The organism is Paenilisteria newyorkensis (assembly GCF_000766145.1).
In the GTDB taxonomy this organism is placed as follows: domain Bacteria; phylum Bacillota; class Bacilli; order Lactobacillales; family Listeriaceae; genus Listeria_A; species Listeria_A newyorkensis.
Map to the genome: position 1 here is coordinate 1 of NZ_JNFB01000014.1, position 57,671 is coordinate 57,671.

A 57,671-nucleotide genomic window follows, 5' to 3' on the forward strand; every position below is an offset into this window, starting at 1 on the left:
AACCATTTACAAGCCGACAGGCTGTTATATGAAATTTTCAAAGAACAATTAAGAAGCTATAAACTTATTATACGAGGAGTGATGAACATGACAGAATTATTTGATTCTCTAGAAAGAGGGTTGAAACAAGCGGTTGCTCACGCGGATAATACGAAAAAAGCACGTACTAAAAAAATCATGATTACCGAACTTCCAACCTATACAGCGAAAGACATCAAGGCGTTTCGTCAAAAAGTGGAACTCACACAAAGCGCCTTTGCTGAATTGATGGGTATTTCTGTGAAAACTGTGGAAGCATGGGAAAGTGGTCGAAACAATCCAAACGGCTCAGCGTCTCGTCTCCTGCAACTAATTGAGGCGAATCCAGAAGTATTTATGGATGAATTGACGATAGATAACGAAGCGATTTTGCAGTGAGAAAAAGCCACGAGTTTATACCAAACTCGTGGCTTTATTGCTGTATAAATCAGTTTGCAAACGTTGTATTCCGTGCTTTCCAATCTTCCAGCTTAATGAAGACCCAGAAGGAGTAAATGCCAAGCGTGATGATAATAAGTAGCAGCCATTTAATCCAATTTCCAAATAAGCCAAATGCGGAGCCGTTGAATTGCATCCGGCGACCTTCGATAACGGTATGATTGATTTTCCAACCATAAATCATCGTTAACGCCCACGGATAACAAATGCCAAGCGTTAGCACTGTCACAATGATTCCGAGGATACTCCAACCGATAAATTGCAATAAACCACCATCAAAAAAAGAAGTTCGTCCGTTCTTCGTTTCATAAAAATCTTCTCGAGCCATGTTTTAGCCACCTTCCATATAGCTCTATTTTAACGCAAAAATTGAAAAATTGTCTAGATTAACCCTATCTTTCTTGTTTTATTCAAGGTACAATAAAGATAAGTCTGAATTTAAATGAGGTTTTAATGGTGACAGAAAATTTTGCAGAGAAAATTGCAAGTGGGGAAAAAGCGCAGTTTAAGGTGAATCATACGCTAGTTATTTCGAGTAGTCTGTTGTGGATTGCGATTGGGCTATTATTATATGTTGTTTTTGACCATGTGAAGGCGATTAATGGTACGGAAAAACTGATTTTACTGATTTTTATTGGTTTCATTGTTTTGCGTCCGTTGTTTCGATTGCTTAACTTGTCGCCAACGCTTGAGCTTTCCGCTGAGGGAATGGCTTATCGTGGGGATTTTCAAGCATGGAATCGTGTCGAGGAAGTGCGGGTGACGATGCCTTCGTTTAAACTTTTTTCACAAGGTAGAATGTTGGTCTATACGAAAATCAAGGATCAGCAGGAAATGGCGTGGGATATCGTAGCGGCGGATGTGAATATGCCACTTGCGGATTTGGAAATGTTGATCAACGAATGTATGGCGTTGTATAAGACAGAAGAATAAGAATAGAGGCTTTTCCTGATGTGTGACATGTCATGGAGAGCCTTTTTTGTAACTACATCTTAAGGTCAGGTGGGCATGTGTATGCTTTTAGTGTACAATGGATGAATAGAGATTTTGGAGCGGAGGTTTCGGTGAATGGGAGTTATTTTACAGGCAAAAAATGTGAGAAAAGTATATGGCTCGAAAAGTACGCTTTTTCCTGCGCTAAATAGTGTGAGTCTAGAGGTGCGTGAAGGTGAATTCGTTGGTGTAATGGGCCCGAGTGGTGCTGGAAAATCTACGCTATTGAACGTGCTGTCAACGATTGATAAAGCGACTTCGGGGAGTATCGAAATTGCTGGAAAACCGTTTGAGGATATGCGTGCGAAAGAGATGGCGATTTTTAGACGGGATAAGTTGGGTTTTATTTTTCAAGATTATAATTTGCTGGATACGATGACGATTAAGGATAATATCGCGTTGCCGTTGTCGCTTTCGAAGGTTAAGCCAAGTGAGGTGGAGGCGCGTGTGGCGGATGTGATGCGCCAGTTTGGGATTGCGGATTTGGCGGCGAAATATCCGAATCAGGTTTCTGGTGGACAGAAGCAACGGACGGCGGTGAGTCGGGCGATGGTGACGAATCCTGCACTGATTTTTGCGGATGAACCGACTGGAGCGCTGGATTCGAAGGCTGCGACGAATTTGTTGGAGAGCTTAGTCCAGGCGAAGGAAGTTCGGAATGCGACGATTATGATGGTCACCCATGATGCGTTTGCGGCGAGTTTTTGTGAGCGGATTTTGTTTATTAAGGATGGAGAGTTGTTCACGGAGATTTATCGTGGGACGGTGACTCGGAAGCAGTTTTTCCAGAAGATTTTGGATGTGTTAGCAATGCTTGGTGGTGGAATGAATGACACTATTTAATATTGCTTTTACGAACGTGCGCAAAAATTTCAGTCAGTTTTCGATGTATCTTGGTTCTTTGATTTTGAGTGTGTTGATTTATTTTACATTCGTTTCTCTGGCGTACACGAAAAGCATCGGCGTGATTTTTGAAAAATGGGGAATCGGTGGACAGGGCGTCTTTATGGCGGCTGCGATTGTGCTGATTTTGTTTGTAGCCTTTTTTGTTTTTTATTCTAGTAATTATTTTACGCGGAGCAGGAAGCAGGAATTGGGTTTGTACTCGTTGCTTGGGTTGCGTAAGGATCAAATTGGGCGCATTATTTTTTATGAGAACTTGATGATGCATGTCATGGCTGTCGTGTCGGGCATTGTGATTGGTGTCTTCTTTTCTAAATTTTTCTCGATGTTGCTGTTTCGGATTATGGATTTGTCGATCAATGGTGGCTTTACGTTTTCGGTGTCTGCGATTTTATCGACATTGTTTGTGTTCGGACTGATTTTGATTGTAACGACGGCGAATGGGTACTGGATTGTGTACCGGCATAGTATGGTGGAACTTTTTAAAGCGGATGTTCGGGAAAAAAATCCGGCGAAGGGTTCGCTGACGCTATCGATTGTGGGTCTTCTTCTGATTGGATTTGGTTATTTTTTGGCGACGAGATCGATTGAGGACTCTATTTTTTGGACGGAAGATTTTTTCTTTAGTTCGATGTTATTTGTCTTATTCGGCGTGATTTTGGGAACGTGGCTAGTATTGCGATTTTTGTTTCCGTATGTTGTGTATAAATTATTTTTGCGTAAGTCGTTTTTCTATAACGGAACGAATATTTTGACGCTGACGTGGCTGCGGTATCGGATGAAAAAAACGGCGGGGACGCTGACAATGATTGCGGTTCTCAGTGCGACAACATTAACGATTATTGGTGCGCTTAGTTCGATTTACACAAATATTATTTCTTTTGCGGAGAATTCGAATCCGAATAGTTATCAGACGGCTTGGAGTACTCAGACGCAACGAGAGAAAATTTATGATGTGATTCGTGAAAGTAAGTCGCATACACTGGTGTATCATGATACCGCAGATGTTTACAAAGGAAAGGTCATTGATAAGGTGGATGAGGATTTGCCAGCTGTGGATCAGCGGATGGATGAGTTTTCTGTGATGGGGCTATCGGATTACAATCGATTAGCGAGGAAATTAGATAATGATTCGCAACAAATAAAGCATTTAGAGGATGGAGAGGCTATTTTCCTTAGCCCGATTGGTCGGTTTGAGAATAAGAAGCGCGCTCATTTATGGATGAAGGATCCTTATACGGTGACTTTTAAGAATAACCCCACTAAATATAGTTTGAGAATAAAAGATATTTATCATCATGCGGTGTTCAATACAGATATGGTTTATTCTGCTTTGGTTGTGAATGATAGGCTTTATCAGGAGATTAGTCAGAAAACGATGCCGAAGCATATTGATATTTTCCAAGTGACAAATGAGGATAGGGCAGAGGTTTTAGATCAAAAAATCCAACAAATTGTGGGTGGAGATCCGTATGACTATAATAGGGAGTTGTCTAGTTTTTATTCGAATTATCACATGATGAGTACACTTATTGGTGTCATTATGTATATTGGCATGTTTATGGGCATTGTTTTTTTTGCGGCAACAGGGAGTATTATTTACTTTAAGCAAATTACGGAGGCGGTGGACGAGAGGCCTCGGTTTGAGGTGTTGCAGAAGCTGGGTATGAGCCAGAAAGAGGTACGTACCGTTATCGCTAAGCAGGTGTTGCCGGTGTTCTTGATTCCGCTGATTTTGGGGATTTGTCATAGTGTGGCGGCGATGATAGGTTTGTCAGTGAATATACTGTACAGCGTTGGTGCGCCAGTTGTGGTTAGTACGACGATTTATACGGTGTTTTTCATTGTTTATTATTTTGTCTGTGTGAACACGTATACGAAGATGGTGTCGAGTGGTGATGATTAACGTTTGAATGGTGGCCGAATTTTCTGTACAATGGAATGAGGCGAAGGAGAGATGAGCATGGTAAAAGTGTATATAGTGGAAGACGACATCGTTATTCGTGATACGATTCAAAAGCATTTGTCAAAATGGGGATTTGAGGTCGCGGTTGTGGTTGATTATAACAATATTTTGAATGAGTTTTTGGAAGTGGAGCCGCAATTGGTGATTTTGGATGTGAATTTGCCGTATTTTGATGGGTTTTATTGGTGTAATCAGATTCGTGAGGTGTCGAATGTGCCGATTATTTTCTTGTCGTCGCGGGATTCGCGGATGGATCAGATTATGGGCATGAACATGGGCGCGGATTATTATATTGAAAAGCCGGTCGATTTGGATGTGCTGATGGCGCGGATTAATGCGCTGATTCGTCGCACGTATTCGTATGTGGAGCTTGAGGAGCCGAACGTGATGGAGCATAATAATGTTTTCCTGCACATTGATACGAATACGCTGACTTATTTGGATGAAAAAGTGGAATTGACGAAAAATGAATTCTTGATTTTATACGAGTTATTGAAGCAAAAAGGACGAATTGTGAGTCGCGATGAGATTATGCGTGTGCTTTGGGAAGATGAGAGCTTTGTCGATGATAATACGCTGACGGTGAATGTTGTTCGGATTCGCAAAAAGTTGACGGAAATCGGTTTGGCAGACTTTATTACAACTAAAAAAGGTCAGGGATACATGATCGAGTAAGGGAGTGCTTCATTTGAAAATTCTAGTTTTTGGTGGAACCCGGTTTTTCGGTAAAAAATTGGTGACGCGGTTATTGGCGGATGGGCATGATGTGACGATTGCGACGCGCGGCAAGGCAACGGATGATTTTGGTGATGCGGTGAAGCGTGTGAAGATGAACCGGGAGTCTCGGGAGGCGTTGTTTTGTTTGGCGCAGGAGAATTGGGATGTGGTCTATGATAATATTTGTTTTTCGCCACAAGATGCGCTTTATTCGATTGCTGCTTTTCGCGATAAGGTAGGGAAATATGTGTATACGTCGTCGCTTTCCGTTTACCGGATGCGGGATCGGGCGTTAGTGGAAGCTGATTTTGATCCGTTTCATTATGAGCTTGTGACAGGATCGCGTGAGGATTTTGATTACGGGGAAGGAAAGCGTTTGGCGGAGGCGGTATTTTTCCAAAAGGCGAACTTTCCTGTTGTAGCGGTGCGTTTTCCGATTGTGCTGGGCGAGGATGATTACACGGGTAGACTTGAGTTTCATATCAAGCATGTGCAGGCGGGCGAAGAGATTGGCATGCCGAATGAGGAAGCAGAAATGGGCTTTATTTCTTCGGATGAAGCGGCGGATTTCTTATGTTGGGTTGGCACGAAGTCGGATATTGTCGGGCCAATTAACGCGACGAGTGATTCGGTGTACCGGTTGTCTGAGTTGATGGGCTTGATTGAGGATGCGACTGGGAAAACGGCAATCGTGGAAGAGATTACCGAGGATAACGACGATTCTCCTTTTGGCGTGGAAAAAACGTATTACTTGGATAATGCGAAGGCGAAAGAAGCAGGATTTGCGTTTCAGGATTTACACGAGTGGTTGCCGAAATTGATTGACGCAAAAATATGAGTATGTGAAAACAGGTGTCTGATGGTTAGGCGCTTGTTTTTATTTTTTTCGCGTTTTGTCCGTGGATTTAGTGTATAATAAGGCAGTGAAGAAAAATGAGAAAAAGGATGTGACGAAGGAATGCTTTCCTTTGAAGAGAAAAAGAAGATTATTGATGAATATACAGAATTAGAGGCACATCCTGTTTCCATGGGACGGATTAATTATCATTTCCCGGAGAGTGTGCGTGAAAAAAGAATCGCGGTCAATCATTTGCATCCGAACGGCAATGCGTTTGTGTATGCGCCTTATTTGGATGATGCAGACAAGAATGGTTTTGTTAACATTCGCGAGGCGACGGAAAGCGAGATTCGGGAATTGATCACGGGCGCCATCGCATTTATGAGTACGGATGGAGACGAGTTCGAAGAGGGTTACGAGGAAGCGTTTCGTGATGCGTATCGGACGGTTGTGATTTTGCGTTATGAGAACAAGATGTGGGCGATTTATTCGGATGATCATTTAGAGGCGATTTTCCCTTCTCGTGAAGCGGCAGATGGCTATTTGGCGGACGAAGGTTTTCAGTGAGTTAGAACCGAATGAGACGTGAAAGGGGGAAACGTTGATGCGGAAAGTAAAGCAATTGCAAGAACGGGTTGCGGTGAGTGATTTACGTGCTGCGGCGGATGTGGTGATTAAGAATGGCCGAATTGTGAATGTTTTTTCGGGTGAAATCATGGAGGGCGATGTCGCGATTAAGAGTGGCTACATCGTTGGGATTGGCGAGTTTGATGATGCGGCGGAATTTATTGATGCGCGGGGCCAGTTTATTGTGCCTGGTTTCATCGATGCGCATGTGCATGTGGAGAGCGCGATGGTGCCTCCTTCTGAATTTGCGCGGGTGTTGTTGCCAAATGGCGTGACGACGATTGTGACGGATCCGCACGAGATTGCGAATGTGGCGGGTGCAAAAGGTATTGAGTTTATGCTAGATGATGCGAAGGAATCACCGCTTGATATGTATGTAATGTTGCCGTCTTCGGTTCCTGCGACGCCGTTTGAACATAATGGTGCGACGCTTCTGGCGAGTGATTTACGCGCGCTTTACCAGCATGAAAAAGTGATTGGACTCGCTGAAGTGATGGATTTCCCTTCTGTGGCGAAAGGTCATGCAGATATGTTGCAAAAAATTGTGGACGCCGAACGGCATGGTGGTCGGATTGATGGGCACGGTGCTGGGCTTTCTAGGGCGGATTTGAATAATTATTTAGCGGTCGGGATTCGGACGGACCATGAGAGTACGACGGCAGTTGAGGCGATGGATCGGTTGCGCGCTGGGATGTTTGTCATGCTTCGTGAGGGCACGGTCGGTCGTGATATGATACATACGTTGCCTGCGGTGAATCCGAAGAATAGTCATCGGTTCTGTTTTTGTACGGATGATAAATTGATTGATGATTTGCTGGAAGAGGGCTCGATTAACTATAATGTGCGGCTCGCGATTGCGAATGAGATTGATCCAGTGATGGCGATTCAAATGGCGACGATTAATGCAGCGACGTGTCACAAGTTACCACATCTTGGTGCGGTTGCAGCGGGATATCAGGCGGATATTTTGTTTTTGCGTGATTTGGAAACGGTGACGATTACGAAGGTGATGAAGCGTGGTCATGTGGTTGTGGATGACGGTTTACGCGTGGAAGCGCTGTTTGAAAAAGCGGATCGTGCGTTTGAATCACCGGCGATTAGGCATTCGTTAAAGCCTGAGGATTTGAAGCTTGCGATGGGAAATAATACGGCGAATGTGATTGGTATGCAACCGAATAGTTTATTTACGGAGCATTTGGTGGAGACGGTGACGGTTCAAGATGGCGATTTTCAGACGTCGGTCGAAGAGGATCAGCTGAAAATGGTCGTTGTTGAGCGACATAAAGGCACGGGTTGTGTTGGCGTCGGAATTGTGAAGGGTTTTGGCATTAGGAATGGTGCCATTGCAACGACGGTCGCGCATGATTCACATAATATTGTGGCAGTAGGTTCGACGGACGCGGATATCATGGTGGCGATTGAGCATATTACAAAAATTGGTGGCGGAATTGCGGTCGTGAAAGATGGAAAAGTAGCGGCGGATTTGGCGTTACCGATTGCGGGACTTTTGAGTGTGCAGCCGTACGAGGAAATTCAGCACCAGTTAGGGCGTTTGAATGATGCGTTCCGTGATGTGAGTGCGAAACAAGGTTTTGATCCATTTTTGACGTTATCGTTTTTGACATTGCCAGTTATTCCGAATTTGAAGTTGACGGATCAGGGGTTATTTGATTTTAACAAGTTTGGGTTTATTGAAGTGGAGGTTTAACATGAATTGGTGGAGCTATGTGCGCGATAAGAAGTTTTTCTTGCTGTTCTTTGTGGTCGTGATGTTTTTCATTGGTGTGTTGCTTGCGGTTGATCCGAATAGTCAGTTGACGCTGGGCAATATTATTTATTTGTACGTCTTTATGTTGCTATTTTTGATTGCGTATTTGGTGCTCGGTTATTCGTTTAAACGCACGTATTGGAACGAAATGAAGGAATTGGTGGACGGCGAAATCGAGGAAAATATTCTGGAATTATTGCCAAAACCGCGGACGCGTGAGCAGGCTTTTTTCAATGAATTGATGCGTAAAAAACATCTGGAGGAGCAACGGGCGCTGACGGCATTGCGTGATAAGCAGCAGGAGTATCATGATTTTATTTTGTACTGGGTGCATGAGGTGAAAACACCGATTGTGGCGAGCAAAATGTTGATTAATAATCCGGATTTGAATGATCCTACGACGATTTATCGCGGGGTGGAGGCGGAGCTGGATTCGATTGATCGACTTGTGATGCAGGCGCTTTATTATTCGCGGTTGGATACGTTTGCGAAGGACTATTTCATTCAGGAAATGGCGCTTGCCCCTGTCGTTCGTGAGTGTGTGAAACGGCATTCGAAGCAGTTTATTTCGAAAAAAATGAAGCTTGATTTGGCGGAGATTAAGACGGATGTTCGCAGCGATAGTAAGTGGCTTGGTTTTATTTTGGATCAAGTGATGACGAATGCGCTGAAATATACGGATGCGGGTGGCGAAATTAAGATTTGGTGTGATGTGAGTGCCTCTGGCGGAACGGTGGCGCTTCATATTCGCGATACTGGTATCGGGATTAAGGAAGAGGATTTGCCGCGTGTGTTTGAGCAAGGTTTTACTGGAATGATTGGGCGGACGGAGAAAAAAGCGACGGGAATGGGGCTTTATTTAGCGCGCCAGATGTCTTGTAAGCTGGGACACAAAATCGCGATTTCGTCGGAACATGGTGTCGGTACGGAAATCGTGCTTACCTTCCAGCAAAAAGAGGATTATTTATTAATTGCAAAGGACTGAGGGCTTGTGGAGAAAAATTTGATTGTTCGCGGTGCGCCGCAGGAATTTGAATGTCGGGTTGGTGCTTGGGACGCGCTCGGTGAACATTTGGAACGTCGCGGGGTGAAGCGGGTTTTGGTGATTCATGGTGGCGTTTCTTGGGAGAAGGCGCGACGGTTTTTCCCTGATTTGACTGGTGTGGACGCGATTTTTGAGCCGTATGGCGGGGAATGTTCGTTTGAGGAGCGGGACCGGATGGTGGCGCTTGCGGAGACGGCGAATGTGGATGCGATTATCGGTGTCGGAGGCGGGAAAATTGCGGATTTGGCGAAAGCAGTTGCGGTTTATTTGGCGATGCCGGTCGTGATTTTGCCTACTTTGGCGGCGACGTGTGCTGCTTGGACGCCACTTAGCGTGATGTATGACGCGCGCGGGGAAATGTTGCAGTATGATATTTTTGCGCGGAGTAATGCGCTCGTATTACTTGATCCGATGGTGATTCTGGATTCGCCGATCGAATTGATGGTCGCGGGAATCGGGGATACGCTGGCGAAATGGTATGAGGCGGACGTGATTATTTCGCAGCTCGCGGAACGGTCTGTGGAGATTGATATTTCTCATTACACGGCAAAATTGTGTCGGGATATTCTGTTGGAATCGAGTGCGGCGGCGCTTGAGGCAATGCGTGACGGGAAACTGAGCGAAGCGTTTGTGAAGGTGGTCGAGACGAATATTATGGTTGGTGGCATGGTCGGCGGATTTGGCGATGATTACGGTCGGACTTCTGGTGCGCATTCGATTCATGACGCGTTGACGGTGCTTGACGCGACGCACCATTTGCTACATGGGAATAAGGTGGCGTATGGTGTTTTTGTACAGTTGATGATCGAGGGGCGGCCGGATGAGATTGTGGCATTGACGCCGTTTTATCAGGAATTGGGACTGCCGACGTGTTTGCATGATATGGGGCTGGACGGTTTGTCGGATGCGGAGTTGGTGCGCGTAGCAGAACGTGCGACGGCTGAGGATGAGACGATTCATTTGATGCCGGGCGTGATTACGATCGCAACGGTTTTGGGTGCGATCAAAGGTTTGGAAATTTTGATGGCGGAGGTGCGTGTTCGATGATTCTGATCGATGTCGCGAAAAACGGAGATGTAAATGGGATTCGTGAGGTGCTGGAGGCAAGTTTCCCAACGCATGCCGAAGCCGATTTGGTGGAAGCGATTGTGGCTTCGGAGCATTACGTCTCTGAACTTGCGCTCGTTGCGAAGGATGGCGCGGAGGTCGTTGGGTACAGTTTGCTGAGCGAGTGTTTTGTCGGGACGGAGCGGATTCTAGTATTAGCGCCAGTTGCCGTGAAACCCGAGTGGCAGTCGCGAGGCATTGGCGCGCAGTTGATTGAGGCTGGAATTGCCAAAGCAAAAACGACGAATTATAGCTGTATCAGTGTTTTGGGACACGAGACGTATTATCCACGATTCGGTTTTGAATTAGCGAAAAACTACCAAATCACGGCGCCGTTTGACGTTCCAGATGTGAATTTTATGGTGTATCCGCTCGGGGAAGCGATTCCGTCGGGAGTTGTACGTTATCCAGCGAGTTTTGATGTTGTATAAATAATGCGTAAGAAGGGATTTGTGTAAAATGGATAATAAGATAAAGCGCTCCCAAGAAGCAGAAAATATTTTAGCTCAGATCAATAGTCAAACGAAGCTGGGCGATTTAAGAAAAATCGCGAAGGACATCAAGAAAAATCACGAGCTCGCGATGGAACTTTGGTCAAGCGAAGCATTTTTGCCGCGACTATTAGCCATCTTAATTATGGACAAAAAACTTCTCACGCAAGATTTTCTAAATAAGCTGGATGAAGACATGCAGATGCACCCTTTTGATGAGCGGAATAATTTAATGGATTGGTTAATGGCTAATCAGCTCGCTAAAGACAAGAAAACAATCGCGTTGATGGCGTCGTGGGAAACCAGTTCTTCCGCTCTTCAAAGGCGAACTTTTTGGTATTATCAAGCGCGACTTAGATGGACTGGGCAAACACCGCCGGATAACACCGAGGACTTGCTAGCTGCATTGGAAACCACTATTATGCAGGAAGAGCCAGAAGTGAAATGGGCGATGAATTTTCTGGCAGGTTGGATAGGCGTTTATGATGAAACGAATCGCACGCGCTGCATGGAAATAGGCGAGAAAACAGGACTTTATAAAGATGAAGTAGTTTCAAAAGGCTGTACGCCGAACTATTTGCCAGAGTTTATTACGATGGAAGTTAATAAGCGGCGTGATAAGTAGGGTTGTTTGCAATCGGATAGCCCTTTTTCTACCTAGCCCCGACTAAGCCTCTGCAATTCCTTCACCAATAAATCCACATACGTGAAGGTTTCGCGGGTGATAAAATAATCCAGCAACTCCTCGTCGTTGAAATCGGGAAGTTCGGTTACATAGCGTTTCTTATCGCGCGTGCTACCGGACAGGATGATACGTCGGGATTTTTTTGCGTTGGCGCTGGCTGATCGTAAATTGTTGTAGAGTCGCCCGCGTTCTTTGACGTACCAGCGCTCTTTTTTTGTGTAGTCGCGAGCCACGGTTTTGTTCAGGGCGGCTTGGGAGATGAAGCGCTTGGTGTAGACGCCGTGGTACATGCAGAGCCAGACTTCGAAGCTGCGACCAGAAACGAACAGTTTGGCGTTTTCTCCAAGTTCAGCGAGATTGCGAATCTTTTTCTTAACGTATCGGAGGTTGGAGCGGTCTTCTGTGAAATCGAGATCGGTCACTATGAAAAATTTATCATCGGGATGAGCGCTGAATTTCAGCGCTTTTTTGAATTTTGTTTCTTGGGCGTGTGTGTAAATTTTGAGTTGGTAGTTTTTAAGTCTGCGTTGGAAAAGTAGTTTGAAATAGTGGGCTTCGCAGCTGTTTGGTTTGATGCCACCGCTGTCTTCGGGGATGAAGAGGTGGACTATTTTGCGGATTTCGCGGCTCATTTAAAACACCTCCGGAACGGCTCCAAAACGACCGTCTAAATAGAGATTTGTCCAATTGTGGTTGTCGTAGGTGATTTCATGGAATTCACTGAGGCTGAAAACTTCGCTGGCCTGGGTTTCGCGATCTTTCTGGATGAAAATGACTTGTTCTTTGGCAAAGCGATCGGGATTTAGCAGGAGCGGGTTATGGGAGGCGATTAGAAATTGTGCTTTTTTGTCGTTTTCTTGATGGATAAATTTGTTTAGTAGGCCTTCTTGGATTTTCGTGTGGTATTTGTTGTCGAATTCGTCGCTGATAAACAGGATTTCATGTTGCAACGCGTCGAAAAGCCGGATCGAACTTTCTAGGAATTTCTTGGTGCCATCGGATTCCATGCTCATGCTTAGCGGGTATTTCACGTCGTCCACGATATGCGCGGTGCTGATTTCAAAGCGGCGGTTTTTCTTGGTTGTTGCGATAAGTTGAGCTTTCACGTCATCGGAAAATGTGGCTTGTTCAATGGATTCGACGAGATTATCAGTCATGTCGGTGACGGAAAAATCTTGAATCGCAAAATCGAAATCGTAAAGGGTTTCTAGGATTTCTTGTTTGAAATCGCTATCTTTGTTGATTTGCTCGGCGAATGCTTCTAGGGAATCGCCGTCGAATTGCTTCGTTTGGAAGCCTTTGGTGACTTGGTTTGCGAGGGCTTCGGCGACTTTATAGGCAGGGGATGCGGTTTCTTTGCTGAAATAGGCTTTGTTGATGTCGTGAATGAGCATGGATAGGATGGATTTGTGCGTGATGTTTTCTTGTTCGATTTTAGCGAAAAGGCTTTTTAGTTGGGTGTTTTTTTTCGGAATTTGGCTTTTTAGGCGTTCAAAAACGATGATTGGCTTAGATAATGTTGTTTTGAGTATTTTTTTATACGTTAGGGATTCTGCTTGGATTTCTAAGGTGTCCGCGTCGATGGCGAGTTCGTAGGTGTATTGGATGTCTTGGTTTTCTTGGAAGTTAGTCTCGATAAAGGTGATGGTGAAGCGGCTGGTGGTTTCTTTTGTTGTGGAGAACTTGAAGGCGTTTGGTGTGATGTCAAAATCTGTTTTTTCGGTGTAGGTGTGGCTTTTTTGAATCATGGTGCGGATGAATTCGAAGGCGTAGAGTAGGTTGGTTTTGCCAGATGCGTTGGCGCCGTAAAGAATTGCGCCGTTTAGGATGCTGCGCTTTTTCTGGTTGTCGTAGTAGGTGTAGAGTGTGTTTTGGTTGAAAATATCGGCGGGGCTGTAGCTGTGATCTAGGGTTAGGCTTATTTGGTCGTGGATGGAAAAGAAGTTGCTGACGGTTATTTTGGAAAACATCGGATTCGTCTCCTGTCGTTTTTGTTTTATTATACCATCTGAGGAAAAAAGGAGTTAACAAAGATGGTTCCACCACGAAAACAAGGGATGAAACGACAATCACGAAAAAAGTCAAAAATGGTATTCAAGGCAACACAGAGCTGAAAGCAAGCGATAATGGTTGCAGAATGGGCACTGGCAAATGCGTATAAACAAATCGGTGAAGATGCGAAATCTACTGAAATGTTAGCGCGTTGCAAAGCTAATGTGCCGTATGGTATTATGCTACACAAAATGGCTTAAATCAAGGACTCATCAGGGAAACATAAATTCAAGCGTAAATATAGTATTGTTCGCAAGGCGTTTTCCTGATGAAGCGCCTTTTTTCGTGGTTTTAACGAAGGTTCCACACGAATTAGAAGCATTCACGCTTGCCTTGGAGTCCACTCCATGTGTTTTAATTTACAGGTAGAAGGTTGGAGGCGAGTTACAGAATGAACGCGAAATTACCTACAAAACTGCTCCAACTAAAAGAAACTGCTGAGTGGGGAGATTGTAAAATATGAAGAAAATAATCGCTTTTTCGGCTATGGCTGTAGTTGTGCTAGCTGTATGCGTTATCGTAGCTATAGATGCTAAAGGAGAGGACAAACAAATGAGTCATGTCAATTTATTTATCAATGCAAGTAAGAATCGGGACGGGAATACGGCAAGGTTAGCCAAGGAATATTTTGACGGGCAACCTTATAAGCAAGTTAATTTAGTGGATTATGACATCAAGCAACTTGGGCAAAATAGTGAGTCAGATGATTTTGAAAAGGTTCGTTCTGAGATTGAATCGGCTAAAAATATTGTGATTGGTACGCCTGTTTACTGGTCCGATATGACGGGGCTATTGAAAACGTTTATTGATCGACACGAGACGGTGGATACAAGATATGAAGGAAAAAATGTGAAGATTATTGTGCAAGGTTCTGGCCCCACGGAAGGGGAAATCGCAGCCATTTCGCATGTGTTAGAGCATTGGACGGAGCGGTTTAGTATGGAATATAAAGGAGTAATCAAATAACAAAATAGTAAACCTAACTGGTATTAACAGACGACCAAGCAAGGCAATATGAAAAATTGGAGTGAATGATACAAAGTGAAACAAGAAAAATTCGGCATGGTTTTGCCAATTACATTATTAGCATATTTTTTAATTTTGATGGATAATTCGATTATTTTTACGAGTTCTACGCAAATTGGGCAAAGCTTGGAGATGTCCGCGACTAATTTATCGTGGGTGTCCAATGCCTATACATTAACTTTTGGTGGGTTTTTATTATTGAGTGGTCGATTGTCAGATTTACTGGGACGCAAACGAATCTTTTTAATTGGCTTAACCATATTTGGCGTTAGTTCGCTGCTCATCGGTGTATCTCAAAATGCTACGATGATGATTGCTATGCGAGCGTTACAAGGTATAGGTAGCTCGATTATTGCGCCTACGACATTAGCTTTAATGATGGACGCGTATACGGGAAACATGCGGCAAAAAGCGATTTCTTATTATGGCGCGATGGCAGGCATTGGGGCGAGTGTGGGCTTACTAATCGGAGGAGCTCTGACCAGTTGGATTTCATGGCGAGCGGGGTTTCTAATTAATGTTCCTTTCACGATAGCGCTGATTTTCCTTACTTTGAAATGTGTTAAAAGTTCTCCAATGAGTATATCAAAAATCGACTATTTGGGAAGTTTATTATCGATACTGGGATTAGGAGGTTTTATTTTTAGTTTGACGGAAAGGAGCGCTGTCTTAATTGGGATTAGTATTCTTGTTTTAGTTGCTTTTGTTCTGCGGGAACGTGCCATTAAATTTCCTATTTTGCCATTGATGCTTTTCAAAAATCGAATTCGTTCTGGTGCTTACATCGTGCGCTTATTATTTATGATGGCGATGTTGCCGTATTGGTTTTTTGTGCCACAAGTGATGCAGAGTGAATTTCATTTTTCAGCGTTACAAGCGGGGCTAGGATTTTTTCCGCTGACCATTTTGAATTTTATCGTAGCGATGCAGTTACCGAAGTTGGTCGCTAAATTTGGCAATAATCGTATGTTAATGGTGGGCGAGGTCATCCTATTTATCGGCTTATTGTGGACGGCTTTATCGGATTTGAGTAATGGTTATTGGATCGCGATTGCCCTACCGATGTCTGTTATTGGTATCGGTCAAGGCTTGATTTTAGCGCCAGTCACATCAGCGGGGGTTCATGATGCGCCTAAGGAACTGGCTGGTGCTGCTAGTGGATTGACAAATACGATGCATCAAATCGGTGGGCCAATCGGACTTTCCATTATCGTGGCATCAACCGCCAATTTTCATATGGAAGTCGCCTTCATGACACTGTTTACTCTCCTTGCTGGCATCATTGTGGCGGTCATGATTTTAGGTGGAAGCAAGACGAAGCTAGATTGATTTATTGCTATCAAAATACCCCAACAAAAAATCACGGAACAGTGTCTCGGACGGCGACATGTTCCGTCTTTTTGTCGTGATAATCCCAACCGACCGCCGCAATTCCTGGTCCATCAACGCAATGCTTCGCGTCTCTTTAAATATCGCCCCATCCAATATCATCTCGGGCAAAATGCTGATGCCGAGTCCCGCGCCAACCAATCCTTGAATCGTGTGGAAATCGCGGCTTTGGAAAATCGTCTCAAGCTCAATGCCTTTCATCCGCGCCGTATCTTCCACTAAATGATACAAATCGAAATCTTGCGGGTATAAAATAAACTTCTCGTTCGCCAAATCGGCAAGCGCGACCGAATGTTTCCCAGCTAACCGATGCCCGCTTGGAACAATCAACTTCAACTTCTCATCAAAAAAACGATGTGGCATAATCTCGTCATCTTCTTCTGGAACCGGCGACAAAAACGTGATATCGAGCGCGCCGGTCACCAACATCTGCTTCAAATCACGATTCGAACCTTCCATAAAACGATACGTAATTTGCGGATACTTTTCCCGGAATGCGGAAATAACGGCGGGTAGCACTTTTGTGGCAATCGAGTTTGGTAGTCCGACGCGAATCTCGCCAATCGTTGGGTCGGCGTATTCTTCCACGATCGCCTGGGCTTTTTGCAATTCTTGGAGGCCGATTTTGGCTTGGCGCAAGAAATCCTGACCTACTGCTGTCAGCTGCATGTTGCGGCCAATCCGGTCGAACAGCTTTATTCCGAGCTCTTCCTCGAGTTTTGTTATCTGTCTACTGACGGCAGATTGGGCGACGTGTAAATTTTCCGATGCTTGGGTCATGTGTTCGACGCGCGCGACTTCGATAAAGTACTTTAATTGTCGTAATTCCATTGCTTGTCTCCAATCTATCTCGAAATGAGATCGTTTTATTCTATTATATATATTGTTTCGATAAATGAAAAGCATTAGAATAGATATTACACCAAAACGTTACAAACTAGAAATTAATGGGTAGAATATAGAACGGCGCGGGATACATAACCAGAGCGCCGACAAATGCTTAGTTTCTAGGCAAAGGAGAGTACCGAAGCGGAGCGTACGATTGTACGTGAGCATCGGAACGGAAGCTTTAACGACGAAAATGAGTATTTGTCGGTGCTCTGGATGAATTATCTGAACTCTTGAAAAATTGCGGTACGAGGAGGAATTAGGATGAAACAGACGAATATGCCTGAAAAACATGGCTTGTATGATCCAAAAAATGAACATGACGCTTGTGGTATTGGTTTTGTGGCGAATATTAAAGGGCGTTCTTCGCATAAAATTGTCGAGCAGGGAATTCACATGCTTTGTCAGCTGAAACATCGTGGCGGGGAAGTTGGCGGGGATACGGGCGATGGTGCGGGGATTCTTCTGGAAATTTCGGATGATTTCTTCCGTGATGCGTGCGCGAAAATCGATATTGTATTACCTGAAAAGTATCATTATGCTGTCGGGATGTTTAATTTCCCACAAAATGCCGACCAACGCAAAATTCTGCAGGCGGCGACGGAGTGTTTTATTGAGCAGGAAGGTCAGGACTTCTTGGGTTGGCGTAAGTTGCCGACGGACGTGACGAAAGTTGGGCTTGGTGCGCAAAAAACGGAACCGGCTGTGTATCAACTTTTTATCGCGAAGGATGAGGCGCTGGATGAGGAAGCTTTTGAGCGGAAATTGTACTTAATTAGGAAACAAGTGGAGCGTTTTGCGGTGGGCGATGCACGGATTACGGAAACGTTTTATGTGCCGAGTTTGTCGACGCGGACGGTTATTTTTAAAGGGATGTTGACGCCGGAACAGATTAATCAGTATTATTTGGACTTGGCGGATCCTGCTTATACGTCGGCTTACGCGCTGGTGCATTCGCGTTTTAGTACGAATACGTTTCCGAGTTGGGAACGGGCGCATCCGTATCGTTATTTGATTCATAATGGGGAAATTAATACGCAGCGTGGGAATCTGAATTGGATGAAGGCTCGTGAGAAACGTGCGGAATCGGATTTGTTTGGCGCGGATTTGGCGAAACTTTTGCCGGTTATTGATGAAAGTGGAAGTGACTCGGCGACGCTTGATAATGCGCTGGAATTCTTGGTGCAAACGGGGCGGACGTTGCCTCACGCGGCGATGATGTTGATTCCGGAGCCTTGGGATAAAAATAAGGCGATGACGGATCCGAAACGGGCGTTTTATGAGTATCACAGTACGCTGATGGAGCCTTGGGATGGGCCGACGTCGATTTCGTTTACGAACGGGCGCGTGATTGGGACCATTTTGGATCGGAATGGGTTGCGTCCTGCGCGTTATTATGAGACGAAGGACCACACGATTATTTATTCTTCGGAGACGGGTGTTGTGCCTGTGGAATCGGAGGAAGTGATCCGCAAAGTGACGGTTGGCGCGGGTACGATGTTGTTGATTGATTTGGAAAAAGGCGAGATTATTTCGGATGATGTGATTAAATCGGAGTTGACGACGGAAAAGCCGTATCGTGAGTGGCTGGACGCGGAATTGACGGAGATTGGGACGTTGACGGAAAAAGATCGTTTGGAATATATTTCATTGAATAAGAAGGATTGCTTCAAGTTGCAGCGGGCGTTTGGTTATACGCAGGACGAGTTGAGCAAAATCTTGATTCCGATGGTGACGGAGAAAAAAGATCCGATGGGGGCGATGGGTTACGATGCGCCGCTTGCCGTGCTTTCTTTCCGACCGCAGCTGTTGTTTAACTATTTCAAGCAGTTGTTTGCGCAGGTGACGAATCCGCCGATTGATGGTTTGCGCGAGGAGTCGGTGATTTCGACGATGACGTTGCTTGGAAATGAGGGCAATATTTTAAATCCAACAGCTGAAAATGCGAACCGAATCCGTTTGGAGACGCCGATTTTGTCTCGGAAACAGTACGCTTCGATTGCTTTACAGAAGAAATTTGCGAAACCGACCGCGTTCATTAATGCGTTGTTTAAAGCGGAGGAAAAGGAGAATTTGGCGGCAGTGCTGGATCGACTTTTTGCGGAAGCGGATGCGAAAATTGAGGCTGGCGCGGAGTTGCTCGTGATCACGGATGACGGCACGAACGATGAATTTATCGGGATTCCGGCACTGCTTATGACGAGTGGACTGCATCATCATTTGGTGAAACGTGGGACGCGGATGAAGGTGAGCTTGATCGTGAAAACGGCCGAGGCTCGCGACGTGCATCATTGTGCGATGTTGGTTGGCTACGGTGCAGACGCGATTTTCCCATATTTGGCGATCGATGTATTTACGAATTTGATCAAAGACGGTCGAATTAAAGGTTTTACAGCCGATGAGGCGGAGTCGCGCTATATTGAGGCGATTACAGATGGAATTTTGAAGGTTATGTCGAAAATTGGCATTTCTACTGTGCAAAGTTATCGGGGCGCGCAGATTTTTGAAGCGATTGGCATTGGCAACGATGTGATTGCGGATTACTTCCCAGGAACGGCGTCGCAACTTGGCGGGATTCCACTGGAAGTCATTGCGCAGGAGTCGTGGTTGCGTCATCGCGAGGCGTTTCACGATATCGGTTTCCAAGAATTCACGCTGAACACGGGTGGCGAGTATCAATGGCGCTCGAACGGCGAATATCACGTTTTCAACCCGCTCGCGATCCATTCGTTGCAACAGGCGACGCGTGAAAACAATCGCGAAACGTACGATCTATACTCGGATTTAATGCAGAATCAAAATAACGCTTTCCTTCGCGGTTTGCTGACATTCAATTCGCATGGTCGCAAGCCGATTCCTATCGAAGAAGTCGAGCCTGCCGAAGCCATTTTCAAGCGGTTCAAGTCGGGCGCGATGTCTTACGGATCAATCAGTCAGGAGGCGCATGAGTCGTTAGCGATTGCGATGAACCGAATTGGTGGGAAAAGCAACAGCGGGGAAGGCGGCGAAAATCCAGACAGGTTCGAGCGTGATGCAAACGGCGATTGGCGTCGGAGTGCGATCAAGCAAGTTGCATCTGGACGATTCGGCGTAACGAGTCACTACTTGGTGAATGCGGACGAGCTGCAAATCAAGATGGCACAGGGCGCGAAACCAGGCGAGGGCGGTCATTTGCCAGGCGAGAAAGTGTATCCGTGGATCTCGAAAACCCGCGGATCAACGACGGGCGTAGGGCTCATCTCTCCACCACCACATCACGATATCTATTCCATAGAGGATTTATCCCAACTCATTTTTGACTTGAAAAATGCCAACAAGGACGCGCGGATCAACGTGAAACTCGTATCGAAAACGGGAATCGGCACGATCGCAGCGGGTGTTGCGAAAGGATTTGCCGACGTGATCTTGGTCAGCGGTTATGAAGGCGGAACGGGCGCGGCGGCGCGGAGTAGTATTCGCCATACGGGTGTTCCGTGGGAAATCGGTTTGGCGGAGACGCACCAAACGTTGCTACTAAACGGTTTGCGGAATCAAGTAGTCGTGGAAACAGACGGCAAACTGATGACCGGAAAAGACGTGTTAGTTGCTGCCATGCTCGGCGCGGAAGAATACGGTTTTGCGACGGCGCCGCTTGTGACGCTAGGTTGCGTGATGATGCGCGTGTGCCATATGGATACGTGTCCCGTCGGAGTGGCGACGCAGAACCCAGAACTTCGTAAAAAATTCGGTGGTTCCGCGGATTACGTCGTGAATTTTTTCAACTTTATTGTTGCTGAAATGCGCGAAATGATGGCCGAACTTGGCTTCCGCAGCCTCGAAGAAATTATCGGGCACAAAGAATATTTGGAGACCCATGAACGCAAGGAATCGCATTGGAAAGCGAAACATCTCGACTTTTCCAATATGCTTTATATGGATGACTTTTACAAAAATCAAGTCCAATTCTGCACGAAAGAACAAGACCATAAAATTGAGCAAACGCTGGATATGCGTGATTTGCAAAACGTTGTGGCGCCTGCGATAGAACGCGGTGAGAAAGTCACTGGACGCTTCCCAATTCGCAATATTGACCGCGCAGTTGGTACGATTACTGGCTCTTATATCAGCAAGAAATACGGCGCGGCTGGCCTCCCAGAAGACACGATCGACCTAACCTTCACGGGTGCGGCTGGTCAAAGCTTCGGCGCCTTCGCCCCAAAAGGAATGACGCTACGCATTGAAGGCGACGCGAACGATTACTTCGGAAAAGGGCTATCTGGCGCGAAACTCATCGTATCTCCAGACGCCAAAACACCAATTGTAGCGCATGATTCCGCGATTGTCGGAAACGTAACGCTTTACGGTGCAACAGACGGCGAAGCATACATTCACGGAAAAGCCGGTGCTCGTTTTGCCGTTCGTAACAGTGGCGCAGACGTGGTTGTCGAAGGAATTGGCGATAACGGTTGCGAATATATGACTGGCGGAACCGTGGTTGTCCTCGGCGAAACCGGCGAGAATTTTGCAGCAGGGATGTCCGGCGGTGTGGCCTACGTTTACGCCCCAGACCAAGCCCATTTCAACGCAAAAGTGAATCCAGAACTCGTGACGTGTCGCGGGATTACGACACCGCGCGAGGAACGGAAACTACGCGAACTCGTGGAAAATCATGTGCGCTATACCGACAGCGAATTCGCCCGCAAACTACTTGCAAACTGGGAACGCGAAATCCTGAATTTCGTCTACGTCATCCCGAACGAATTTGAAATCATGCTAACCCGCATCGAAAAACTAGAAGGCGAAGGCCAAACCCACGATGCCGCGGAGTTACAGGCGTTTTATGAGCATAAAAATAGGAAGCTGAATCCGCTCGTTCAGCTCTGAAAAAAACTGGAGCGGCCGCAGTGAAAACCCGATTTTGGTTTTTGCGGAGGGCGTGAAGTTTTCGAAGAGCTAGCGGATGAAGCTAGACTGCGAACACTTGAAAGAGGCGCAGAGCTCAGAAAAATTTCAAAAAAAGGAGCTGAAAAAACAATGGGAAAACCAACTGGATTTATCGAATATGACCGAATTCCAAGCCCAGTCCGCGACCCACTCACACGGACGCGCGACTGGAACGAATACAATTTGCCAATGCCCGTCGCCGATTTACAGATCCAAGCCGCGCGTTGCATGGATTGCGGCGTACCATTTTGCCATACCGGCGAAGAAATCAAAAACGGCGTATCTGGCTGCCCGCTACACAACTTGATTCCCGAGTGGAACGACGCCGTGTACCGCGGAGAATGGCGCGAAGCCTTAGATCTTCTTTTAAAAACAAATAACTTCCCAGAGTTCACCGGCCGCGTTTGCCCAGCACCATGCGAAGGCTCCTGCACCGTCGCGATTTCCGAGCCAGCAGTCGGCATTAAATCCATCGAAAAAGCGATTATCGACCGCGGTTTTGAAGAAGGCTGGATCAAAGCCCAAGCGCCGCAAAAACGAACTGGAAAACGCATCGCCATTGTCGGCTCCGGCCCAGCAGGACTCGCGTGTGCCGACCAATTAAACAAAGCCGGCCACAATGTCACGGTTTTTGAAAAAAGCGACCGAATCGGCGGCCTGCTCATGTACGGCATTCCGACGATGAAACTCGAAAAAGACTCGATTAACCGTCGCGTCAATCTAATGGCCGAAGAAGGCGTCGAGTTCGTGACCAATGTCGAAGCCGGAAAAGACATCACGATGGCACAACTAAAAGCAGAATACGATTCCGTTGTGCTAGCAACCGGCGCTGGAAATGCCCGCGACGTCAAGCTTCCAGGCCGCGACGCAAAAGGCATCCATTTCGCCGTCGACTACCTCACGCAAAGCATCAAAGACAACCTCGACAACAAAGGCGTTCAAACCATGTCCGCAGAAGGCAAAAACGTGATCGTCATCGGAGGCGGAGACACAGGCGCGGATTGCGTCGCGACAGCTCTACGACAAGGCGCGAAAAGCATCTATCAATTCGGCCTGCGCGACAAACTGCCAGACATGCGTGCCATCCAAAATCCGTGGCCACAATTCCCGAAAGTATTCCAAATGGATTACGCACACAGCGAAGCCCAAGCGGTTTACGGCGAAGACCCACGTCAATACTTAGTCAGCTCCACCGAATTCATCAAAAACGAAAAAGGCGAACTCACAGGATTGCGCACTATCGACGTTGACCACGTAGACGCCGAACGCAACCTCCACGAAGTTCCAGGCTCCGAGAAAATATGGGACGCGGACATGGTGCTCATCGCGATTGGATTCGCCGGAGCGACGCCATCCGTTTTTGAAGATTTCAAAGTAGGCAAAACAAAACGCCACACGATTGAAGCCGCGAAAGGTTTTTACCGTACTGACGTAGAAGGAATCTTCGCATGCGGCGACGCAAGATACGGTCAAAGCCTAGTCGTGACCGCAATTAACGAAGGACGCGAAGCCGCACGAGAAGTAGATTTCTACCTCATGGGCGAGACGTTTCTACCATAATAACCAAAGAAGGCTCAAAAATCTGTCGATGCTCAGTAGCGCAAAAACTACAGGACATCGACAGATTTTCTTTATTAACTGGTATGACAGGGGTTAGGCGAGTTTTACGACAAATGAAAGCAACGCCAGATTAGCAAAAAAGACAATTTTGCTATCGGTCGACAGAAATAGGCTCATGAGGTATGATGGGAGTAGGGCTAAAATAGCACGGGTTTTATCTAAGTAATGTGAAATGTAAATTTTGTAACGTCCGGTCTTTTCATATCTGTCGAATACGTTTTATCTAAGTAATGTGAAATGTAAATCAATAACGCCTAGCGCTTGCAAATAGTCACGTTTAGTTTTATCTAAGTAATGTGAAATGTAAATACTGTTAGAAGAAACAGCAATTTCTTTTCCTAGCGCGTTTTATCTAAGTAATGTGAAATGTAAATTTTTCAAAGGTTGCTTGTACGCTTAATTCTGGTTTGGGTTTTATCTAAGTAATGTGAAATGTAAATACATTTACGATTGACGACAATATCGGCTCGTTAGAAGTTTTATCTAAGTAATGTGAAACGTTTTTATCCAACCAATACGAGAACTAAATACTTCAACCCGAAAATCTTCTGAATAAATCTACCCAATCCAACCCTCCAAAAAATCTTTTTGTTGCGTTTTTCCTGCGTATTGTGTAATCTGAATAAGGAAGCTCTGCAACAACTAGCCAAGCTTTCACGCATGTGCAATAAAAAATGCAATCATACATAAAGGTGGGATCGATATGAAAAAAGGAAAAACAGTATGAACAGATCTGTTTACAATTATGATATATAAAGTAGTACTATTCTTTCTGGGAATCATTTCGTGCATCATTTATGTCTTTTCGAAAAAGAAAGATTGATCGAAATAAACTGTCCAATCTGCTGGTGTGCAGGTAACCGCGAAGTTACTTGTGCCACGGCGGATTTTTTTATGCCTACTAATCGTTTAAAATTGACTTGGAGCCCACTTCAGGGTTTAGACTTTACCTAGGAAGCAAAAAAAGTGCAAAACTTGGAGGTGTACAAAATTACGGCACCCACAGACTTTCCGGCAGAAAATCAATAATGGGAGGAATTGCAAATGTCTATTAGTAAAACGGCACAGGCCAACCACGATCAATTATTTCCAAATCACCAATCAACGTTAAAAGAAACGGACCCTGAGTTCATCGCAATTTTCGATAATTTTGCGTTTGATGAAGTTTTGCAATATACGCAACTGACGATCAAACAACGCATGAAAGTAACGCTCGCCGCGCTGATCGCGATGCAATGTGTGAACGAGTACAAAATCATGCTACACGCGGCGCTTCATATCGGTGTGACGCCAATCGAGGCAAAGGAAATCGTCTACCAAGCTGTACCATATGTCGGACTCGGAAAAGTGTTCGATTTTTCGCAAGTAACCAATGATGTCCTGATAGAAAGAGGTGTACCCTTGCCGCTCGAAGGCCAATCCACGACAACCCGCGAAAACCGATATGAAAAAGGTGCGGAGGCAATCAGGCGTGTAGCGGGGGACAAGGTGGATAAAATGTACGAGACGATGCCTGAAAATCAGAAACATTTCGCCGTCTTTTTAGCGGATAACTGCTTTGGCGACTATTTCACGCGAGGCGGATTAGATGAGAACGAGCGCGAATTACTGATTTTTGCGATGCTTGCTTCGATGGGTGGCGCTGATCAACAACTGAAAGGGCATATCGCGAACAACATCCAAATTGGCAATGACAAGCAATTAATGATCGACACTATCACCGTCCTGCTTCCGTATATTGGCTACCCAAGGACATTGACAGCGCTAAATTGTCTCAATGAAATCATACCAGAAGGAGAAAACGAATGAAAAAAACACTTTACCTGATGCGTCACGGTCAAACACTATTCAACGTACGGAAAAAAATCCAAGGTTTCTGCGATGCGCCTTTGACGGAACTCGGCATTTACCAAGCCCAAGTCGCGGGAGACTATTTCAAAAAGAACGGAATCACATTCGGCGCGGCATACAGCTCCACATCCGAACGAGCTTGCGACACACTAGAACTGATTACCGATATGCCATACACACGCCTCAAAGGGCTAAAAGAATGGAATTTCGGCACATTCGAGGGCGAGAGTGAGGATTTGAATCCGCCGCTCCCATATGGCGATTTTTTCGCAGGATTTGGCGGCGAACGAGAAATGGATTTCCGCGCGCGCCTTGTTGAAACGATGGAATCTATCATGAGCCAAGAGGACCACGACGCCGTTTTGGCGGTTTCCCACGGTGCCGCTTGTGCTCAGTTCGCCCGCCATTGGGAAGCAAACAGCAAAACTGGCCCGATCAAAGGCTTGAAAAACTGCTGTATTCTGAAATTTGAATATGAAAACGGTCATTTCACGCTTGTAGACTTTATGAATCACGATTTTGCAAAAGTCTAGCCAATCTCTTCGCAAATTTTCCGATTTTCCGCTATACTGAATAGGAGAACACATGAAGAAGGGAAGTTTTGTTATGAAGCTTGGTATTATGGGAACAAATTGGATTACAGATGCATTTGTGGAGGGCGCGATTAACTCGGGCGAATGGGAAATGAACGCGGTTTATTCTCGCACATTGGAAAAAGCCTATGCCTTTGGTGAAAAATATAAAGTAGAAAACTATTTTGACGATATCGAAGTGATGGCGAGTTCAGACGTTATTGATGCGGTTTATATTGCGTCACCAAACGCGATGCATTACGAACACGCATTACAATTCTTACGTCACAAAAAACACGTTATCGTCGAAAAACCGATTTTTTCAACGGTTGCAGAACTAGAAGATGCGCATAAAGTAGCGAAAGAAAACGGCGTCTATCTTTTCGAAGCAGCGCGTCATATTCAAGAACCGAACTTCAAAATATTACAAGACAGCATTTCAAAAGTAGGGAAGCTTCACGGCGCAACGCTAGCGTACATGAACTATTCCTCGCGTTACGATAACGTGCTTGCTGGCGAAGAACCGAACATTTTCTCGCTCCAATTTTCAGGTGGTTCGCTGGTCGATTTAGGCGTTTATCCGATGTACACGGCGGTTGCGCTGTTCGGTGTTCCTGAAAAAGCGACGTATTTTGCGACGAAACTGCGCACAGGTGTTGACGGTGGTGGCCCGGTTATTTTCGAATATCCAGACTTTACGGTGACGATTTTGCAAGCTAAAATGTCGCAATCCTTCATACCGAGCGAAATATACGGCGAAAAAGGCACGCTTGTAATCGACCCATTGACGGGCATTCAGAGCATCCAATACGCCGATAACCACACGAAAGAAATCGAGGAACTCGCGATGTCAACGATTCCAAACGACATGGAATTCGAAGCGACCGAGTTTGCCAGAATCATCAAAGAGAACGATCGATTAGCGTATGAAGACCTCGAAGACTTGAGCAAAGCCGTACTACAAATCTCCAACGACTTGCGCCACCAAAATGGTATTTGGTACAAAGTCGAGAAATAGTATAGAATAAAATGGACTTTACGCAAAATAGGGAGTTATCGCGAATCCTATTTTTGGGTAAGAAGTAGATTTTGCTTTACACAAATCGAGCGAAAGCGTTTGTATTCAGGGAGTTTGGCGGAAGCCGGAAGCGGAGCGTACGATTGTACGTAAGAACCGGAAGTCTGTCAAACTCCCTGAATGCGAGCGTTTGTCGCCGATTTTTTTTGACTATCACACTATTTTGTTGATTTTAGGGAAACGTGGTATGATAGGGATATCGAATTTAGAGGGAAAAAGGAGTTTATTATGACAATAAAAGTAGTACCTGAAATCTGGGCGGAGCAGTGGAAAGCCCACAATTATGAGGAAATGACCGAAATCCAGCAGCAATTATACACGCCGATCAAAGAGGGCAAAGATGTCATCGCGGTTTCGCCGACAGGAACCGGGAAAACAGTGGCTTATTCGCTACCTGCCATCGAGAAATTGGAATTAAAACCGCATACGCAATGGCTCATTTTAGCTCCATCACACGAATTGGTCATGCAAATCGCGGATGTCGTGCGTTCGTGGCTACCGGCTGGTCTGAAAGTCATCGGCATCATCGGCAGTGCCAACATCAAGCGCCAAATCGACAATCTTAAAAAGAAGCCGCAAGTCATCGTTGGCTCGCCAGGTCGTGTTTTGGAGCTAATTAAACAAAAGAAAATCAAGATGCATGAAGTCAAAATGATTACGCTTGACGAATGTGATCAACTTTTGATTCGCGAAAACGTTCCGACCGTGCTTGAAATCGTGAATAGCGCGATGCGTGACCGCCAATTAGTGATGGCATCGGCGACGAAATTGGACGATCCGATGATGTTTTATCGCAATAGTGAGATCGAGCCGGTTATGATTGAAGCGAAAGCCGAGGAAAGCAACGCGAATGTGAACCATCTGTATATGGATGTTGAGCAGCCACGTGACAAAGCGATTTTGCTACGCCGGATATCGAATGTGGAGGGCATGCATGCACTTGTTTTCGTGAAGGATAAAGTTCGGATGGACATTATTTTGGAGAAATTGCAGTATGATGGTGTTGCCGCAGCAGGAATTCACGGAGAAGTCGACAAAGAAAAGCGCAAAAAATACTTAGCGGCCTTCAAAAAAGCAGAATTGACGTATTTAGTCGTAACCGATGTCGCCGCGCGCGGTTTGGACATTCCCGATTTACCGTTCGTGATCCATTGCGACGTGGCGATGGACGCGAAACAATATACACATCGTTCTGGTCGAACAGGGCGGATGGGCAAAGAGGGGACAGTTCTCTCGTTTGCAAATGAACGCGAAGCTCGGACACTGCGCCAATATTTGAAGGAACTAAACAAAGACCCGATTAAAGTTCGCTATTACGAAGGCGTCTTGACAGATGACTTTGAAAGTAAAGCGAAACGTAAATAAAAAATAAACCCGTGAAAGGAGTGGCACGAATCTGAAATGCTTCCTTTTGCGGGTTTTCTCTAAATTCTAAACAGCACAACACAAACCATGAAACAAATGATCGAGTTCGACTAGGTCAAGTTAGAAATTTTCCGACCTATTGATTTTTTAGTTTGCCGAATCACCTTTGTTACAGTTATAATAGAAGAATAGAGCTTTTAGTAAGGAGTCGGGGACATGCTTAGTAGAAGAGATGAAGTATTTAAGCTGCTGAATAGTGTAAACGGTAAATTGACGGCGAATGATGTTGCTGAGAAATTACAAATGGACCGCGCGAATGCAAGCCGTTACTTGAATGAATTGTTTAAAGACGAGCAGATCGAGAAACTTCCGGGAAAGCCGGTTCTTTACCGAGCCTTCACGAAAGAGGAAGCCAAACCGGGGATTGGCAGTACGCAGACGGCTTTTGATCGGCTGATTGGTTCTGCGCAAAGTTTGAAAGTGAGTATTCAACAAGCGAAAGCGGCGATTCTTTATCCGCCAAATGGTTTACATACATTAATTCTTGGGAAAACAGGTACAGGGAAGTCCTTATTTGCGGAGTGCATGTACAAGTTCGCTCGCGAGGCTGATATGGTTAGCAAAAACGCGCCATTTGTTTCGTTTAATTGTGCGGACTATGCGCAAAATCCACAGTTGCTTTTTGGTCATATTTTTGGTGTGATGAAAGGGGCATATACTGGGGCAGAACAGACGCGCGAGGGCTTACTTGCAAAAGCGGATGGCGGCATTCTTTTCTTAGATGAGATTCATCGGTTGCCTCCGGAAGGTCAGGAAATGTTGTTCACGTTCATTGATAAAGGCGAATATAGGCCACTTGGTGAAAGCCAGGCTGTGCATACGGCGGAAGTGCAGATTATTGGTGCAACGACGGAATCGCCAGACAATTTCTTGCTGGAAACTTTTACAAGGCGGATTCCGATGACGATTACGTTGCCACCACTCGCAGAACGGCAGTTGGAAGAGCGCTATCAGTTGATCGAGTTTTTCTTGTCACAAGAAGCAACGCGTTTGCACCAGACGATTCGGGTTCACCGCCAAGCTTTGATGGCCTTTTTGTTATATCACGCGAGCGCCAATGTTGGTCAGCTACAACGTGATTTGAAATTGGCTTGTGCGAAGGCATTTTTGCATTACAAAACAAAAGCAACGAACTATATTTTAATTGAGCAGGACGATTTGCCGATTTATGTTCAAAAAGGTTTGCTTCATTTGAAAGACGAGCCGGAGAAAATGAACCGGTTAATCGATGTGAACAAGACGATTTTTAAATTTTACGATACGAGTGAAGCGAGCGATATAGCGATTGAAGATGTGGATGACGTGTATCAAGCGATTCAGACGAAGGCCGACCAGTTAATGAAAGAGGGGAAGGACCAGTCGGAGCTTGAGGAAGCGCTCTACATGGATGTCGATCAGTATTTTCATGAATATATGGGCCAACTCCCGACGCAGCAATCGGCGAAGGAGATCATTAGTCCGGAAATCTGGCAGCTCACCGATCAAGTCTACGCCTTGGCAGAACAACGCTTGGAACGTAAATATAATGAAAAAATGCGTTTTGCGTTTGCGCTCCATTTACAAAGCACGATCGAGCGGATTCGCGAACAGAAGCACATTGTCCACCCGGATTTGAATAATGTCCGCAAAAAGTACTCGAAAGAATTCCAAGCGGCGATCGATATTTCGGGATTATTAGAACAAGCGCTAAGCATCGAAATTCCTTTTGACGAAATCGGTTTTTTGACGATGTTTTTAACCGAGGAAGTCGTGGAATCGATTTTCACACAGGAAGCGTTGGTCGAAGTCATTGTCATGATGCATGGCCGCTCCACGGCAACAAGTATGGTGGAAACGGTTCAAGAACTCCTCAACATTGAGTCTGGTACAGCGATGGACATGCCGTTATCGGTAGAAGTAAAAGCGATGTACGAGAAAGTAAAAGCCAAGGTCCAGCAGCTAAATCCGACAAAAGGTGTGCTGATTTTATCAGATATGGGCTCGCTTACATCATTTGGTAACATGTTGACCGAAGAACTCGGCATTCGCACAAAAACAGTCAGCATGGCAAGTACGCCGGTTGTACTGGAAGCGATCCGCAAAGCCTCATTGGGACGCGGATTGGAAGACATCTATCAAAGCTGCCAGCAACTCTTTGAAAATAAATACAAGGCACAAATTTTACGAACCAAACCAACGAAAAACGCGGTCATCTTCACGTGTTTTACGGGAGAAGGCGTAGCAGAACAGCTGCGATCCCGCGTGGCGCCAGTTATTGACGAATCAAAAGTGGAAATCATCGTCTTGCAATTTTTGCACAAAGAAGCTTTCCGCGAACGCATCGATCAATTAATGGAAGAATACAATATTTTAGCGATCATGGGCTCTGTCGAATTCCAATACCGCGAAATTCCGTTTTTCAGCGCATTAGAGGTATTTTCCGAAGGCGGCTTGGACATCGTGAAGCGGATTATCAACGACGAAGTACCGTACGATCAGCTGATTTCATCCCTAGAAGGCAACTTAAAAGAAGTCGAATCACCAGAACAACTCGTCTACTTCCTGCGCAAAATCATTTCGGAATTACAAGTCCAGATGAACCTAGTGCTGGAACCAGGCGTTGACATCGGCATCATTTTGCATCTCGCATTCCTAGTGGAACGAATGAAACTCGGCGGCGTTGATCGCGAATTCCCGAACATCGATGCCTTCACGAAGCAACACATGATCGAAATGCAAATCACACAACAAATGATGGAAAACGTCAATTTGGAGTATAACATCATCGTGCCACAATCAGAAATCGCGTACCTAACGCAAATGATGACAGCGAACAAAGTAATAACAAGTGAAAATTAACCCAACGAGACAAGTGTGTACATAATTTACACACTTGTTTTTTGTTCATGTGTAAGCAAAAATTCGGGGTTCTCATGCGTTTTTCTCGAATTTTAAAAGTTGGCACGGAACTTGCAATTATAAGAGTGAGGGTTAAGAAATAGCGTTTTAGGGAGGATGAATCGAAGTGAAAACAATCATGTTAGTTTGTTCCGCGGGTATGTCAACCAGTTTGCTAGTCACAAAGATGGAGAAGGCGGCAGAGGACAAAAATCTCGAAGCCAAAATTTTTGCAGTATCAGAAGCCGAGGCGCCAGATAATATTGGCAAAATCGACGTCTTACTATTGGGGCCACAGGTCAGGTTCTTAGAAAGCAAATTCAAGAAAAAACTAGAACCATTCGGGAAGCCCGTCGCAGTCATCAACAGTATTGATTACGGTATGATGAATGGCGAAAAAGTTTTAGATCAAGCACTATCTTTACTTGGGGAATAAGCGGTACCTTGTGACTGCTTAAATATAGGAGGAGGCAAACGTCTCGTCCAAAATAAAATTATTGGGGGAAATACAAATGAATGGTTTTATCGCATTTATGGAAAAGTACTTTATTCCTTATGCAGCCAAAGTCGGTGGGCAGCGTCATCTAGTTGCTATCCGTGATGGTTTCATTTCAACAATGCCATTAATGATCTTGGGGTCATTAGGGACATTAATCAACAACTTGCCAATCCAGGCTTACCAAGACTTCATGAATAACTTATTTGGGGAAGCGCTTTGGAAATCTTTTGGGGGAAATATTTGGAACGGTACATTCGCGATTCTAGCACTTTTAACTGCTTTTACTGTAGCTTATAACCTAGCGAAATCATATGATAAAGATGCTTTATCAAGTGGTGTTGTATCTGTTTCTTCTTTCTTTGCCATTGGTGGTTTAACAGGACTTAGCTCGTCAGGCCTATTTTTAGCCCTTATCGTAGCTCTACTTTCAACCGAATTATTCACACGTTTAAGTGGAAATTCAAAACTTATTATCAAAATGCCAGACGGTGTTCCGCCGGCAGTATCTAGATCATTCGCGGCACTTTTCCCAGCGATGATCACAGTAAGTATTTTTGCAATGTTTACAACGATCCTTTTCGGATTAGGCGTAAAAGATATCGTTGGCGAATTCTACAAACTAATTCAAGAACCGTTCATGGGCCTTGCGAATACATTACCAGCAGCATTACTACTTGCATTTATTTCTTCATTCCTATGGTTCTTCGGACTTCACGGTGCGAACATTATCGAGCCATTCATGCAAACAATTAACGTGGACGCGATCGCTAAAAACGTTATCGCAATCAACCACGGTTTAGACGCTCCTTACATCGTTAACAAACCTTTCTTTGACTCTTTCGTCAACTTAGGTGGTACTGGTGCAACGATTGCCATCATTATTTCGGTATTCCTATTTGGTCGCCGCAATAAGCAATACGTTACTGTATCAGGACTAGCTTCAGCTCCTGGACTATTCAACATCAACGAACCATTAATGTTTGGTCTACCGATTGTGTTAAATCCAATCCTATTCGTACCTTACATCTTGGCTCCACTAGTGCTTGTTACAATCGCTTACTTCGCGACATCACTAGGCATGGTACCAGCAGCAACAATCGTAACACCTTGGACTACACCGCCGATCATTGGTGGGGTACTCGCTACACAAAGTTGGACAGGTGGGGTTCTAGCCGCGGTCAATATCGCCGTAGCCGTACTCATCTACGCACCATTCATTAAAGTAGCAGAAATTCAAGAAATCCGCCGTGAAAAAGCAGCAGCAGCCGGCGAACCGACAGAAGATAACTTTTAAAACGAAGAGCTGACCACACCCGTTAGCTCCGACAGAAATTGTTAGAGGGCGCAGAAAAAGCCATCCTTTGGCTTTTTCGGAGGCCACGAAATTTCCGAGGAGCTGGTGTGGGGAAGCCGGACAAGACGAAGTGCGGAACAAGATGGATGACATGTTCACTTTGTTCACATGTATATTGAGGCTCTAAGTAAGCAAAGTACGCTTTCTAAGAGCCACAACAAATTTACTCAAGGATGTGGAACTTAATGGAAGAATTAGAACTGACAATTATGAATCTAATCATGTTTGGTGGTAACGCAAAAAGCGATGCCATGCTAGCAATCGATGCAGCTAAAAAAGGTGACTTTGCTTTAGCGGACGAACAAATCCAAAAAGCAGAACAATCATTACTTGAAGCACATCATTCCCAAACAAAACTAATTCAAGGCGAAGCTCGCGGTGAGAAAACAGAAGTATCTTTACTTCTAGTTCACGCGCAAGATCACTTGATGAACGCTATTACTTTCAAAGATTTAGCGATCGAAATTGTAGAATTATATCGCGTTAAGTAATTATAAAAATGGGGGTGAGGAGTTTTCCTCATCCCCATTTTAAATATTTGTAGAGAGGAAGTTTACTTATTATGAGAAAATTAGGTATTTCAGTATTCCCGCAACATGCCCCACTGGAGGATTCGTTAAATTACATCGAGACTGCTGCAAAATATGGTTTTAGCCGTATTTTCACGTGTTTAATTTCGGCAAATGACGAAGCAGAGTTTGCGAAATTAGAAACGATTTGCCAAACAGCAAATAAGCTCGGCTATGAAGTGATTGCTGACGTTGATCCTGGCGTTTTTGCCTCATTAAACCTGACATATCAGGACTTAGGGCGTTTTAAAGAATTAGGATTATCCGGTCTGCGTTTAGATTTAGGTTTTTCTGGTGCGGAAGAAGCGGCGATGTCTTTTGATGATAATGATTTGCAAATCGAACTAAATATCTCGAACGGAACGAAATATGTCGATAATATCTTGTCATACCAAGCAAATACAGCGAATATTATCGGTTGTCATAACTTCTATCCACGTCGTTATACAGCGCTTTCTCGCGAGCATTTCCTTCGTACAAGCGCCCAATTCAAAAAATACAACTTGCGTACAGCGGCTTTCGTATCTTCCAACGCTGGTAAATTTGGACCGTGGTTTGTTGTAGATGGCGGACTTCCAACATTGGAAGAACACCGTGGCATGCCGATTACTGTTCAAGCAAAAGACTTATGGAACACCGGCTTGATCGATGACGTGATTATTGGCAACATGTACGCGTCAGAAGAAGAGTTGAAAGCACTCGGCGAATTAAACCGTAACGAGCTAGAACTTGCGGTCACATTCCTTGACGGCGCCACAGCTGTTGAAAAAGAAATCGTAACAACGCAAAAGCATTTCAATCGCGGCGATGCTTCAGAATACGTGTTGCGCTCAACCATGACGCGTGTTAACTTTAAACAACACGATTTCCCAGCACACGATACAGATACCATCGAACTTGGCGACGTAACCATCGATAACAACGGCTACGAGCGCTATAAAGGCGAAATGCAAGTAGCTCTTCGCGAAATGGAAAACTCCGGTAACACAAACATCGTTGGCCGAGTAATTCCAGAAGAACGCTATCTCTTAAAAACAATCCAACCTTGGCAACATTTCCGTTTAAAAGAACATAAATAAATTCAAAAACCAAGTCTACCAATTTTATTGTGCGTAGGCTTGTTTTTTTATTTGTGGTAGTTTTCGCCGTCGTCTTTAGTATCATTAACTATATAAATAAATGTGCAATTACTGTGAAGTTGAGGATTATGATAATAGGTCGCTAAGTGGATCTATGTATGAATATATTTGATATATTTAGATAAAAAAGTTAAAGTAAGCGGTTAAATGTGATATAATGATGAGCTAAAGGGGGTAGGTATCATTTGGCTAAAACTAGAGATGCTACAGCTACAATAAAAGGCTATTTTTACCAATTCGATTATTCGATATTAAAATTATTAAAAGCTTCTGGGAATGCAACAGTTTGTATTGAAGGAATTGAGGATGTTGATATTTTAAATATTGATGAAAAAATTTCCATTCAATGTAAGTACTACGAGGCTACAGAATACAATCATTCAATTATTGGAAAGCCTATTCGCTTTATGTTGAAGCATTTTGCAGAGAATAGAGGGAATCCTATAAAATACATGCTGTATGGTTACTACTCTAAAGGACAGCACAAGTTACCAGACGTTATCGATGTCAACTTTGCAAAAAAACATTTTTTCAAGTATAGGGCTGACAATATAGCATACGAAGCACACATTAGCTTAGGACTAGAAGATGAGGATATACAAGAATTCTTAGAAGCTCTAGTAGTTGATATAAACGCAACGGAATTTGAAAAACAAAACCAGAACATACTTGCCGAAATACAAGTAATATTCAGTTGCACTTTAATGGAAGCTGAGTTTTACTATAACAAGGCTCTAAAGATTATCAGAGATTTAGCGACTAAAGCAAAAAAAGAGGATAGGGAAACGGATAGGCAGAGCTTCTTAAGGGAATTAGGTAGTGATAAAGAAAATTTGTTCAATCTTTGGTATATAGGGATTCGTGGTATAAAGACGTATTGTCAAAACGTCAAGAAATTATATTTTTCAGAGTTAAATAGATCTCCTTACTCGCGTTTTTTTCTAATAGATTGTAGAGGTGACTCATCTTATATTGATATAAAATCGATGCTGATTATGATTTCCGGAAAGATGACTAATATATCTAAGCGAGAGAAAACACCATTTTGTCCATATGTTCATCTCTATGGAGTTGATGACAGGAAACTACTCTTGATAAAAAAAGCTCTTAGAGATGACGGGATTGTTTTTTTAGATGGGCACTCATTTAAAGATGCTGATTTTCATTGTGACTCAATATGTGTGGAGGCTAATCACCAAAATCAAATCAGATTAAAAATAGTTAATGAGTTAGGAAATGTATCAGAAATATTAAATAAGCTGAGTAACGTTCGAGAATTATATCAGTTTTATTTAGAAGCTCCATTTTATAATAATGATGAGTACAGACACATTGTACTCCCAATAACATCAATTAACGATTTGAATCAAATAATCTAAAGAACTAGGGGGAGAAGTTTTGATTAAAGAGTCTATTAATGCGGAAGTTATATCAGTTTTTCCAAATAAGGTCAGAATTGCAGTAGATAAATTAGAGGATTTTAAAATTGCTGATGAAAAGCTAAAAGTTGGATCTTATCTACGAATAGCTGATAATGAAAATGCAGTACTAATTGCAGTTATTGAAAATTTCACAATTGAGGTTAGTGAAAAGGGAGATAGAAAATACATACTGGAAGCTAATCCATTAGGGATTATTAGAAATGGAGAGTTTGAGAGAGGAGGCGATACAATTGCTATTCCACCTAAAAAAGTTGAGCCTGCTAAGAAAGAAGAAATAAAGCAAATTTTTGAAGAATCTTTGAAAGATGATAAGAAATTTGTGTTCTCTAAACTATCAACTGATAGAGATATCCCCGTACCTGTAGATGGGGATAGATTCTTTAATAAACACATTGCAGTTGTTGGTTCTACCGGCTCAGGAAAATCTCATTCTGTAGCTAAAATTATACAAGAGGCTGTTTTATCTAAAAAGTCATCTTATATGGGTTTAAATAATTCTCATGTGATAATTTTTGATATTCACGCAGAATATAAAGCTGCTTTTCCTGATGCTCGAATAATAGATACATCTAATCTAGTGTTACCATATTGGTTGCTCAACAGTGATGAGTTGCAGGAACTATTTCTAGATACAGATGCAAATGATCATAATCAACGAAATATTTTCAAAGAGACTATTATTTCAAGCAGAAAGAAGCATTTTGATGGTGATTCTTTCTTAAAAGAAAAAATTCATTTTGATTCGCCACTTTTTTTTGAACTAAATGATATACTAAGCGCGGCTGAGGATAAGAATGTAGAGATGGTTCCTGGAGCTAGTAATAAGCTAAAAGCAGGTCCCTTGAATGGTAAGCTTTCAAATTATGTTAGTCGCTTAGAGAATAAAATAAATGATAGTAGACTGGACTTTTTATTAGGAGAAAGGTCAAAAGAAATATCTTTTGAAAACACAATTGAACAGTTAATTGGTTATGGTGAAGATACTTCAAACGTTACTATTTTAGATTTGAGTGGGGTGCCATTCGAGGTGTTGAGTATAACAGTTTCACTTGTGTCAAGAATCATGTTTGAGTACGGCTATTATTATAAACGTTTGAGGCACGAGAATAATCCTGGAACAGACTGTAATAATGATGTGCCGCTACTACTGGTTTATGAAGAAGCGCATAAATATGTGCCAAATAGTGATTTAGTTAAGTATAGAGCATCTAAACAATCAATTGAGAGGATAGCTAAAGAAGGTCGTAAATATGGGGTTTCTCTTCTCCTAGCTAGTCAAAGACCGTCAGAGATATCTGAAACTATTTTTTCTCAGTGTAGTAATTTTTTGGCACTTAGATTAACGAATCCGAATGATCAAAATTATGTGAAAAGACTTTTGCCTGATACACTTGGAGACTTAGTCGAGAAAATGCCTTCGCTTAGGGCTGGCGAGTGTTTATTAATTGGTGATGCAGTAGTTTTACCATCAATAGTACAGGTTGATAAGTGTAGTCCCGAACCAGCTTCGAATGATATCCCATATTTCCAATTATGGAAAGAAGAGTGGGTGTCTCTGAGCATGGAAGAAATAAAAAAAATATGGTATAAAAATTAATTTAATACAGTATTGATAGAATAGAACCATAAATTCAAGCACCACGATTTCCAAGTATATGACACTGATAACATCGAGCTTGTAGGCATAACGATTGATAAAAACCGCTAAGAACGCTATCTCTTAAAAACAATCCAACCTTGGCAACATTTCCGTTTAAAAGAACATAAATAAGCGAAAGAAATACAAGCTAAGTACTGTAAAAAGTGCTCTGGCTTGTATTTTTTATTGCAGTCATCCAGTTCGCCCTGTATAATCGGACGTGAGGAAATATAAGGGGGATGTGAAGAATGAAGAAAATCTGGGGTATTTTTATACTCGATTGGCGTCGGCTTTTTAAAGCACCGATTGCTCTGACTCTAGTGCTTGCGCTCGTCATTTTGCCATCTCTATACGCGTGGTTTAATATCGAAGCGCTTTGGGATCCATATTCTAACACATCAGGAATCAAAGTTGCCGTTGTTATCGAAGACGAGGGCGCAGAAATTACCGTTCCAGGAAAAAGTCCGCAAAAAATTAATGTTGGCACACAACTCAAAGAACAGCTGAAGAAAAATGACTCGCTAGGTTGGACATTCACGACGGAAGATAAAGCCAAAGAAGGCGTGAAAAAAGGCGACTACTACGCGGCTATTTTTATTCCGGCTGATTTTTCGAAGGATATCGTTTCAGTTGTCGGCGGAGACCCAACGAAGCCAACGATTCAATACGCGGTGAACGAGAAAATAAACGCGATTGCCCCGAAAATAACAGATAAAGGCGCGTCGACCATTGTGGACCAAATCAGTTCAGAATTCATCGATAAAGTCAGCAGTTCTGTTCTCTCAGAGCTTAACCAAGCAGGAATCGATCTGGAAAATGAGCTACCGACTTTGCGCCATATCAAGGATAAAGTTTTCCAAGTGAAGCAGAGTATGCCGCAGATTATCGAGATGGGCAAGCAGGCTGTTATTTTAGAAGGAAAGCTACCCGATTTAAAAAGAAAAGCGAACCAAGTGGCGGAGCTAAATCAGAGTATGCCACAAATCAACGCAGCCGCACAAGACCTATTACGCATTGAATCGCAGTTACCGCAGCTCGACAAACTGGGCGAAGACATCCTCGTATTACAGCAGAAAATACCAGAAATCAAGCAAATCGCGACGGACGTAAAAGCGGTCAACGCTAATTTTGGAACGATTCAAAAAACGGTCAACGATGCGCTATCCGAGTCCACCAAAGCGCTCGGAATCATTTCAGACGCAGAAAAAGCCTTGCCGACTATCAAAAAAATTGCCGATGATGGCTCCAAATACGCCGATAAAGTCACGGATTTCACGAAACAAGTAGACCAATCCTTCCAAACGGTGGCTCCAGCGATCAAACAAAATCTGATTTTGCTACAACAAGTCACAAATAACGTCTACGAACTAACCGAGGCGCTCAAAAACGGCAGCATTGACCCAGCCAAAGTCATCACAGTCATCGATCAAATCGACACACAATTAACGAGCGCCAGCACGATGCTCACCAAACAAATCGAGCTGCTGACCTCCTTGAATGAAACATTGCCAAACAAACCGTTAACAGGCTTCATCAGCGACCTAAAAGCCATGCAACAAGACTTGGCGACGCAACAGCAAACACTGGCTGAAGTCAAAAAAATCATCGAAGCAGGCGAAGAACCTAGCCAAGCTTTACTCGATCAACTAAACGCAGAGGCAAAAAAAGTGAGCGATGACTTAGCGGCGATTATCGGCGCGTATGACTCCAAGATTGTACCAACAATCAACGCAGCACTAAAAGAAATCAGCGCAGACCTCGCCAAAAGTAGTGCATTACTAGACGGTGCCAAAAATAAACTACCAGACATTGCAGCGATTCTGAAAAACGCCAATCAGACACTTGTAACGAGTCAGACTTACTTGAAAGAATTCCAGAAACGATTACCAGAATTGCAACAAACACTAAGCGATGCGACGGCGTTCATCGATACGAAACTCGACACAGTAATCAGCGGTATCAACACAGCCGCAGCCTTTTACAAGTCAGACTACCCAGACGTAAAAGCTAAAATCCACAAGGCCGGCGACTTCGTGCGCAATGATTTACCGACACTAGAATCCGAAATAAATAACGCCGCAAAACTAATTGAGGAAAAGTTCCCCGAATTTGAAAAAGCCGTCAAAGTTGCGGCTGATCTATCCAGAACAGAACTACCACAATTCGAGCAAGCCATCAATAAAGCGGCATCACGCATCAACGAATTTGACCAAAATTATGATATGCAACAAATCATCGCGTTTCTCAGAAATGACGTCGAAAAAGATAGTGATTTCATCGCGCACCCAATCCAACTGAAAGAGACAAAGTACTATCCGATCCCAAACTACGGATCAGCTAGCTCGCCATTTTATACAGCGCTTTGTTTATGGGTCGGCGCCTTGCTTCTCATCTCACTATTGCGCGTGGACGTCGAAGTACCACGAGGCATCTTTAATCACCATCACGTCTATTTTGGCAGATTACTCACGTTCCTATCAATCGGTCTCGCGCAAGCCCTCATCGTCACGCTCGGCAACATTTTCCTTCTCGGCGTATCCATCGCAAGCCCAGTCTATCACGTCCTATTCAGCATGTTTATCAGCGTCGTCTTCATGATTATCGTCTACACACTCGTCTCGCTGTTCAACAACGTCGGTAAAGGAATCGCAATCATCCTGCTCGTCCTACAAATATCAGGAGCAGGCGGAAACTTCCCAATTCAAGTATCACCACCATTTTTCCAAGCCATCTATCCATTCCTACCGTTCACATACGCGGTCGGACTAATACGAGAAAGCGTCGGCGGCATCTACTGGCCAAACGCCATACACGACATCATCCTACTCGCAATATTTGGCGTCCTATTCATCCTGTTGGGCATCCTACTCAAAAAACCACTAGACAAAATCGTCCCAAGCCTCTCAGCAAAAGCTAAAAAAAGTAAATTAATTCACTAGTAAAAAAGGATCTGGCATTAAAACCAGATCCTTTTTAGCATCAAAATCATTGTTAGTAACACAGAAGAAATTATTTTGTAACATTACAGTAAAAAAAGAAGATTAACGCTTTATTTTTGAAATAAAAAACGCTATAATGAAATAGTACATAAAAGTTGAATCTTTTGGTGCATATAGTAAAATAGTTAACATAAATGTATGTGAAATGAAAATTTTTGTATTTCAACTAAAAAAATGTCCTGAGAGGGAATCGAACCCACGACCTACAGCTTAGGAGGCTGTCGCTCTATCCTACTGAGCTATCAGGACATGCTTGCATTTACGAACTTTATCATTTTAACATAAAACAGAGGCGGGGAGCAATCTGTTTGCAAAAATCAAGAGAGAGGAAGGAACAGATTGAAGAAATTTATACCAGTATTGATAGGAGTACTACTTCTAGTCGGATTAGCAGCATGTGGTAAGGAAGGCATAGACAAGGTTCTGAGCGACAATTCACTGACCGTTATCCAGAATGTGAAAACAGATTTAAAAGACTACCAGCTAGCGTATGTGAAGGATGACAACGATACAACAGGTGTGCTCGAGTACTACAAAGATACGAATGGAAAAGATATTTCGAATATACAACTGGACTCCGCGCTTAAAACAAAAGATTCGAAGGTGAAAATAAACCTCATGAATGGCTTGGACGGCTTAATCGCAATGGTCGAAATCCATGATGCCAGTCTCGCGAAAGAGGCGACGGAACTCGTTTTGCTCGATAGTAATGAAGAAGTAGACGAAGCAATCGGTGTTTCACTAGCCAATAAAAGCGCAGTGGGAGGCGGGAAAACAGTGGCGATTGTCGCGATTCCCTCACTAGATCCAAAAACAGCGAGCGAACTAAAGCGCATCGAATTACGCAACAATTCGAATGCCAGCGTCTATGAGAACGAACTCAATCCAAGTAAAATAAAATCCCCAGCCCCATCAGAACGCGCGAAGAAAAATGCCTTTTTCCCAGCAGTTAATAAATATATTGCTGACAAAGAATGGAAGGTAGTAAGTAGCGCGACACAAAAGAAACAAATCTACACAGCGATTTTACGCGATAAAGAAGGGGTGTATCATTTAGCAGAATTCACGTATCCAGACAGTAAACTAGTCGTGAAGGAAACTGCCAAAAATGATAATCCGCAATCCGATAATGACGTCTCATTATTGCAATTACAAGGTGACAAAAACCAGTATATCGGAGTCGTGGCTGAGTTGGAAACAATTCTGGACAAAGGCACGACAGTCATTTTGAAATCAACGGACGGTAAAGAGTATAAGCAACCACTACACACAGGTTACAATGACAGAAACGCCTTGATTCAACTCACAAAGAAAACAGAGATGACACTCGACACGATTTCCTCTGTTTCGATTCAGGATGATAACGGTAACGAATTATACACGATGGAATTAAACTAAATGAAATGGTTGGCATGAGGTCAGATACAATACCTTGTGCCAATCCTTTTTACATTTCATCGAGTTACAAAAGTGTAAGCTTAAATGGCTATAATGTAATATAATAAACATGTGAATTTCCGAATAATTATATATAATTAGCAACGTAATCTTTCCTATGCATTCAGATTTACATCATGAAAAGAGGGTAATAAAAAAGGAAACACTTTACAGAAGGATTTGGCATCTACGAGTTTGTGACACCTCAATTTATCGAAAAGGAGCAAGTAGATGAATCATTCAAAGGAAGGCCAAAAACAAGGTCATCTAGTGTTATTAAGCGCGATAGTAGTAGGGATAGCGTATCAATTCCTGCCTTTTATACTCCCTCACACATCCTATTTAGAAATTATTGGTGCATTTTTCAACCTAACCCTCATGTTTATTCTGCTATATATGATACTAAAAGAAGAATTTCTAGATTGGTTTAAACATTTTAGCTTCAAATGGCTAGTGATTGGAATCCCGTTTTTATTCATCGTCGGAACGCTAGCTGGGAGTCTTTGGTCCGCAATCGCTGGCGGGATGACGTCGAACGATATAAACAGCGTTCTGTCATGGGAATACGTGATCGAAAATGTCCCATTCATGTTGCTTGGCGAAGAATTGCTCTCTATCGGAATTCTCTACGCAGCCTGGAAAAAGTTGAACTGGAAATTCTGGCAAGCGACGATGCTATGCTCGATTTTGTTCGCATTATGGCATTTACCAGCCTATGACTATAATGCACTGCAATGCTTAGTCACGATTATTCCAAGCAGACTGGTTTTAAATTACTTATTCAAAAAAACCAATTCTATCTGGGTCACATGGATCGTTCACATTGCTTTTGATGTGATTACGTTCCTACCAATACTGTTAAAATAGATAAAAAACCCGGGAAAATGAGCCGAAATGCGACTTGTTTTCCCGGGTTTTCAAATTTTAATTAATTTTTTTAGATACTTTATCAATGTACTCAAGCGACATGCCAGTTCCGATAGCTACGGACTCTAACGGACTCGGTGCCATATGTACGGGAACATCGATTTGATTGACAAGCCATTCTTGGAAGCCGTGTAGCTGCGAACCACCGCCAGTTAAAACGATGCCACGATCGACAATATCACCGCTTAGTTCAGCTGGACATTGTTCTAGCGTCACGCGAATTGCTTCGAGAATTCGGCCTAGCGTTTCTTCCAATGCTTTTTGAATCTCGGTAGATGTAATGGTCAGCGTCATCGGCAAGCCGGTTAACAGGTTGCGACCGCGTACATCCATCGTTATTTCTGTATGGGGAATTGGCGCATAACCAAGCTCCATTTTGATGCGTTCGGCTGTTGCTTCTCCGACTAGGAGGTTATAATTTTTGCGGATATGTTGGATAATCTCGTCGTCCATGTGGTCGCCGCCAGTTCGGACAGACGTACTTGTTACGATGCCACCGTAAGAGATGATGGCGATTTCACTCGTTCCACCGCCGATATCGACAATGACATTTGCAATCGGTTCATCCACCGGTAAATCAGCTCCAATTGCCGCTGCGACCGGTTCCTCAATAAGCGTTACTTCTTTTGCTCCCATCGATTTTACCGCGTCAATAATCGCACGGCGTTCCACAGAAGTTGCTCCAGTTGGTGCACAAACAACGACGTTCGGCCTTTTCACCGAATTTCCAACAACTCCTGTGACCCGACGCATAATTTCGCGTAAGAGACCTGATGTGACGTCATAATCAGCAATCACGCCATCTTTTAATGGGCGAACTGCAATAATATTAGTAGGCGTTTTTCCAATCATTTCTTTTGCTTCTTGGCCAATCGCAAGCACGGACTTGGTGTCTACATCCATGGCAACTACAGAAGGCTCGTTCAAAATTATTCCTTTAGATTTGCTGTACACTAAGATGTTTGCGGTACCAAGGTCGATACCAATCGTTGTATTACCAAACATTTTTTTACCCTCCATATTTCCTTTTCATGCTTTTATCGGCACAGTCTCTAGTATAAAGCAGTTTTGCGATTGTTGGGGCTTATAAAGATAATGATATAAAAAGGTAATATAGGAATCGCGTGGGAGTAGGCTTTCGCTAGGAAAACGTAAACCGCATGTAAAGAACTTAACACAAATCCAGTATTTAACTCAAGAGAAAAATGGGAGATTCAGGCGTGGCGTCGTTAATTCCAAATCACCAGATACGGTATGTTGACTATAAAGATGAATCCGGCCCGTTCCGATTGCAACCGATTCCAATGGGCTTGGATCGAGTATGACTGGGAAATCGACTTGATTTGTTAGCCATTCTTTAAAGCTGTTTAGCTGGGAACCACCACCAGTTAAAATAATACCTTGATCCATAATATCACCGCTAAGTTCAGCAGGGGATTGCTCTACCATCACGTGAATCATTTTTATAATTTTTGCTAAAAATTCTGTAATCAGTGGTTGGATGTCAGCAGAGGATATTTTGGTGGTTGCTGGGAGTCCTGTTAGCAAGCTGCGACCGCGGACGTCCATCGCTTTTAGGACATGAGGACCAGGTGCGTAACCAAGTTTCTTTTTTATTTTTTCGGCGGTTAGGTCACCGATGAGTAGATGGTGTTCTTCACGGAAATATTGGATGATTTCGGCATCGAGTGAATTACCGGCAGAGCGGACAGACATATTAGCCAGCACGCCGCGGTAGGAAACAATCGATACTTCTGTTGTGCCAGCGCCAATATTGACAATCATATTGGAAACAGGCTCATCGATGGGAAGGCCAGCACCAATCGCTGCGGCAACGGGGGCCTCGACAATGGTGACTACTTTGATTCCAGTCGCGAGTACAGCGTCACGAATAATATTTCGCTCGACAAGCGTTGCACCAGCTGGGACATTAACACTAGCGGCAGTTTTACGAATTGGGATGTGATGGATGCGAGCAACACGATCCAGCACGGCTTGCAATAATTTCACTGCATTATCAAAATCAGCAATAACACCGTCTTTTAGTGGTTTAATAGCTGTTAAAGTGGTAGGCGTTTTTCCGTACATTTGCTTTGCCAAATTCCCGATAGCATAGACTTCTTTTGTCTCGGCATCTAAAACGACGACAGCAGGTTCGCGAAACATAATTCCTCGCAGTTCATTGTAAACAACAATATTCGCTGTCCCTAAATCGATTCCAATTGAAGAATGACTAAACATAAGCACACACCTTACTTTCCTTTGAAATTTTTTAAAACAGATTGACTTCTTAATGACATAATTGCCTTAAAACGAGGAAGGTAAACCTAAAAGTATAAAAAAATACTAAAAAAGCCATGCGTCTTAAGCATAGCTTTTCTATCTACTTATTTAGCACGATCCTGTTTTTCGTATAGACTATACATATAGAAGTATATAAATCCGCTAATCACGGCGAGCACTGCGATGGTTGCAAACGTTGCGAAATAGCCAACGAGTGTAGAAAGGGTAATCGCGAGTGGGGCTATCACTTTTCCGAACGTGTAGCGAAGCCCAGCCGCGGAGAAGTACATCGCCCGTTTATTATCAGGAGCAATTTTGGCCACGAAATTCTGTTGGATTCCGACCGTCATTAACTCGGCAAAACTGAACAAAATAATCGCTAAAATGGCGCCCCATGGACCTGTTGCGATTCCAAAAAGCAGAATGGCAATCCCGTATAAGAAGGAGGAATTCATGAAGACTAGTTTTTCGCGATATCGGCTCATGAGTCGGGTGAAGAAGACTGTCAGTAAAGCCACGCAGAAGCCGTTGATGGAGACGATGAAACCAAATAATTGTTCTCCGGTAAGCTGTATGGAGAAAATCGATGAATCCCCAATAACCTCTGTAATATAGAGTGGAAATAGTAAGTCGAGTTGCATAAAGGATTGCGAAATAATGACGCCGGCAATAATGTATAAGAAAAAAACTTTATCTTTAAAAATCAGTTTATAGTTGCGCAGTTGTTCCATTAAAACGGTGCCAATCTTTTTCTCACGTTGAGCTTTGCGCAACTCCTTATCCAAAGCCATTGGCGCTGTTTCATGTCCGAATTTTGTCAGTAGAATCAAGAGGAGTAGATCGGCAAGAACAATGGCCAGCAAGGTTTGTGACGTATAATTATTAAACACGAGCGCCCCGATAATCGGACCAATCACGACCGCAATATTGATCATCATGTAGAAAATCGAATACACATGACTCCGGTGCTCCGGTTTCACAACATCCGCAATCATCGCCTGACTCGCTGGCTGGTAAAATGACATAAAAATACTCGCGACCATGAAGCCAAAAAACGCCACATAAGGCGAATGAAACATTGTTGTCGCTGCAATCGCAAAAATAAGGAAACCAGCACCTTCACCGATAACCGAAATACTCATCATTCGCTTACGCCCATAAGTATCCGCAAAATAACCGCCGAGTAGAGCCGTAATTACAGATAAAGCCTGCGATAAAATAAGCAACAGACTCGTCGTTTGTCTCCCAATCGAGTCTGAAAAATAAATCGTTAAAAAGGGAAAAACCGCCCAAAAGGAAATATCGAGCAAAGCCTCCCCGAATAGTCGCACTTTGAGATTAATGTCCCAAGTCTTAAATTTCATAGTATAAAACACCTTCTTTGCAAAAAAAGCCCATGAAACAGTTCTTCCATGGGCTTCGTTATAAATTAGTAAACAATTATTGTACTATTAAAATGCCCAGTCGCCGTTGCGGAATACAGGGACTTTGTCACCGCTCGCCGTAATGCCATCGATGTTCATTTTATCCGAACCAATCATGAAATCGACGTGTGTCATACTTGAGTTAACACCAGCTTTTTCTAGTTCTTCGCGGCTCATATCTTCGCCACCTTTAATATTAAAAGCATACGCGCTTCCGATAGCTAAGTGATTCGATGCATTTTCGTCAAATAGCGTGTTGTAGAAAAGGATTCCTGATTGAGAAATAGGGGAAGGGTCTGGAACCAAGGCTACTTCGCCAAGATAATGTGAACCTTCATCCGTTGCTACTAAATCTTTCAGGATATCTTCGCCTTGTTCCGCGACAACATCGACGATACGGCCATCTTTGAACGTGATTTTGAACTTATCAATGATATTGCCAGCATAGCTTAGTGGTTTTGTGCTAGATACATAGCCGTTCACGCTCGTTTTTTCAGCACATGAGAAAACTTCTTCGGTAGGCATATTCGCCATGAATTCTTTGCCTTGTTTATTGTAGCTTCCAGCGCCGACCCATACGTGATCTTTAGGAAGACCAATCGTTAAATCAGTTCCTGGTGCCGTATAGTGAAGTGCCGAATATTGTTGTTCATTCAGATAAGCAGCTTTATTATTTAGCGTTTCATCATGATTTTTCCATGTTTGAATTGGATCTGCCGTATTCATACGCGTTGTCTCAAAAATAACTTCCCAAAGCGCGGGAACTTGTTCTGCGTGTGGTAAATCAGGGAATACCTTCGCTGCCCAGCCTTCAGAAGCTGCGCCGACAACCGTCCAGCTTATCGCGTTAGACTGAATCATTTGGCGGAATTCTTCCAAAGCTTGGCCCATTGCTTTTTGGTTCGCCGCGATTTTTTTACCATCTACGCCTTTCAATAAATCTGGATTTTCCGAAACAATTGAGATAAAAACGGCATTTTCGTGAGCCAATTCAATGCGTTCTGCGGCACGGTGAAGCGCTGCTTTCTCAAAAATCTCAATCGGTGAATTTTGGTAGCGAAGTAACGTGATTTCTTCGTCTGCCCAGTTGATAATAACATCGCTAGCTCCAACTTCATAAGCTTTTTTCGTAATTAAACGGCTTAGCGGTGCGCTCTCAACGGAACTATTAATCACTACTTTTTGATCAGGTTGGACGTTCACTCCGACCTTGACGATTAATTCTGCATACTTTTCTAATTTCTCATTAAATGTTGACATATGTAGCACCCCTCTTCTATTCAATAAAAGCATTGTATCTTAAAAAAACGCGTAAAGCAACTGTTTGCAACGGCTTATCCAAACCACTGTTGATGCATATCGTTTAAAAATTCCCGACTGAGCGGTAGTATGTCTGATTCAGGCAATACCGAATCAATCATACAATACGGACAAAGCGCAGTATCCTCAGCGTGCCGACAAACACTCATTTTCGTCGTTAAAAGCTCCGTTCCAGTGCTCACGTACTCTAGTACGCTCCGCGCTGGTACTCCCTTTTGCCTAGAAACTAAGCGTTTGTCGGCACGCTGAGGTTTGGAGTCATAGAGGCGGCTTTTAGACTAATCAAATTCAATCTCCGAAAGTGCTTCATCCATCGACTCTAAAATATTGTACTTCACAAAGTAATCCAGCCAAGCTTGGTGTAAATCAGGGGCATCGCGTTTAATCGACGGCTTGATTTTGTCATACATTGTTTTCATGATATCTTGCCACATCGCATTCACTGCGCGATCTAGTTTCGTGTCTTTCCAACGCTTTGCTGGCGGTCGTTTCTTATTTTTCTCATTTTGAAATTCGAGTGCCTTTTGGTAAAAGCTATCTTTGGTTGTCAAGTTCTCAGACATATATTCAGAAAATTCATTAAAAGTCATCGTAACACTCCTTAAAATTGTAGGTCAATTAACAGTAACATATCCTCATCAGAGCGTCTACTCTACAAAGACAGATAGAAATAGCTTTATGCGACGGGTTACGTCATTTTCAAGGGCAGAAATAGGGCGAGAAACCATTTTTAAATAGAGCGGAAAAAAGCTTGAAACGACTGGTATAGAGTCGGATACAGTACAAATTAGCTAAACTTAAAAAACGTTTTTAAAATTATTTTAGCTATCAAAAAAATGCCTAACTATCAACGCGATAGCCAGGCATTTTGGGAGATTTCATTTATTCGATGTCGGAAATTATTTCCCAAGTAGGGCATCCGCAAAGGTTTTCGCATAAGCTTCTGCACGAACCACATCATCTTCATCGGGATCTAAATCCACTTTTAAGCCTTCTACAGGGACTGTTGCGCCTTGCTCTTTCAAGCGTTTCTCAACAAGATCAACCGTTAAGCAGAACTCGTCGTAGAATGTGTCGCCAGATCCGAAAGAAGCACAGACCTTGCCGGAAAAGTCCACATCAGACATATCTTCGTAGAAATCCACGAATTCATCTGGAAGTTCACCATCATCGTACGTGTAACCGCCGATGAGCGCGCCATCATATTCTAGTAATTTCTCAGGTTCGACAGAGATGCATTCCTCGATCTCGACCTCAATATCGTATTTCTCTAGTTCTTCGCCAAGGATATCTGCAATTTCTTCTGTATTACCAGTCATGCTGGCATATACGATCATTACTTTTGCCATTATTTACATCACCATTTCTTTCTATGAGTTCTAAGTTAATACGCTAAAAAAAGCACACTTGCGAACGCGGAATATGCTTGTTTCATCAATCACTAATACTTCCATTATAAAGAATTTCAGAAAAACTGCAAGAAATTCCGTTAAATTTAGCAAAAACGTCACATTCATACTTTCAAAATGAGGCGAATAAAGCTATAATGGTAGAAGTGAGAATTTCTGGCTACGGCAAAATCAAAGGAATCGATAGCTGGGAAGAGAAGGGATGGAAAAAATGATTACATTAAAATCAAGACGAGAAATCGACGAAATGAAACGTGCAGGAGAAATCCTTGTCGCGACACATAAAGAGATCAAGAAACTTATTAAGCCTGGGATTACGAGCTGGGATATCGAAGTATTTACAGAAGAATTCCTGCGTAAACAAGGCGCGACACCAGAACAAAAAGGTTTTGAAGGCTATGAGTTTGCGACATGTGCGAGTATCAATGACGAGATTTGTCACGGTTTTCCGCGGAAGAAAATGCTGAACGAAGGCGATATTATCACGGTGGATATGGTTGTTAATTTCCACGGTGCGCTTGCCGATTCAGCCTGGACATATGGCGTTGGACAAGTTTCACCAGAAGCTGAGCGTTTGATGGAAGTGACACGCAAATCGATGTACCTTGGTATCGAACAAGCACAAGTTGGGAACCGTATTGGCGATATTGGTCATGCGATTCAAACCTATGTAGAGGCTGAGAAACTGGCGGTTGTCCGCGAATTTATCGGTCACGGCGTAGGTCCGACACTACACGAAAAACCAGAAGTGCCACATTTCGGCGCAGCAGGCAAAGGTCCACGCTTGAAAGAGGGCATGGTTATCACGATTGAGCCGATGGTTAACACAGGCGGCTGGAAAGCGAAAATGGATGACAATGGTTGGACAGCACGCACAGCAGACGGTTCACTTTCCGCACAGTACGAGCACACGATTGCGATTACGGCAGACGGCCCAGAAATTTTGACGTATCAAGGTGAAAATGACTAAATAAGACGTAGGTGTGTTGCCAAGAACGCGACACACCTAAATTTTTTCGAGAGGTAAAGGGAGAATGGCTATGGGAGAGAAGAAAGCGATTCGCAAAACGAAGACGCCGCATACGGTGGCATCGATTTGCGAGGAATTACATAATCTTGGTATTGCAAAAGGAGATACAGTGATTTTGCATGCTGCGCTCGGTCAAGCTGGCTGGGTTTGCGGAGGCGATGTCGCGATTATTAAAGCTTTTCAAAAGGCGATAACCGAATCGGGGAATCTAGTGATGGCGTCGCAAAGTACGAATGTGTCAGACCCAGCCAAATGGCGAAACCCAGCGGTACCAAAAGAGTGGTGGCCAACGATTTATGAGGAAATGCCTGCGTATAATCCAGATGAAACGCCGACTTTTTTCATGGGCGTGATTCCAGAAACATTCCGCAAAATGGCGAACGTGAAGCGAAGTTCGCATCCGAAATATTCTTTTTGCGCCTGGGGAAGCGACTCAGCTTTCATTACGGAAAAGCATGCGCTAAATTTCGGATTCGGCGAGCAATCCCCGCTAGCACGATTATACGAACTGCACGCAAAAATTGTCCTGTTCGGCGTCGACCACAATAAAAACACATCGCTACACCTTGCCGAGCATCGCGCCAAAGCCTTCCGAATTCAACAAGAAAAGTCGCCAATTATGGTTGGCGGCGAGAAGGTTTGGCAAAGCTATGATGAAATAACGTCTAATAGCGAGGAATTTATTGGGATTGGGCGCGATTACGAACAAAAAACAGCGCACCAGCCGACGACGCTTGCTGGTGCACCTACAAAAATATTCGATATGCGCGACTTGGTGGATTACGTGAGCGGTGTTATTTCCGAATAGTGCTTAACTCTTCTGCAAAAAGTTGCATTTCACGCATACTGATGTTGTTTTTGCGATGAATCAGCGTGTAAATATCCAGCAGAGAATCATAATGGATGGCTTCCAAGGTCAAGTTTTCGAAGACGGAAGCATTAACCATTTTTAGTTTAGCAGTAATTTCATTTAACATATACGCAACATTTTCTTGCGTTGGATTTTCTAAGTTCATGTGAGACACTCCTTTTCAACTTTCAAAAATTGTAGCACATAGTTTGGAGTGACGCCACAATTAGCGTCTATTTTAAGAAGAAAGGGGATACCGATGTTAAAAAAAATACAAGATATCCGCCTTGTTCGTTTTGGTATGGCCGTTGGGGCTAGATTTACGAAAAATGATGTATCCGGAAGCGCCTCGCAATTAGCGTATTATATGCTCTTTTCCATTTTTCCGATTTTACTAATTGTTGCCTCGCTGCTTCCGTATTTCAACATTGATCAAGACCAGTTATTTACAACGATTAAGCAGTTTGTTCCAGAAGAAATTTATGATTTTATTAATAATAATCTGGATCAACTTCTGAATAGTAATTCGGGTGGAGCGCTTTCTGTCGGGATTATCGGGACGTTGTGGTCGGCTTCTAATGGCATGAATGCGACGACGAAAGCATTGAATAAAGCGTATGGCGTGCAGGATCGCCGGAACTATTTTGTCAAACGCCTGTTGTCGATGGTTTTTACAATGGGTATGCTTGCAGTTGTTGTCGTGACGCTACTTCTCGTCGTTTTCGGACAGCAAATCGGATTGTTTATTTTTAATCATCTGAATGTGTCCCAAGATACGCTCGATATTTGGAATAACTTCCGCTGGGTCGTGACGCTAGCCGTTATTTTTATCGTGTTTTCCTTTATTTTTTGGATTGCACCGAACCGGAGAAGTAGCCTGTTTAGCATTTTGCCAGGTGCGGTTTTTTCCACAGTTGGTTGGGCAGCAGCCTCAATCGGATTCGCCTATTACGTGAACAACTTTGCCAATTACTCTGCGACTTATGGCAGTATCGGCGTGATTATTATTTTGATGTTATGGTTTTATTTAACAGGAACGATTTTGATGATTGGTGGCGAAATCAATGCCACACTTAGCATAGTGAAGCAGAAAAAGCTGGTCGGGGAGATTAATTAACCGGGCCATAAGGAGAGAATTATTTTGAGCGAAAATCCAGTAACAGAAGGTCAACAATTCCCGCTAACGATTAAACGGATTGGTATTAACGGCGAAGGAATCGGCTATTTCAAAAGATCCGTCGTGTTCGTAACCGGCGCCTTAGCAGGAGAAGAAGTCGTGGTGGAAGCTACCAAAGTCAATCCACGCTACACCGAAGCAAAAATCCGCAAAATCCGTAAAAAATCACCACACCGCGTGACACCACCATGCCCCGTCTACGATGCATGTGGTGGGTGTCAATTACAACATTTATCGTATCCAGAGCAACTGAAAATGAAAAAGGACCTCATCGTGCAATCCATCGAAAAACATACACGTTTCCACCTAGAACAAATCAAGATTCGCGACACAATCGGTATGGGAAATCCTTGGGGCTACCGCAATAAAAGCCAATTCCAAGTGCGGGAAATCGATGATGTGGTCGAAGCAGGCCTATTTAGCGCGGAAAGCCACGAACTAGTTCCAATCGAAAATTGTGTCGTGCAACACCCAGACACGGTCAAAGTCACTAATTTTGTACGCGATTTACTGGAAGAACTCGAGATTCCAATCTACGAAGAACAACGTAATAGCGGCATTGTCCGGACAATCGTCGTTCGCACGGGGATTAAAACCGGCGAAATCCAGCTTGTCCTAGTTACGAACAGCAAGAAACTACCACGCAAACGCGAGTTGTTGGAGCGCATCCAAACAGCGTTCCCAGAAATCGTGTCGATCATGCAAAACGTGAATCAAGCGAAGACGTCCTTGATTTTCGGCGAAGAGACGCTCTTCCTTGCAGGGGAAGAAAAAATTACCGAGAAGTTAGGCGAAATCGAATTCGATCTTTCCGCACGTGCCTTTTTCCAATTGAACCCATCGCAAACAGAGAAGCTCTACCGCGAAGTAGCGCGTGCCATCCGCCTGACAGGTAACGAAAAAATTGTCGATGCCTACTGTGGAGTTGGAACAATCGGGCTTTCCTTGGCGAAACGAGCAGCAGAAGTGCGCGGCATGGATACCATCGCTGAATCCATCGAGGACGCCAAAGCAAATGCTGAACGCGCAGGGATAACAAACGTCAGCTTCGAAACCGGAAAAGCCGAAGAAGTATTCCCGAAATGGATCAAAGCCGGTTTCAAACCAGATGCCATTGTTGTCGATCCGCCACGCGTTGGCTGTGAAGATCAGTTATTGCAATCGATTCTGCGCACGAATGCCAAACAAATTGTCTACGTATCGTGTAACCCATCGACACTTGCACGCGATATTCAGATTTTATCTAAAAAATATAATGTGAAATATATCCAACCGCTAGACATGTTCCCGCACACAGCACATGTGGAAAGTATAACTGTTCTAACCTTAAAAAATTAAGCGAGGGAGGGCTTCTTTTGAAAATCGAACTACAATCATTCCAAAATGAAACAGCGCAAATTGCAGCCCTCACGAATTATACACTCACGAACGATGAATTCTCCGCGCATCCACTTGAAATTTTGGAGCAAGCCGCTAAAACAAGCAGCTATCACTGTGTCCTGATTTCTGACAAGGAAGTCATCGTGGGCTTCTTCGTTCTGGACAGTGGCAACGACCTCACAACGTATACAGCAGAACCGAATGCCCTACTTTTGCGAGGCTATTCGATCGATTCCAGTCTACAAGGAAAAGGATACGGAACAAAGTCATTAGCAGCATTACAAGACTATGTACGCGCTCATTTCAGAGGAATTGCCAGTGTTGTTTTAGCGGTCAACAAACGAAACATTCCAGCGCAAAAACTATATCTAAAAAGCGGTTTTATCGAAACACCACGCGTTGTCCTAGGTCCGCGCGGGGAGCAATTTGTTTACGAACGGAGAATATGAGGAACAAGAATAGAGAGTGGATGGGAACAATTCCAAACAAGATAAAATTGCCTCGCTCTTTATTTTTGGATAAGATGAAAATGACGCTATACACAAATCGAGCGAAAGCGTTTGTATTCAGGGGATTTGGTGGAATGAGGATGACAAACTCATTCCATTCTTTTGCATATTGAGGTTCTAATTCGCCTTGCTTCAAAGAACCACAACAAAGCGGAGTGTACGACTGTACATGATGACTGAAAGCAGGGAGAGGGTAGTTTCCTCGACCATGCGAGAAGTTAAGCGAAACTGCTCTTGTGTAGCAGAACCGGAAGTCCGCCAAATCCCCTGAATGCGAACGCTTGTCGCCGATTATTTGGATTATGCTCCAAACAATCTCCATTTTTAGATTACCTTGCAATAATGTAAGGGTAACAAGTCTTTTCATTACTAGCGTTATTTGTTAAACTAAGGAAGACAATTAGACCAGAGGAAAGCGTGGCAGATCTATGAAAAATGACAAAATTCGGTGTCTAGTTCTTCTGATTCCGGTTTTATATATGGCTTACGGTATATTTTTAGCAATCGATTTTGGAAGTAGGGCAGAGCTGATTAATGTCATTCTCAACGGCACAATCTTAGGCGCGTGCTCGATTTTCATCATTTGGAAGGCGACATTAAGAAATACAATAGATGTGATTTGGCTCGCCACGTTTATTCTTTACCTATTCATTTTGCATCATCTCGTTACATATATTTCGGCAGGAGATATCCTAAGAAGCACGTACACAGGAGGATTCCATATCCAGCAAGAAATGGTGAACCTTGTGCCATTCACGACGATTGAAAACACAGTACACCAAACGCTACCGACCATGCCAACGATAATCCAGCTACTCGGAAATGTCTTATTACTCGCACCATTGACGTTCTTTCTGCTCTATTTTCAAATTACAAAAAGAATCGGCATGACACTCTTAGTCGCATTAGTGGTTTCTACAGGAATCGAGCTCGTTCAATTCTTCCAAACCACCATCATCACAGGTTTTAGAGGCATAACACTACCAGAAAATCGCTCGACAGATATAGACGATATTATTCTAAATACACTGAGCGGCTTGCTGGGAATTCTGGCGGCGCTATGTATACCAAGCGTGAGAAAGCGAAAAAAATAACATTGAAGTGGGAAAAGTGAAGGGGATTGGTATGATGAAGGAAAGATTTGCAAAACTTATAGCATGGTTCCAAGAAAACAGTCTGAAGGCCAAAATTATATTTATCGTTTTTGTGCTCGCGTTTGTTGTGTACGAAGTGATTAGTATTGGAACAACTACCGATTTTGGCGCCTTGAAAGATAACTTAACATCGCAGAGCCCCGAAAATATCTTGATTATGATTGCAGTTGGACTGATTGCCGTAACACCGATGCTCATCTATGATTTTGTCATCGTGAAACTCCTGCCGGGCAAATTTCCGACGAGTCACATTATCACATCTGGCTGGATTACGAACACGTTTACGAATATCGGCGGATTCGGTGGCGTGCTAGGAGCCTCGTTACGCGCTAATTTCTACGGTAAAAATGCTGACCACAAACAAATCCTCCTAGCCATTTCAAAAATTGCCTTATTTCTCGTATCCGGATTATCTCTTTATTGCCTGATTGGCCTGGTAATGCTATTTATTCCAGGATTCGCCGACCATTTCCGCAGCTACTGGCCTTGGCTTGTCGGCGGTGGATTATATTTCCCAATCCTATTTTTCTTCACAAAATGGAAAAGCAAAACATTATTTGAAGATTTACCATTAAAACGCGAGTTGTTGCTCATTTTGGCATCCTTACTAGAGTGGGCATTTGCATTTGGCTGCTTTATCATTATCGGCGTACTGATGAACGAACCAGTCGATGTCGCAAAAGTATTCCCGCTATTCGTTATCGCATCCGTTATCGGGATTGCATCCATGGTACCAGGAGGCGTTGGTACGTTTGACGTCGTGATGATTCTGGGATTAGAACGACTCGGCGTCCCGACCGATCTAAGTGTCGCTTGGTTGCTATTTTATCGCATTTTCTACTACATTATCCCATTCGCGGCAGGACTATTGTTCTTCGTCCAGAAAGCCGGGCGGAAATTCAACGACTATTTAGAAGGCCTACCAACCCTGTTCCTTCAAAAACTAGCGCACCGATTTTTAGTCCTATTCGTGTATTTCGCGGGACTTATGCTGATTATTTCCGCAGCGATTCCAAACGCGATTTACCACTTACCACTACTCTACAAACTCGCGCCGTTCAGCCTTTTCTTCGTATCGCAAATCACGATGATAGCATTCGGATTCCTGTTATTAGGCTTGGCTCGCGGTATCGAAAGCAAAGTCACGAAAGCCTATGTGACGACGATTGTTGTGCTCGGTTGCGCAATTTTCAACACACTGGCTCAAGGTTTTTCCATCAAAGCCGCGATTTTCCTCGGAATCGTCTTGGTCTGCGTCTACTTAGCGCGCCATGAATTTTACCGGGAAAAACTCGTCTACACGTGGAGTAAAATCATTTTTGACAGTTCGTTATTCTTAGTCTGCTTAATCGGCTACGTCCTGATCGGTATTTACAACTCACCAAAAGTGCCGCATCACCGCAAAATTCCTGATTACCTGCTGATTCCTTCCGAACATGTTTGGATTACAGGATTCATCGGTGTGGCGATCGCGATTATTAGTCTGATTGTTATTTTCTACTATTTCTCAACAACGAGTGTTACCATCGGAGAACCATTTGATGCGAGACGTTTACGAGCTCATTTGGCCAAATATAAAGGCAACGAAGTAACCCACACGATGTTCATGCGCGACAAACTGCTTTTCTGGTCCAAAGAGGATAAAGTCGTGTTTCCGTTCCAGCTCAAAGCCGATAAGATGGTTATCATGGGAGAGCCAGTCGGGGATAGCGATTACCTCGAGGAAGCGCTAGAAGAACTGATGACATACGCCGACCGCTTCGGCTACCGACCAGTTTTCTATGAAGTAGACGTCGACATGCTGGCATTCCT

General features: G+C 43.7%; 50 protein-coding genes, 1 tRNA gene and 1 CRISPR repeat array (1 of these 52 running past the window's edge). Of the genes, 38 read left to right on the forward strand and 13 right to left on the reverse strand.

What is annotated here, in order from left to right; genetic code table 11:
- Positions 1–87: 87 nt before the first annotated feature.
- Entirely contained in the window at positions 88–417 is a 330-nt protein-coding gene (gene nadS, locus EP58_RS07620; RefSeq protein ID WP_052171403.1) for a NadS family protein, read from the forward strand.
- Between the two features lie 49 nt (positions 418–466).
- Here the strand turns inward: nadS and EP58_RS07625 are convergent, their stop codons facing one another.
- Positions 467–805, reverse strand: a complete 339-nt coding sequence (locus EP58_RS07625; protein ID WP_036092048.1) for a DUF898 family protein — start codon at positions 803–805, stop codon at positions 467–469.
- A gap of 125 nt (positions 806–930) precedes the next feature.
- On the opposite strand from EP58_RS07625, the gene EP58_RS07630 reads away from it, so the two are divergent.
- The 11 genes from EP58_RS07630 (at position 931) to EP58_RS07680 (ending at position 11,557) form a co-directional block, all read left to right on the forward strand.
- Positions 931–1,410, forward strand: coding sequence for a hypothetical protein (locus tag EP58_RS07630; protein ID WP_052164803.1), 480 nt, complete (start codon positions 931–933; stop codon positions 1,408–1,410).
- Positions 1,411–1,545: 135 nt separating this feature from the next.
- Positions 1,546–2,313 carry an ABC transporter ATP-binding protein gene (locus EP58_RS07635; RefSeq protein ID WP_036092049.1) on the forward strand — a complete coding sequence of 256 codons (768 nt, stop codon included), beginning with the start codon at positions 1,546–1,548 and terminating at the stop codon, positions 2,311–2,313.
- Positions 2,300–4,279 (forward strand): FtsX-like permease family protein, encoded by a 1,980-nt coding sequence (locus EP58_RS07640; RefSeq protein WP_036092050.1) that lies wholly within the window; start codon positions 2,300–2,302, stop codon positions 4,277–4,279. Before EP58_RS07635 ends, EP58_RS07640 begins: the two co-directional genes overlap by 14 nt.
- Positions 4,280–4,336: 57 nt before the next feature.
- On the forward strand, positions 4,337–5,014 hold the full coding sequence (locus EP58_RS07645; protein ID WP_036092051.1) for a response regulator transcription factor: 678 nt from the start codon (positions 4,337–4,339) through the stop codon (positions 5,012–5,014).
- 13 nt (positions 5,015–5,027) lie between these two features.
- Entirely contained in the window at positions 5,028–5,894 is an 867-nt protein-coding gene (locus EP58_RS07650; RefSeq protein ID WP_036092052.1) for an NAD-dependent epimerase/dehydratase family protein, read from the forward strand.
- A 120-nt stretch (positions 5,895–6,014) separates the two neighbouring features.
- On the forward strand, positions 6,015–6,461 hold the full coding sequence (locus tag EP58_RS07655) for a hypothetical protein (RefSeq protein WP_036092053.1): 447 nt from the start codon (positions 6,015–6,017) through the stop codon (positions 6,459–6,461).
- A gap of 37 nt (positions 6,462–6,498) precedes the next feature.
- Entirely contained in the window at positions 6,499–8,229 is a 1,731-nt protein-coding gene (gene ade / locus EP58_RS07660) for an adenine deaminase (RefSeq protein WP_036092054.1), read from the forward strand.
- Between the two features lies 1 nt (position 8,230).
- Complete coding sequence (locus tag EP58_RS07665) at positions 8,231–9,274, forward strand: sensor histidine kinase (RefSeq protein WP_036092055.1); 1,044 nt, start codon at positions 8,231–8,233, stop codon at positions 9,272–9,274.
- A 6-nt stretch (positions 9,275–9,280) separates the two neighbouring features.
- A complete protein-coding gene (locus tag EP58_RS07670; RefSeq protein ID WP_036092056.1) occupies positions 9,281–10,381 on the forward strand; it encodes an iron-containing alcohol dehydrogenase family protein in 1,101 nt (366 codons plus the stop codon).
- Complete coding sequence (locus EP58_RS07675; protein ID WP_036092057.1) at positions 10,378–10,872, forward strand: GNAT family N-acetyltransferase; 495 nt, start codon at positions 10,378–10,380, stop codon at positions 10,870–10,872. The genes EP58_RS07670 and EP58_RS07675 overlap by 4 nt, the downstream gene beginning before the upstream one ends.
- A 28-nt stretch (positions 10,873–10,900) precedes the next feature.
- Positions 10,901–11,557 (forward strand): DNA alkylation repair protein, encoded by a 657-nt coding sequence (locus EP58_RS07680; protein WP_036092058.1) that lies wholly within the window; start codon positions 10,901–10,903, stop codon positions 11,555–11,557.
- A 32-nt stretch (positions 11,558–11,589) separates the two neighbouring features.
- Here the strand turns inward: EP58_RS07680 and EP58_RS07685 are convergent, their stop codons facing one another.
- Both EP58_RS07685 and EP58_RS07690 read right to left on the reverse strand, forming a co-directional pair.
- Positions 11,590–12,249, reverse strand: a complete 660-nt coding sequence (locus tag EP58_RS07685) for an RloB domain-containing protein (RefSeq protein ID WP_036092059.1) — start codon at positions 12,247–12,249, stop codon at positions 11,590–11,592.
- The gene (locus EP58_RS07690) at positions 12,250–13,587 is read right to left on the reverse strand and encodes an AAA family ATPase (protein WP_036092060.1); all 1,338 of its coding nucleotides are present in this window, start codon (positions 13,585–13,587) and stop codon (positions 12,250–12,252) included.
- A gap of 156 nt (positions 13,588–13,743) precedes the next feature.
- Here EP58_RS07690 and EP58_RS17795 point away from each other — a divergent pair, with 156 nt between their 5' ends.
- The 3 genes from EP58_RS17795 to EP58_RS07700 all read left to right on the forward strand — a co-directional run bounded on the left by EP58_RS17795 (position 13,744) and on the right by EP58_RS07700 (position 16,024).
- Positions 13,744–13,869, forward strand: coding sequence for a hypothetical protein (locus EP58_RS17795; RefSeq protein ID WP_255309551.1), 126 nt, complete (start codon positions 13,744–13,746; stop codon positions 13,867–13,869).
- Positions 13,870–14,128: 259 nt separating this feature from the next.
- Positions 14,129–14,635 (forward strand): flavodoxin family protein, encoded by a 507-nt coding sequence (locus tag EP58_RS07695; RefSeq protein WP_077917871.1) that lies wholly within the window; start codon positions 14,129–14,131, stop codon positions 14,633–14,635.
- 75 nt (positions 14,636–14,710) lie between these two features.
- Positions 14,711–16,024, forward strand: coding sequence for an MFS transporter (locus tag EP58_RS07700; RefSeq protein WP_171002424.1), 1,314 nt, complete (start codon positions 14,711–14,713; stop codon positions 16,022–16,024).
- Here EP58_RS07700 and EP58_RS07705 read toward each other — a convergent pair.
- A complete protein-coding gene (locus EP58_RS07705) occupies positions 16,016–16,915 on the reverse strand; it encodes a LysR family transcriptional regulator (RefSeq protein WP_036092062.1) in 900 nt (299 codons plus the stop codon). The genes EP58_RS07700 and EP58_RS07705 overlap by 9 nt on opposite strands.
- Positions 16,916–17,236: 321 nt before the next feature.
- On the opposite strand from EP58_RS07705, the gene gltB reads away from it, so the two are divergent.
- From gltB to EP58_RS07775, 14 genes are all read left to right on the forward strand, one after another.
- On the forward strand, positions 17,237–21,835 hold the full coding sequence (gene gltB / locus EP58_RS07710; RefSeq protein WP_036092063.1) for a glutamate synthase large subunit: 4,599 nt from the start codon (positions 17,237–17,239) through the stop codon (positions 21,833–21,835).
- A gap of 150 nt (positions 21,836–21,985) precedes the next feature.
- Positions 21,986–23,455: a glutamate synthase subunit beta gene (locus EP58_RS07715; RefSeq protein WP_036092065.1), complete on the forward strand. Its 1,470-nt coding sequence runs from the start codon at positions 21,986–21,988 to the stop codon at positions 23,453–23,455.
- A gap of 211 nt (positions 23,456–23,666) precedes the next feature.
- A CRISPR array of direct repeats spans positions 23,667–24,020; the repeat unit is 29 nt; unit sequence GTTTTATCTAAGTAATGTGAAATGTAAAT.
- Between the two features lie 539 nt (positions 24,021–24,559).
- Complete coding sequence (locus EP58_RS07720; RefSeq protein ID WP_036092067.1) at positions 24,560–25,324, forward strand: carboxymuconolactone decarboxylase family protein; 765 nt, start codon at positions 24,560–24,562, stop codon at positions 25,322–25,324.
- Entirely contained in the window at positions 25,321–25,899 is a 579-nt protein-coding gene (locus EP58_RS07725) for a histidine phosphatase family protein (protein WP_036092068.1), read from the forward strand. Before EP58_RS07720 ends, EP58_RS07725 begins: the two co-directional genes overlap by 4 nt.
- 73 nt (positions 25,900–25,972) lie before the next feature.
- Positions 25,973–26,956, forward strand: a complete 984-nt coding sequence (locus EP58_RS07730) for a Gfo/Idh/MocA family protein (RefSeq protein WP_036092146.1) — start codon at positions 25,973–25,975, stop codon at positions 26,954–26,956.
- A 288-nt stretch (positions 26,957–27,244) separates the two neighbouring features.
- Positions 27,245–28,381 (forward strand): DEAD/DEAH box helicase, encoded by a 1,137-nt coding sequence (locus EP58_RS07735; RefSeq protein ID WP_036092069.1) that lies wholly within the window; start codon positions 27,245–27,247, stop codon positions 28,379–28,381.
- Between the two features lie 216 nt (positions 28,382–28,597).
- Positions 28,598–31,279, forward strand: a complete 2,682-nt coding sequence (locus tag EP58_RS07740) for a sigma-54-dependent transcriptional regulator (protein WP_036092070.1) — start codon at positions 28,598–28,600, stop codon at positions 31,277–31,279.
- Positions 31,280–31,445: 166 nt separating this feature from the next.
- Positions 31,446–31,754 (forward strand): PTS sugar transporter subunit IIB, encoded by a 309-nt coding sequence (locus EP58_RS07745; RefSeq protein ID WP_103035028.1) that lies wholly within the window; start codon positions 31,446–31,448, stop codon positions 31,752–31,754.
- A gap of 76 nt (positions 31,755–31,830) precedes the next feature.
- Complete coding sequence (locus EP58_RS07750; protein ID WP_036092071.1) at positions 31,831–33,111, forward strand: PTS sugar transporter subunit IIC; 1,281 nt, start codon at positions 31,831–31,833, stop codon at positions 33,109–33,111.
- 245 nt (positions 33,112–33,356) lie between these two features.
- Complete coding sequence (locus tag EP58_RS07755) at positions 33,357–33,662, forward strand: PTS sugar transporter subunit IIA (protein WP_036067278.1); 306 nt, start codon at positions 33,357–33,359, stop codon at positions 33,660–33,662.
- A 71-nt stretch (positions 33,663–33,733) separates the two neighbouring features.
- Positions 33,734–34,819 (forward strand): DUF871 domain-containing protein, encoded by a 1,086-nt coding sequence (locus EP58_RS07760; RefSeq protein WP_036092072.1) that lies wholly within the window; start codon positions 33,734–33,736, stop codon positions 34,817–34,819.
- Between the two features lie 245 nt (positions 34,820–35,064).
- Positions 35,065–36,258, forward strand: a complete 1,194-nt coding sequence (locus EP58_RS07765; protein ID WP_036092073.1) for a DUF4297 family anti-phage-associated protein — start codon at positions 35,065–35,067, stop codon at positions 36,256–36,258.
- Positions 36,259–36,277: 19 nt separating this feature from the next.
- On the forward strand, positions 36,278–37,918 hold the full coding sequence (locus tag EP58_RS07770) for an ATP-binding protein (protein ID WP_036092074.1): 1,641 nt from the start codon (positions 36,278–36,280) through the stop codon (positions 37,916–37,918).
- Between the two features lie 290 nt (positions 37,919–38,208).
- Entirely contained in the window at positions 38,209–40,899 is a 2,691-nt protein-coding gene (locus EP58_RS07775) for a YhgE/Pip domain-containing protein (RefSeq protein WP_036092075.1), read from the forward strand.
- 235 nt (positions 40,900–41,134) lie between these two features.
- Here EP58_RS07775 and EP58_RS07780 read toward each other — a convergent pair.
- Positions 41,135–41,208, reverse strand: a tRNA-Arg gene (locus tag EP58_RS07780).
- 90 nt (positions 41,209–41,298) lie between these two features.
- Here EP58_RS07780 and EP58_RS07785 point away from each other — a divergent pair.
- Entirely contained in the window at positions 41,299–42,357 is a 1,059-nt protein-coding gene (locus EP58_RS07785) for a hypothetical protein (RefSeq protein WP_036092076.1), read from the forward strand.
- 270 nt (positions 42,358–42,627) lie between these two features.
- Complete coding sequence (locus EP58_RS07790) at positions 42,628–43,263, forward strand: CPBP family intramembrane glutamic endopeptidase (protein ID WP_036092078.1); 636 nt, start codon at positions 42,628–42,630, stop codon at positions 43,261–43,263.
- 57 nt (positions 43,264–43,320) lie between these two features.
- On the opposite strand, the gene mreBH is transcribed toward EP58_RS07790, so the two are convergent.
- The 7 genes from mreBH to EP58_RS07820 form a co-directional block, all read right to left on the reverse strand.
- Complete coding sequence (gene mreBH / locus EP58_RS07795; RefSeq protein ID WP_036092079.1) at positions 43,321–44,328, reverse strand: rod-share determining protein MreBH; 1,008 nt, start codon at positions 44,326–44,328, stop codon at positions 43,321–43,323.
- Positions 44,329–44,517: 189 nt separating this feature from the next.
- On the reverse strand, positions 44,518–45,564 hold the full coding sequence (gene mreB / locus EP58_RS07800; RefSeq protein ID WP_036092082.1) for a rod shape-determining protein: 1,047 nt from the start codon (positions 45,562–45,564) through the stop codon (positions 44,518–44,520).
- Between the two features lie 146 nt (positions 45,565–45,710).
- A complete protein-coding gene (locus EP58_RS07805; protein WP_036092084.1) occupies positions 45,711–46,970 on the reverse strand; it encodes an MDR family MFS transporter in 1,260 nt (419 codons plus the stop codon).
- Positions 46,971–47,057: 87 nt separating this feature from the next.
- Positions 47,058–48,290, reverse strand: a complete 1,233-nt coding sequence (locus EP58_RS07810; protein WP_036092087.1) for an aminopeptidase — start codon at positions 48,288–48,290, stop codon at positions 47,058–47,060.
- Between the two features lie 74 nt (positions 48,291–48,364).
- On the reverse strand, positions 48,365–48,532 hold the full coding sequence (locus EP58_RS17505) for a hypothetical protein (RefSeq protein ID WP_156110575.1): 168 nt from the start codon (positions 48,530–48,532) through the stop codon (positions 48,365–48,367).
- A 96-nt stretch (positions 48,533–48,628) separates the two neighbouring features.
- Positions 48,629–48,940: a hypothetical protein gene (locus EP58_RS07815; protein WP_036092089.1), complete on the reverse strand. Its 312-nt coding sequence runs from the start codon at positions 48,938–48,940 to the stop codon at positions 48,629–48,631.
- A gap of 309 nt (positions 48,941–49,249) precedes the next feature.
- Entirely contained in the window at positions 49,250–49,699 is a 450-nt protein-coding gene (locus tag EP58_RS07820; protein WP_036062755.1) for a flavodoxin, read from the reverse strand.
- Positions 49,700–49,970: 271 nt separating this feature from the next.
- Here EP58_RS07820 and map point away from each other — a divergent pair, with 271 nt between their 5' ends.
- Complete coding sequence (gene map, locus EP58_RS07825; RefSeq protein WP_036092154.1) at positions 49,971–50,729, forward strand: type I methionyl aminopeptidase; 759 nt, start codon at positions 49,971–49,973, stop codon at positions 50,727–50,729.
- A gap of 70 nt (positions 50,730–50,799) precedes the next feature.
- Positions 50,800–51,597, forward strand: a complete 798-nt coding sequence (locus EP58_RS07830) for an AAC(3) family N-acetyltransferase (RefSeq protein ID WP_036092091.1) — start codon at positions 50,800–50,802, stop codon at positions 51,595–51,597.
- On the opposite strand, the gene EP58_RS07835 is transcribed toward EP58_RS07830, so the two are convergent.
- Positions 51,584–51,805: a DUF1128 domain-containing protein gene (locus EP58_RS07835; RefSeq protein WP_036092093.1), complete on the reverse strand. Its 222-nt coding sequence runs from the start codon at positions 51,803–51,805 to the stop codon at positions 51,584–51,586. The genes EP58_RS07830 and EP58_RS07835 overlap by 14 nt on opposite strands.
- 93 nt (positions 51,806–51,898) lie before the next feature.
- Between EP58_RS07835 and EP58_RS07840 the strand changes: the two genes are divergently transcribed.
- From EP58_RS07840 to mprF, 5 genes are all read left to right on the forward strand, one after another.
- The gene (locus tag EP58_RS07840) at positions 51,899–52,756 is read left to right on the forward strand and encodes a YihY/virulence factor BrkB family protein (RefSeq protein WP_036092095.1); all 858 of its coding nucleotides are present in this window, start codon (positions 51,899–51,901) and stop codon (positions 52,754–52,756) included.
- Between the two features lie 24 nt (positions 52,757–52,780).
- On the forward strand, positions 52,781–54,154 hold the full coding sequence (gene rlmD / locus EP58_RS07845) for a 23S rRNA (uracil(1939)-C(5))-methyltransferase RlmD (RefSeq protein WP_036092098.1): 1,374 nt from the start codon (positions 52,781–52,783) through the stop codon (positions 54,152–54,154).
- Between the two features lie 17 nt (positions 54,155–54,171).
- Entirely contained in the window at positions 54,172–54,645 is a 474-nt protein-coding gene (locus EP58_RS07850; protein WP_052164804.1) for a GNAT family N-acetyltransferase, read from the forward strand.
- Positions 54,646–55,133: 488 nt separating this feature from the next.
- Positions 55,134–55,799 carry a VanZ family protein gene (locus EP58_RS07855; protein WP_036092099.1) on the forward strand — a complete coding sequence of 222 codons (666 nt, stop codon included), beginning with the start codon at positions 55,134–55,136 and terminating at the stop codon, positions 55,797–55,799.
- Between the two features lie 34 nt (positions 55,800–55,833).
- Positions 55,834–57,671, forward strand: the 5' portion of a protein-coding gene (mprF, locus tag EP58_RS07860; RefSeq protein ID WP_036092102.1) for a bifunctional lysylphosphatidylglycerol flippase/synthetase MprF. The gene runs 766 nt beyond the window's last position; only the first 1,838 of its 2,604 coding nucleotides appear in the window; its start codon is at positions 55,834–55,836; its stop codon lies beyond the right edge, outside the window.

Excerpts from the sequence above, each read along its gene's own strand:
- EP58_RS07635 (WP_036092049.1), top strand. The coding sequence starts at position 1,546 with ATGGGAGTTATTTTACAGGCAAAAAATGTGAGAAAAGTATATGGCTCG.
- EP58_RS07810 (WP_036092087.1), bottom strand. The coding sequence starts at position 48,290 with ATGTCAACATTTAATGAGAAATTAGAAAAGTATGCAGAATTAATCGTC.
- EP58_RS07790 (WP_036092078.1), top strand. The coding sequence starts at position 42,628 with ATGAATCATTCAAAGGAAGGCCAAAAACAAGGTCATCTAGTGTTATTA.
- EP58_RS07735 (WP_036092069.1), top strand. The coding sequence starts at position 27,245 with ATGACAATAAAAGTAGTACCTGAAATCTGGGCGGAGCAGTGGAAAGCC.
- EP58_RS07855 (WP_036092099.1), top strand. The coding sequence starts at position 55,134 with ATGAAAAATGACAAAATTCGGTGTCTAGTTCTTCTGATTCCGGTTTTA.
- EP58_RS17795 (WP_255309551.1), top strand. The coding sequence starts at position 13,744 with ATGGTTGCAGAATGGGCACTGGCAAATGCGTATAAACAAATCGGTGAA.
- nadS (WP_052171403.1), top strand. The coding sequence starts at position 88 with ATGACAGAATTATTTGATTCTCTAGAAAGAGGGTTGAAACAAGCGGTT.
- EP58_RS07775 (WP_036092075.1), top strand. The coding sequence starts at position 38,209 with ATGAAGAAAATCTGGGGTATTTTTATACTCGATTGGCGTCGGCTTTTT.
- EP58_RS07715 (WP_036092065.1), top strand. The coding sequence starts at position 21,986 with ATGGGAAAACCAACTGGATTTATCGAATATGACCGAATTCCAAGCCCA.
- mreBH (WP_036092079.1), bottom strand. The coding sequence starts at position 44,328 with ATGTTTGGTAATACAACGATTGGTATCGACCTTGGTACCGCAAACATC.
- EP58_RS07830 (WP_036092091.1), top strand. The coding sequence starts at position 50,800 with ATGGGAGAGAAGAAAGCGATTCGCAAAACGAAGACGCCGCATACGGTG.
- EP58_RS07645 (WP_036092051.1), top strand. The coding sequence starts at position 4,337 with ATGGTAAAAGTGTATATAGTGGAAGACGACATCGTTATTCGTGATACG.
- EP58_RS07755 (WP_036067278.1), top strand. The coding sequence starts at position 33,357 with ATGGAAGAATTAGAACTGACAATTATGAATCTAATCATGTTTGGTGGT.
- EP58_RS07740 (WP_036092070.1), top strand. The coding sequence starts at position 28,598 with ATGCTTAGTAGAAGAGATGAAGTATTTAAGCTGCTGAATAGTGTAAAC.
- EP58_RS07690 (WP_036092060.1), bottom strand. The coding sequence starts at position 13,587 with ATGTTTTCCAAAATAACCGTCAGCAACTTCTTTTCCATCCACGACCAA.
- EP58_RS07725 (WP_036092068.1), top strand. The coding sequence starts at position 25,321 with ATGAAAAAAACACTTTACCTGATGCGTCACGGTCAAACACTATTCAAC.
- EP58_RS07760 (WP_036092072.1), top strand. The coding sequence starts at position 33,734 with ATGAGAAAATTAGGTATTTCAGTATTCCCGCAACATGCCCCACTGGAG.
- EP58_RS07665 (WP_036092055.1), top strand. The coding sequence starts at position 8,231 with ATGAATTGGTGGAGCTATGTGCGCGATAAGAAGTTTTTCTTGCTGTTC.
- EP58_RS07730 (WP_036092146.1), top strand. The coding sequence starts at position 25,973 with ATGAAGCTTGGTATTATGGGAACAAATTGGATTACAGATGCATTTGTG.
- EP58_RS07695 (WP_077917871.1), top strand. The coding sequence starts at position 14,129 with ATGAAGAAAATAATCGCTTTTTCGGCTATGGCTGTAGTTGTGCTAGCT.
- EP58_RS07685 (WP_036092059.1), bottom strand. The coding sequence starts at position 12,249 with ATGAGCCGCGAAATCCGCAAAATAGTCCACCTCTTCATCCCCGAAGAC.
- EP58_RS07680 (WP_036092058.1), top strand. The coding sequence starts at position 10,901 with ATGGATAATAAGATAAAGCGCTCCCAAGAAGCAGAAAATATTTTAGCT.
- mreB (WP_036092082.1), bottom strand. The coding sequence starts at position 45,564 with ATGTTTAGTCATTCTTCAATTGGAATCGATTTAGGGACAGCGAATATT.
- EP58_RS07705 (WP_036092062.1), bottom strand. The coding sequence starts at position 16,915 with ATGGAATTACGACAATTAAAGTACTTTATCGAAGTCGCGCGCGTCGAA.
- EP58_RS07820 (WP_036062755.1), bottom strand. The coding sequence starts at position 49,699 with ATGGCAAAAGTAATGATCGTATATGCCAGCATGACTGGTAATACAGAA.
- EP58_RS07805 (WP_036092084.1), bottom strand. The coding sequence starts at position 46,970 with ATGAAATTTAAGACTTGGGACATTAATCTCAAAGTGCGACTATTCGGG.
- EP58_RS07815 (WP_036092089.1), bottom strand. The coding sequence starts at position 48,940 with ATGACTTTTAATGAATTTTCTGAATATATGTCTGAGAACTTGACAACC.
- gltB (WP_036092063.1), top strand. The coding sequence starts at position 17,237 with ATGAAACAGACGAATATGCCTGAAAAACATGGCTTGTATGATCCAAAA.
- EP58_RS07835 (WP_036092093.1), bottom strand. The coding sequence starts at position 51,805 with ATGAACTTAGAAAATCCAACGCAAGAAAATGTTGCGTATATGTTAAAT.
- EP58_RS07840 (WP_036092095.1), top strand. The coding sequence starts at position 51,899 with ATGTTAAAAAAAATACAAGATATCCGCCTTGTTCGTTTTGGTATGGCC.
- EP58_RS07720 (WP_036092067.1), top strand. The coding sequence starts at position 24,560 with ATGTCTATTAGTAAAACGGCACAGGCCAACCACGATCAATTATTTCCA.
- ade (WP_036092054.1), top strand. The coding sequence starts at position 6,499 with ATGCGGAAAGTAAAGCAATTGCAAGAACGGGTTGCGGTGAGTGATTTA.
- map (WP_036092154.1), top strand. The coding sequence starts at position 49,971 with ATGATTACATTAAAATCAAGACGAGAAATCGACGAAATGAAACGTGCA.
- EP58_RS07630 (WP_052164803.1), top strand. The coding sequence starts at position 931 with ATGGTGACAGAAAATTTTGCAGAGAAAATTGCAAGTGGGGAAAAAGCG.
- EP58_RS07625 (WP_036092048.1), bottom strand. The coding sequence starts at position 805 with ATGGCTCGAGAAGATTTTTATGAAACGAAGAACGGACGAACTTCTTTT.
- EP58_RS07750 (WP_036092071.1), top strand. The coding sequence starts at position 31,831 with ATGAATGGTTTTATCGCATTTATGGAAAAGTACTTTATTCCTTATGCA.
- EP58_RS07675 (WP_036092057.1), top strand. The coding sequence starts at position 10,378 with ATGATTCTGATCGATGTCGCGAAAAACGGAGATGTAAATGGGATTCGT.
- EP58_RS07640 (WP_036092050.1), top strand. The coding sequence starts at position 2,300 with ATGACACTATTTAATATTGCTTTTACGAACGTGCGCAAAAATTTCAGT.
- EP58_RS07655 (WP_036092053.1), top strand. The coding sequence starts at position 6,015 with ATGCTTTCCTTTGAAGAGAAAAAGAAGATTATTGATGAATATACAGAA.